Annotated in this window: 47 protein-coding genes (2 of these 47 running past the window's edge); 24 read left to right on the top strand and 23 right to left on the bottom strand. The window is 65.0% G+C overall.

The genetic code is table 11. The features are described 5' to 3' along the window. The 16 genes from MJO58_RS15485 to MJO58_RS15560 form a co-directional block, all read left to right on the top strand. Positions 1-201 carry the 3' portion of an MCE family protein gene (locus MJO58_RS15485; protein ID WP_239719955.1) on the top strand. 1134 nt of this gene lie to the left of the window's left edge, so only the last 201 of its 1335 coding nucleotides appear in the window; its start codon lies off the left edge, out of view; the stop codon is at positions 199-201. Next, a complete protein-coding gene (locus MJO58_RS15490; RefSeq protein WP_239719956.1) occupies positions 198-1238 on the top strand; it encodes a virulence factor Mce family protein in 1041 nt (346 codons plus the stop codon). Before MJO58_RS15485 ends, MJO58_RS15490 begins: the two co-directional genes overlap by 4 nt. Continuing rightward, the gene (locus tag MJO58_RS15495) at positions 1235-2779 is read left to right on the top strand and encodes a virulence factor Mce family protein (RefSeq protein WP_090609105.1); all 1545 of its coding nucleotides are present in this window, start codon (positions 1235-1237) and stop codon (positions 2777-2779) included. The genes MJO58_RS15490 and MJO58_RS15495 overlap by 4 nt, the downstream gene beginning before the upstream one ends. Next, entirely contained in the window at positions 2776-4356 is a 1581-nt protein-coding gene (locus MJO58_RS15500) for a virulence factor Mce family protein (protein ID WP_239719957.1), read from the top strand. Before MJO58_RS15495 ends, MJO58_RS15500 begins: the two co-directional genes overlap by 4 nt. Next, complete coding sequence (locus MJO58_RS15505; RefSeq protein ID WP_239719958.1) at positions 4353-5537, top strand: virulence factor Mce family protein; 1185 nt, start codon at positions 4353-4355, stop codon at positions 5535-5537. The genes MJO58_RS15500 and MJO58_RS15505 overlap by 4 nt, the downstream gene beginning before the upstream one ends. Further along, positions 5531-7081, top strand: coding sequence for an MCE family protein (locus MJO58_RS15510; protein ID WP_239719959.1), 1551 nt, complete (start codon positions 5531-5533; stop codon positions 7079-7081). The genes MJO58_RS15505 and MJO58_RS15510 overlap by 7 nt, the downstream gene beginning before the upstream one ends. Positions 7082-8007: 926 nt before the next feature. After that, complete coding sequence (locus MJO58_RS15515) at positions 8008-9009, top strand: 1-phosphofructokinase family hexose kinase (protein ID WP_090609110.1); 1002 nt, start codon at positions 8008-8010, stop codon at positions 9007-9009. Next, a complete protein-coding gene (gene otsB / locus MJO58_RS15520; RefSeq protein WP_239719961.1) occupies positions 9006-12659 on the top strand; it encodes a trehalose-phosphatase in 3654 nt (1217 codons plus the stop codon). The genes MJO58_RS15515 and otsB overlap by 4 nt, the downstream gene beginning before the upstream one ends. 419 nt (positions 12660-13078) lie before the next feature. Beyond that, the gene (gene ppsA, locus MJO58_RS15525; RefSeq protein WP_239719963.1) at positions 13079-15475 is read left to right on the top strand and encodes a phosphoenolpyruvate synthase; all 2397 of its coding nucleotides are present in this window, start codon (positions 13079-13081) and stop codon (positions 15473-15475) included. Next, the gene (locus tag MJO58_RS15530) at positions 15472-15702 is read left to right on the top strand and encodes a hypothetical protein (protein ID WP_239719965.1); all 231 of its coding nucleotides are present in this window, start codon (positions 15472-15474) and stop codon (positions 15700-15702) included. The genes ppsA and MJO58_RS15530 overlap by 4 nt, the downstream gene beginning before the upstream one ends. 22 nt (positions 15703-15724) lie before the next feature. Then, positions 15725-17509: an NAD(P)H-dependent oxidoreductase subunit E gene (locus MJO58_RS15535; protein WP_239719967.1), complete on the top strand. Its 1785-nt coding sequence runs from the start codon at positions 15725-15727 to the stop codon at positions 17507-17509. Continuing rightward, positions 17506-18219 (top strand): 2Fe-2S iron-sulfur cluster-binding protein, encoded by a 714-nt coding sequence (locus MJO58_RS15540; RefSeq protein ID WP_090603016.1) that lies wholly within the window; start codon positions 17506-17508, stop codon positions 18217-18219. Before MJO58_RS15535 ends, MJO58_RS15540 begins: the two co-directional genes overlap by 4 nt. Then, positions 18216-18845 (top strand): NADH-quinone oxidoreductase subunit B family protein, encoded by a 630-nt coding sequence (locus MJO58_RS15545; RefSeq protein ID WP_239719968.1) that lies wholly within the window; start codon positions 18216-18218, stop codon positions 18843-18845. Before MJO58_RS15540 ends, MJO58_RS15545 begins: the two co-directional genes overlap by 4 nt. Positions 18846-18861: 16 nt before the next feature. Continuing rightward, complete coding sequence (locus MJO58_RS15550) at positions 18862-20322, top strand: Ni/Fe hydrogenase subunit alpha (RefSeq protein ID WP_090603020.1); 1461 nt, start codon at positions 18862-18864, stop codon at positions 20320-20322. Then, a complete protein-coding gene (locus tag MJO58_RS15555; RefSeq protein ID WP_090603022.1) occupies positions 20306-20788 on the top strand; it encodes a hydrogenase maturation protease in 483 nt (160 codons plus the stop codon). Before MJO58_RS15550 ends, MJO58_RS15555 begins: the two co-directional genes overlap by 17 nt. 367 nt (positions 20789-21155) lie before the next feature. Next, positions 21156-22481 (top strand): acyltransferase family protein, encoded by a 1326-nt coding sequence (locus tag MJO58_RS15560; RefSeq protein WP_239719970.1) that lies wholly within the window; start codon positions 21156-21158, stop codon positions 22479-22481. 419 nt (positions 22482-22900) lie between these two features. Here MJO58_RS15560 and MJO58_RS15565 read toward each other — a convergent pair whose 3' ends face one another. Then, entirely contained in the window at positions 22901-23542 is a 642-nt protein-coding gene (locus tag MJO58_RS15565) for a TetR/AcrR family transcriptional regulator (protein WP_090609113.1), read from the bottom strand. A gap of 90 nt (positions 23543-23632) precedes the next feature. On the opposite strand from MJO58_RS15565, the gene MJO58_RS15570 reads away from it, so the two are divergent. From MJO58_RS15570 to mhpA, 3 genes are read left to right on the top strand one after another with little or no spacing between them, the layout of a single operon-like run. Then, the gene (locus MJO58_RS15570; RefSeq protein WP_090603030.1) at positions 23633-24766 is read left to right on the top strand and encodes a VOC family protein; all 1134 of its coding nucleotides are present in this window, start codon (positions 23633-23635) and stop codon (positions 24764-24766) included. Then, positions 24763-25698, top strand: coding sequence for a fumarylacetoacetate hydrolase family protein (locus MJO58_RS15575; RefSeq protein ID WP_239719972.1), 936 nt, complete (start codon positions 24763-24765; stop codon positions 25696-25698). The genes MJO58_RS15570 and MJO58_RS15575 overlap by 4 nt, the downstream gene beginning before the upstream one ends. Further along, positions 25695-27254 carry a bifunctional 3-(3-hydroxy-phenyl)propionate/3-hydroxycinnamic acid hydroxylase MhpA gene (gene mhpA / locus MJO58_RS15580; RefSeq protein ID WP_239719973.1) on the top strand — a complete coding sequence of 520 codons (1560 nt, stop codon included), beginning with the start codon at positions 25695-25697 and terminating at the stop codon, positions 27252-27254. Before MJO58_RS15575 ends, mhpA begins: the two co-directional genes overlap by 4 nt. Here the strand turns inward: mhpA and MJO58_RS15585 are convergent. The 5 genes from MJO58_RS15585 to MJO58_RS15605 all read right to left on the bottom strand — a co-directional run bounded on the left by MJO58_RS15585 (position 27232) and on the right by MJO58_RS15605 (position 33522). Then, entirely contained in the window at positions 27232-28119 is an 888-nt protein-coding gene (locus tag MJO58_RS15585) for a universal stress protein (protein WP_090603038.1), read from the bottom strand. The genes mhpA and MJO58_RS15585 overlap by 23 nt on opposite strands. Positions 28120-28453: 334 nt before the next feature. Beyond that, entirely contained in the window at positions 28454-29755 is a 1302-nt protein-coding gene (gene efeB, locus MJO58_RS15590; RefSeq protein ID WP_239719974.1) for an iron uptake transporter deferrochelatase/peroxidase subunit, read from the bottom strand. 2 nt (positions 29756-29757) lie between these two features. Then, complete coding sequence (gene efeO / locus MJO58_RS15595) at positions 29758-30957, bottom strand: iron uptake system protein EfeO (protein WP_434086374.1); 1200 nt, start codon at positions 30955-30957, stop codon at positions 29758-29760. A gap of 22 nt (positions 30958-30979) precedes the next feature. Then, complete coding sequence (gene efeU, locus MJO58_RS15600; RefSeq protein ID WP_350355920.1) at positions 30980-32590, bottom strand: iron uptake transporter permease EfeU; 1611 nt, start codon at positions 32588-32590, stop codon at positions 30980-30982. Positions 32591-32688: 98 nt separating this feature from the next. Then, complete coding sequence (locus MJO58_RS15605; protein ID WP_239719976.1) at positions 32689-33522, bottom strand: DUF3097 domain-containing protein; 834 nt, start codon at positions 33520-33522, stop codon at positions 32689-32691. 193 nt (positions 33523-33715) lie between these two features. Here MJO58_RS15605 and MJO58_RS15610 point away from each other — a divergent pair, with 193 nt between their 5' ends. Next, positions 33716-34003, top strand: coding sequence for a DUF3349 domain-containing protein (locus MJO58_RS15610; protein WP_090603047.1), 288 nt, complete (start codon positions 33716-33718; stop codon positions 34001-34003). Here MJO58_RS15610 and MJO58_RS15615 read toward each other — a convergent pair. The 6 genes from MJO58_RS15615 to MJO58_RS15640 form a co-directional block, all read right to left on the bottom strand. Then, a complete protein-coding gene (locus MJO58_RS15615; RefSeq protein WP_239719977.1) occupies positions 34000-34956 on the bottom strand; it encodes a patatin-like phospholipase family protein in 957 nt (318 codons plus the stop codon). The two genes, MJO58_RS15610 and MJO58_RS15615, sit on opposite strands and share 4 nt — an antisense overlap. Further along, entirely contained in the window at positions 34953-36023 is a 1071-nt protein-coding gene (locus tag MJO58_RS15620) for an ABC transporter ATP-binding protein (RefSeq protein WP_090603052.1), read from the bottom strand. The genes MJO58_RS15615 and MJO58_RS15620 overlap by 4 nt, the downstream gene beginning before the upstream one ends. A gap of 3 nt (positions 36024-36026) precedes the next feature. Next, a complete protein-coding gene (locus MJO58_RS15625; RefSeq protein WP_090603055.1) occupies positions 36027-36869 on the bottom strand; it encodes a carbohydrate ABC transporter permease in 843 nt (280 codons plus the stop codon). Continuing rightward, positions 36856-37719, bottom strand: a complete 864-nt coding sequence (locus MJO58_RS15630) for a carbohydrate ABC transporter permease (RefSeq protein ID WP_239723301.1) — start codon at positions 37717-37719, stop codon at positions 36856-36858. Before MJO58_RS15630 ends, MJO58_RS15625 begins: the two co-directional genes overlap by 14 nt. 95 nt (positions 37720-37814) lie before the next feature. Further along, positions 37815-39140 (bottom strand): ABC transporter substrate-binding protein, encoded by a 1326-nt coding sequence (locus MJO58_RS15635; protein WP_239719978.1) that lies wholly within the window; start codon positions 39138-39140, stop codon positions 37815-37817. After that, on the bottom strand, positions 39130-40137 hold the full coding sequence (locus tag MJO58_RS15640; protein WP_239719979.1) for a sigma-70 family RNA polymerase sigma factor: 1008 nt from the start codon (positions 40135-40137) through the stop codon (positions 39130-39132). The genes MJO58_RS15635 and MJO58_RS15640 overlap by 11 nt, the downstream gene beginning before the upstream one ends. A gap of 184 nt (positions 40138-40321) precedes the next feature. Here MJO58_RS15640 and MJO58_RS15645 point away from each other — a divergent pair, with 184 nt between their 5' ends. Then, complete coding sequence (locus MJO58_RS15645) at positions 40322-40678, top strand: DoxX family protein (protein ID WP_239723302.1); 357 nt, start codon at positions 40322-40324, stop codon at positions 40676-40678. Here the strand turns inward: MJO58_RS15645 and MJO58_RS15650 are convergent. From MJO58_RS15650 to pncA, 3 genes are all read right to left on the bottom strand, one after another. Further along, positions 40675-41307, bottom strand: a complete 633-nt coding sequence (locus tag MJO58_RS15650) for a hypothetical protein (RefSeq protein ID WP_139043280.1) — start codon at positions 41305-41307, stop codon at positions 40675-40677. The genes MJO58_RS15645 and MJO58_RS15650 overlap by 4 nt on opposite strands. 95 nt (positions 41308-41402) lie before the next feature. Continuing rightward, positions 41403-42203, bottom strand: a complete 801-nt coding sequence (locus MJO58_RS15655) for a ketosteroid isomerase family protein (RefSeq protein ID WP_239719980.1) — start codon at positions 42201-42203, stop codon at positions 41403-41405. After that, entirely contained in the window at positions 42203-42763 is a 561-nt protein-coding gene (pncA, locus tag MJO58_RS15660) for a pyrazinamidase PncA (protein WP_175364443.1), read from the bottom strand. The genes MJO58_RS15655 and pncA overlap by 1 nt, the downstream gene beginning before the upstream one ends. 77 nt (positions 42764-42840) lie before the next feature. On the opposite strand from pncA, the gene MJO58_RS15665 reads away from it, so the two are divergent. After that, positions 42841-43869 (top strand): DoxX family protein, encoded by a 1029-nt coding sequence (locus MJO58_RS15665; protein ID WP_090603075.1) that lies wholly within the window; start codon positions 42841-42843, stop codon positions 43867-43869. 3 nt (positions 43870-43872) lie between these two features. On the opposite strand, the gene MJO58_RS15670 is transcribed toward MJO58_RS15665, so the two are convergent. From MJO58_RS15670 to MJO58_RS15680, 3 genes are read right to left on the bottom strand one after another with little or no spacing between them, the layout of a single operon-like run. Next, the gene (locus MJO58_RS15670) at positions 43873-44334 is read right to left on the bottom strand and encodes a gluconokinase (protein WP_239723303.1); all 462 of its coding nucleotides are present in this window, start codon (positions 44332-44334) and stop codon (positions 43873-43875) included. A 38-nt stretch (positions 44335-44372) separates the two neighbouring features. Next, entirely contained in the window at positions 44373-46361 is a 1989-nt protein-coding gene (locus tag MJO58_RS15675; protein ID WP_239719981.1) for a DUF7064 domain-containing protein, read from the bottom strand. Positions 46362-46419: 58 nt separating this feature from the next. Continuing rightward, on the bottom strand, positions 46420-47925 hold the full coding sequence (locus tag MJO58_RS15680) for a carboxylesterase/lipase family protein (protein ID WP_090603084.1): 1506 nt from the start codon (positions 47923-47925) through the stop codon (positions 46420-46422). Between the two features lie 78 nt (positions 47926-48003). Here MJO58_RS15680 and MJO58_RS15685 point away from each other — a divergent pair, with 78 nt between their 5' ends. Further along, complete coding sequence (locus MJO58_RS15685) at positions 48004-48708, top strand: hypothetical protein (RefSeq protein ID WP_090603086.1); 705 nt, start codon at positions 48004-48006, stop codon at positions 48706-48708. Between the two features lie 22 nt (positions 48709-48730). Here the strand turns inward: MJO58_RS15685 and MJO58_RS15690 are convergent, their stop codons facing one another. Both MJO58_RS15690 and MJO58_RS15695 read right to left on the bottom strand, forming a co-directional pair. Further along, complete coding sequence (locus MJO58_RS15690; RefSeq protein ID WP_239719983.1) at positions 48731-49690, bottom strand: SDR family NAD(P)-dependent oxidoreductase; 960 nt, start codon at positions 49688-49690, stop codon at positions 48731-48733. Beyond that, positions 49687-50898 (bottom strand): cytochrome P450, encoded by a 1212-nt coding sequence (locus tag MJO58_RS15695; protein WP_090603092.1) that lies wholly within the window; start codon positions 50896-50898, stop codon positions 49687-49689. The genes MJO58_RS15690 and MJO58_RS15695 overlap by 4 nt, the downstream gene beginning before the upstream one ends. 93 nt (positions 50899-50991) lie before the next feature. On the opposite strand from MJO58_RS15695, the gene MJO58_RS15700 reads away from it, so the two are divergent. Further along, positions 50992-51618 carry a TetR/AcrR family transcriptional regulator gene (locus tag MJO58_RS15700; protein ID WP_090603095.1) on the top strand — a complete coding sequence of 209 codons (627 nt, stop codon included), beginning with the start codon at positions 50992-50994 and terminating at the stop codon, positions 51616-51618. Positions 51619-51621: 3 nt separating this feature from the next. Here the strand turns inward: MJO58_RS15700 and MJO58_RS15705 are convergent, their stop codons facing one another. From MJO58_RS15705 to MJO58_RS15715, 3 genes are all read right to left on the bottom strand, one after another. Further along, a complete protein-coding gene (locus MJO58_RS15705; protein ID WP_239719984.1) occupies positions 51622-52704 on the bottom strand; it encodes an NAD(P)H-dependent amine dehydrogenase family protein in 1083 nt (360 codons plus the stop codon). Between the two features lie 150 nt (positions 52705-52854). After that, entirely contained in the window at positions 52855-55449 is a 2595-nt protein-coding gene (locus MJO58_RS15710) for a sugar epimerase family protein (RefSeq protein ID WP_239719986.1), read from the bottom strand. A 16-nt stretch (positions 55450-55465) separates the two neighbouring features. Continuing rightward, positions 55466-57671, bottom strand: the final stretch of a protein-coding gene (locus MJO58_RS15715) for a type I polyketide synthase (RefSeq protein ID WP_239719987.1). Its footprint extends 10319 nt past the window's final position; 2206 of the gene's 12525 nt are visible here — the last part of the coding sequence; its start codon lies beyond the right edge, outside the window; it ends in the stop codon at positions 55466-55468.

Below are 57671 nucleotides of genomic sequence, written 5' to 3' on the forward strand. Positions count from 1 at the left end.
CCGCGGGTAAACGCGAGAGGCGGCCCCGGGGGCGCGCCGGGTTGCTGGCAGGCCATCACCCATGACCTGTGGCCGGCACCGTCCTTGGTGGTGGACACCGGCGCCAGTCTCGCGCCATATAACCATCTAGAAACCGGCTCCCCGTACGCAATCGAGTACGTGTGGGGCCGCCAGGTCGGGGACAACACGATCAACCCATGAAAATCACCGGACCCGCCATCAAGCTCGGCACCGTCTCGTTGGTGCTGCTGCTGATCACCATGTCGATCGTTGTGGTGTTCGGTCAGATGCGCTTCAACAGCACCAACAGCTATTCCGCGGAATTCAGCAACGCCACCGGGCTGAAGGAAGGCCAATTCGTCCGCGCAGCGGGAGTCGAAATCGGCAAGGTCAAAAAGGTGCAGCTGGTGCAAGGCGGCACGCGGGTGCGAGTGGACTTCGCCGTCGATCGCTCGATACCGCTCTATCAGTCCACGACCGCGCAGATCCGCTACCTCAATCTGTTCGCCGACCGCTATCTGGAGCTCAAACGCGGCGAAGGTGAGGCCGCCGACCGGGTCCTGCCGCCGGGTGGGTCCATCCCGCTGTCTCGAACGTCACCGGCGCTGGATCTCGATGCCCTGATCGGTGGTTTCAAACCGCTGTTCCGGGCGCTCGATCCGGAAAAGGTCAACACGATCGCGTCGGCCATCATCACTGTGTTTCAGGGTCAGGGCGGCACGATCAACGACATCCTCGACCAGACCGCACGGCTGACCGCACACCTGGCCGAACGCGACCAGGCAATCGGCGAGGTGGTCAAGAACCTGAACATCGTGCTGGACACCACGGTTCGGCATCGCAAGGAATTCGACCAAACCGTCGACAATTTCGAGAAATTGATCTCGGGGCTGGCCAATCACGCCGATCCGCTGGCGGCGGGCACCGCGAACATCAGCAACGCCGCCGGTACGGTGGCCGACCTGTTGGCCGAGGACCGCGCTCTGCTGCACAAGGAGATCAACTACCTGCAGGCTCTGCAGCAGCCGCTCATCGACCGAAGCGATCAGCTCGACGATCTGATCCGCAAGACTCCGACAGCCCTCAACCTGATCGGACGCAGCATCGGCCTCTACGGAGACTGGGTGAATTTCTACCTCTGCGACCTCACGATCAAGTGGAACGGACTGCAGCCCGGCGGCCCGGTTCGCACGGTCAGGCTGTGGCAGCAGCCCACGGGTAGGTGCACACCGCAATGAGAACGCTGACCGATTTCAACCGCGGCCGCGTCGGGCTGACGGGCATCACCGTGCTCGCTCTCGTCGTCGCCGTCGGCCAAAGCTTCACCAGTGTCCCGATGCTGTTCGCAAGTCCCAGCTACTACGGGCAGTTCACCGATACCGGTCAACTGAACAAGAACGACAAGGTGCGCATCAGCGGTGTGAACGTCGGCACGGTGCAGGGGCTCGACATCGACGGCGACCACGTCGTGATCAAGTTCTCCATCGGCGCCAACACCATCGGCACCGAAAGCCGGCTCGCGATCAAGACCGACACCATCCTGGGTAAGAAGGTGCTCGAGATCGAGCCGCGCGGAACCCAGACGTTGCGGCCCGGAGGTGTGTTGCCGCTGGGCCAAAGCACCACCCCCTACCAGCTCTACGACGCGGTCTTCGATGTCAACAAGGCCGCCGCGGGCTGGGACATCGACAGGGTCAAGCAATCGCTGAACGTGTTGTCCCAGACCATCGATCAGACGTACCCGCACCTGAGCCCCGCCCTCGACGGATTAGCCAAATTCTCCGACACCATCGGCAAGCGCGACGAAGCGATCAAGCATCTGCTCGCTCAGGCCAACCAGGTTGCCAGCGTGCTCGGTGACCGCAGCGAACAGATCAACCGGCTGCTCGTCAACGCCAAGACGCTGCTGGCCGCGTTCAACGAACGCGGCCGGGCCATCGACGCACTGCTGCAGAATATTTCGGCTTTCTCGACGCAGGTGCAGGGATTCATCGACGACAACCCGAACCTGAATCGCGTGCTCGAGCAGTTGCGTGCTCTCAGCGATGTGCTGGTGGCGCGCAAGGATGATTTGGCTCAAACTCTCACGTACGTAAGCCAATTCGCCGCATCACTGGGCGAATCCGTCGCATCCGGACCGTTCTTCAAGATCGTCCTGTCCAATCTGCTGCCGTACTGGGTCTTGCAACCGTCTGTCGACGCCGCGTTCAAGAAGCGCGGGATCGACCCGGAGGACTTCTGGCGCAGCGCCGGCCTGCCCGCATTCCGCTGGCCCGACCCCAACGGCACCCGGTTCCCCAACGGCGCGCCGCCGCCCGCACCCCCGGTGTCCGAAGGCACCCCGGATCATCCGGGGCCGGCCGTCCCACCGGGAACGGCGTGTTCATACGTTCCGGCGCCCGGGGTGCCGCCGCGGCCGTGGAACCCGCTGCCCTGCATGGGAATAGACACCGGGCCGTTCGGCGGTAGTTTCCCGGCGCCGATCGACGTGCAGACCTCACCACCGAACCCGAACGGACTGCCACCGACACCAGGGATCCCGATCGCCGGGCGCCCGGGTGAGCCGCCGCCGGACGTCCCGGGCACTGCGGTGCCGCTGCCACTCAATGCGCCGCCGGGGGCACGCACGGAGAACCTGCAGCCGGCACCGTCGACGTTCGCGCCCGGGCCGCCCCAGGGGGCACCCGCGCCGCCGGGACCCGGGCAGCAGCTACCGGTCCCGTTCATCAACACCGGCGGCACGGGTGGCAGCGGGATCACGGGAGGCAGCCAGAATTGAGTAACATCTTCGCTTTCCGCCGCTTGCGGCTCCGCAACGTGATCGGAGCGCTGGTACTGGTGCTGGCCCTCGCCGCTGGGCTCGCCGGGTGGCGGCTCTACCAGAAGTTGACCACAAACACCGTGGTCGCTTATCTCCCGACCGCGAATGCGCTCTATTCCGGGGACAAAGTCCAGATCATGGGCGTTCGGGTGGGTTCAGTCGACAAGATCGAGCCGGCCGGCGGCAAGATGAAGGTGACGTTTCACTACGACAACAAATACAAGGTGCCCGCCAACGCGTCCGCCGTGGTCGTGAACCCAACACTGGTGGCATCGAGGAGCATTCAATTAGAGCCACCGTATAAGGGTGGCCCGGTGATGACCGATAACGCGGTCATCCCGATCGAGCGGACTCAGGTGCCGACGGAGTTCGACCAACTGCGCGAGAGCGTCGCCAACACCATCAACAAACTCGGCCCGACCCCCGAGCAGCCCAAGGGTCCCTTCGGTGACCTCATCGAGGCTTATGCCGACGGACTGGCCGGCAAGGGCAAGCAGATCAATGCCACGCTGAACAGCCTGTCCCAAGCGCTCACCGCGCTGAATCAGGGCCGTGGCGACTTCTTCGCGGTGGTGCACAGCCTGGCACTGTTCGTCAACGCCCTGCACAAAGACGACCAACAATTCGTCGCGTTGAACCGCAACCTGGCTCAATTCACCGACAAGTTGACCGGGTCGGACACCGAACTCGCCACGGCGATACAGCAATTCGATGGCCTGCTCTCGACGCTGCGCCCGTTCCTGGCCAAGAACCGTGGGGTGTTCGCGCATGACATCACTAACCTCGCCAACCTGACCACGACGCTGGTACAACCGGAGCCGCTGAATGGTTTGGAGACCGCGCTGCATGTACTGCCGACGCTGGAGACCAATCTCAGCCAGATTTACCACCCAACGCACGGAGCTGTCATGTCGATTCCGGCAATCCCGAACTTCGCGAATCCAATGCAGTTCATGTGCAGCATGATTCAGGCCGGCAGCAGGCTGGGTTATCAAGATTCCGCCGAACTGTGTGCGCAGTACCTGGCGCCGATTCTCGATGCGATCAAGTTCAACTACTTGCCGTTCGGGCTGAACCTGTTCAGCACGGCCGAGACGCTGCCCAAGGAAGTCGCCTACTCCGAGCCCCGGTTGCAACCGCCGAACGGGTACAAGGACACCACCGTTCCTGGGGTCTGGGTGCCCGATACGCCTTTGTCGCACCGCAACACCCAGCCCGGATGGGTTGTCGCGCCCGGAATGCAGGGCGTCCAGGTGGGCCCGATCACGGGGGGCCTGTTGACCCCAGAATCGCTGGCCGAACTGATGGGCGGCCCTGACATCGCGCCCCCGGCGTCTGGGCTGCAGACACCGCCCGGACCGCCGAATGCCTACGACGAGAACCCAATAGCGCCTGTCATCGGGCAGAATCCACCGCAGGTGCCGATTCCGCCACCGCCACCGGCGCCGGGTGTGATCCCGGGACCGGTCGCACCGACGCCACCTGGACCACCACCGCCCGCGCAGGCGGCCGCGTCGACAGGACCTGGCTCGTGAGAGGCTCAACCACGTTGCGCGCGTGGAGTTCTCGCGGCCGCCACCGCGCGTGGCAGGGGCTGGCCCTGCTCGCGACCGCAGTGACGCTGACGTCGTGCTCGAAGTGGCACGGAATCGCGAACATCCCAATGCCCGGGGGCCCGGGGAGCGGGCCCGGCTCCTACACCATCTACGTCCAGATGCCCGACACGCTGGCGCTGAACGACAACAGCCGGGTCCGGGTGGCCGACGTCTTTGTCGGCACGGTGCGCGCGATCGAGCTGAAAAACTGGGTCGCCACGCTCACGCTGCGGCTGGACAAGAACGTCAAGTTGCCCAAGAACGCCACCGCCAAGATCGGGCAGACAAGCCTCCTGGGCTCCCAACATATTGAGCTGACCTCCCCGCCCAACCCGTCCGCAGAGCCGCTTAGGGACGGCGACACCATCCCGCTGATGAATTCGTTCGCCTACCCCACGACCGAGCAGACACTGGCCAGTCTGGCGTTGATCTTGCGCGGCGGGGGTATCCCGAACCTCGAAGTGCTGCAGAACGAGGTCTACAACATCCTCAACGGGCGGGCCGAGCAGATCCACTCCTTCCTGGGCAAGCTCGACACCTTCACTGCCCGACTCGACGAGCAACGCGAGGACATCACTCGAGCGATCGATTCCACCGATAGGTTGTTGGCGTACGTGAGCTCGCGCTCGGATGTCTTGGATCGGGTTCTCACCGAGTTCCCGCCGCTGCTAAAGCATTTCGCCGACAAGCAGAAGCTTTTGGTCGACGCGGTCGATGCGACAGGACGGCTCAGCGCAGTCGCCGACCAATATCTTTCCGGCTCGCGAAGCGACCTGCATTCCGACCTGCTGTCCCTGCAATGCCCGTTGCGTGAACTCGGCCGAGCCTCGCCGTATCTGATCCGCGCCCTCAAGCTGATCCTCGTCCGGCCGTTCGACGTCGACGCCGTGCCGAAGTCGTTCCGCGGCGACTACTTCAACCTTTCGCTGACGCTCGACCTGACCCTCAGCTCTGTCGACAACGCAATCCTCACCGGGACCGGTTTCTCCGGAGGGCTGCGCGCGCTCGAGCAGTCGTGGGGCCGTGACCCCGAAACGATGATCCCCGACGTCCGATACACGCCGAACCCCAACGATGCCCCGGGCGGTCCGCTCGTCGAAAGGGCGGATAGGCAATGTTGACGCGCTTCATCTGGCGCCAGCTGATCATCTTCACCATCCTCAGCGTGATCACGGCGATTGCCTTGGGGTGGTACTACTTGCAAATTCCCACCGCAGCCGGGATTGGTCGGTACACGCTGAAGGCGGACCTGCCCGCATCGGGCGGTCTGTACAAAACCGCCAACGTGACTTATCGCGGTGAAACGATCGGCACGGTGACCGCGGTCGAACCGACCGAGACGGGCGCGCGAGTGACCATGAGTATCGCCGACAGCTACAAGATCCCGACCGACGCGTCGGCCAACGTGCATTCGGTGTCCGCGGTCGGTGAGCAGTATCTGGATCTGGTGTCAGCAGGCAACCCGGGCACGTACTTCGCGCCGGGACAGACCGTTACCAAGGGCAGCGTGCCCACGGAGATCGGGCCGGCACTGGACGCGGCCAACCGCGGGCTCGCCGCCCTGCCCAAGGAGAAGATCGCCTCCCTGCTTGACGAAACAGCGCAAGCCGTAGGAGGTTTGGGCCCCGCGCTGCAACGCCTGGTCGATGCGACGCAGGCAATCGCCGGCGACTTCAAGACCAACATCGGCGACGTCGACGACGTGATCCGAAACTCCGGGCCGATCATCGACAGCCAGGTCGATTCCGGTGATTCAATCCAACGCTGGTCGCACAATTTGGACCTCCTGGCCGGCCAGAGCGCGGAAAACGACCAGCAGGTGCAAAGCATTTTGACCCACGCCGCGCCGACCGCCGATCAGATCGATGCGGTGTTCAACGACGTCCGGGAGTCGCTGCCGCAGACACTGGCGAATCTCGAGATCGTGTTGGACATGCTCAAGCGCTACCACAAAGGCGTCGAGCAACTGCTGGTGGCATATCCGCAGGGCGCAGCGGAAGGCCAGACGGTGACGACGCCTTTCCCGGGCTACGCTGCGCTGGGCACCTCGCTGACGATCAACCAACCCCCGCCGTGCCTGACCGGCTTCTTGCCGGCATCGCAGTGGCGGTCTCCGGCGGATACCAGCCTGGCGCCGATGCCGTCCGGGACGTATTGCAAGATCCCGCAGGACGCTGCGGCCAACGCCGTGCGCGGTGCGCGCAACCTCCCGTGTGTCGACGTCCCCGGCAAGCGCGCCGCCACCCCGCGGGAGTGCCGCGACCCCAAGCCCTACGTTCCGTCGGGCACCAACCCCTGGTACGGCGACCCGAACCAAATCCTGACCTGCCCGGCGCCCGCGGCGCGCTGCGACCAGCCGGTGAAACCCGGCCAGGTAATGCCCGCACCGTCGATCGACAACGGCCTCAACCCGGCGCCTTCCGACCGGGTAGCGGGAACACCGCCGCCGATCAGCGATGTCCTGCAGCGGCCGGGGTCGGGGACGGTGCAATGCAATGGGCAACAGCCGAATCCCTGCGTCTACGCTCCCAGCGCCCCTCCCCCGGCCGTCTACAGTCCACAAAGCGGTGAACTGGTGGGGCCCGACGGTGTCAAGTACTCCGTCCAAAATTCGACCAAAACGGGCGACGACGGGTGGAAGGACATGCTGGCACCACCCGGCTGAATCCAGGTCGTCACCTTGTTACATGCATTCAATCATCCTCACTGGCAACGCTTTTCGCCCAAATCCCGCACCCCGTTCGGCGGCGCGCCACTGGTCAGCACGCGAAGCGCGTCGTACGAATTCTTCACTAACCTCGGAACGTTGACACTGACCGCACGTACAGTCATATACTTGATACGACCGCGCGAAACGGCCGGAAACGCTCCGAGTGCGCGGTGCAACCGCGGCCGCTGACTTGCAGAGATCGGAGCGCAATGCCGGAAGTGATTGGCCTGGGCCAACTCCGGAGTAACACGTGTGGGTATCTCGAGCGGGTTACCGCCGGGGAGACGATCGATGTCGTCCGGCGCGGCAAGTTGGTGGCACGGATCGTGTCGGTCGGCGACTGGAGAGTGGCTCCGATTCCAGCGGGATCTGTCAAACCCGTTGCACCGGACACCGGTGGATGGGTCGGGCTTGACGAACTGCGAACGCGGGCCGGGCGGTGCTTCGATCGGGTTGCGGCTGGGGAGACGATTTATGTTGTCCGTGGCGGCCGGTTGCTGGCGCGGATCGTGTCGGCCGATGACTCGGGGATAACGGCGATCCCGGCGGACGGTGGTCGGCAAATCGAGCTTGACGAATTGCGAAAGCGCGCGGGGCGTTACTTCGACAGGGTTGCGGCAGGGCAGACGATTGAGGTCATCCGTGGCGGCGAGCTGGTTGCTCGCATTGTGTCAGCCCAGGAACGACGGCCCTTATCAGTGTCTTCAGCGTGACGGCCGATGGCCCGACACCAGGAGACCCGGCATCCGGACCGTCGCTGAATTCAGCGCCGACGAACGGCCCCCGGACGCGGGACTTCCGTCCCTATTGCCGGCGTCGGTGAACTGGTCGGATTCGGGGTGCAGCTCGACTACTCCTCCGACAAGGCAGAACTCATGGCAATGAAGGCACCGGCGAAGTCGGGAACCAGAATTGTTACCCTGACCATGAATCCGGCACTCGACATCACCACGGACACCGATCGGGTCATCCCCACCGACAAAATGCGCTGCGGGCTGCCCCGCTACGATCCTGGCGGCGGCGGAATCAACGTCGCGAGAATCGCCCACGTGCTCGGCGAGTCGGTATTGGCCGTCTTTCCAGCGGGCGGCCATGCCGGCGACAAGGTGACTGATCTTGTCGCTGCCTCCGGGGTTCCGGTACGGCGGATCAACGTGGCTAATTCCACCAGGGAAAGCTTCACCGTGGACGAGCGCACCACCGGAAAGCAGTACCGATTCGTGCTCCCAGGCCCGCGGCTCACCGATGTCGAGTTGACCGAGTGCCTCGACACGCTTAGCGCCGCAGCAGGATCCGCGGACTTCGTAGTGGCGAGCGGCAGCCTGCCGCCCGGAGCGCCTGCCGACTTCTATCAGCGGGTCGCCGACATCTGTCGCGAGCGCGATGCACCGCTGATTCTCGACACGTCAGGGGCCGGACTGCGACATGTCTCTTCCGGCGTCTATCTGCTCAAGCCGAGCGTGCGAGAACTACGCGAATGTGTCGGACGAGAACTCATCAGCGAGTCAGAGCAGCTGGCCGCGGCACACGAACTCATCGACCGCGGCTGCGCCCAATTCGTCGTCGTGTCACTCGGGTCCGAGGGCGCTCTGCTCGCCACACCGCTTGGAAGCCAACGTTATTCAGCTGTAGAGGTGCCTTCCGGCAGCGGTGTGGGCGCCGGAGACGCCATGACCGCCGGGATCACCGTCGGCCTTAAGCGCGGCTGGCAACTCGACAAGGCGGTGCGACTGGGCATCGCTGCCGGCGGTGCCATGCTGCTGACGCCTGGCACCGCGCAGTGCCTCCGCGAAGATGTCGAGCGGCTCTTCGAGATGGTCGCCGACCCCATAGATATCGACCGTGCCCGATGGTTGTCCGCTCGAGTAAAGACATCGCGATGACGGCGTTGGTCACCGTGGACCCGCGCTACCACGACGCCGTGATTTTCAACCTCGACGCTTTGTTGACCGACGTTGACGGTGTTCGGCTGTTCGAGTCGACGATCAATCTGGTCCAAAGACTGCTCGAGGTCGGGATCGCCACCGCTGTCTATTCGTTGCGCACAGACGCTCAACAGCTCCTAAAGTGCGCCGGAATTGATGGCCTTTTCGGTGTCAGTGTCGATGGCATCCCTACCGCATTCCTTGCGGAAGCCGTTGGCCGACTCGGCGTGCGCCCGCAACGGTCTGTCGTCGTTGACGACGCCGGTTCCGGGATATCGGCGGCTCAGGACGGCGGTTTTGCGCTTACCATCGGTGTCGACCGCTCCGGGGATCCCGACCGACTATTGGGGCGCGGGGCCGACGTCGTGGTCGCGGATCTGAAGGACGTCGCTGTCCGCGCAGGCGACAAGCGGATCTCGAAGCTCCCCAGTGCGGTGGAGTCATACGGTCAGATCATCGGCGTTCTCGGCGCGCGAGAACCGGTGTTGTTTGCCGACTACGACGGAACCTTGTCCCCCATCGTTGCAGACCCCGATTCCGCCACCCTCGTCGAAGGAGCGGCGAAGGCGCTGGAAAGCTTGGCGTCGCAATGCCCCGTCGCCATCCTGAGCGGCCGCGACCTCGCCGATATCCGCGCTCGGATACCCATACCTGGTATCTGGTATGCCGGCAGCCACGGCTTTGAGCTGACCGGGCCGGACGGCACATACCACTGCAACGAAGCGGCCGCAGCCGCCGTCGATGTCTTGGAGCGTGCGGCCGCCGAGTTAGGCAAGAGCCTGGCTGAAATTCCCGGAGTACGCGTGGAACACAAGCGCTTCGCCGTCGCGGTTCACTACCGCGAGGTCGCAGCGGAGCACATCGGCAGGATCGTCTCTGCCACACACAAGCTCGGACAGCGAGATGGCTTACGCGTGACCAACGGACGGATGCTGGTCGAGCTGCGGCCGGACATCGCCTGGAACAAAGGGACCACGCTGGCCTGGATTCGCGATCGCATCGACGCGACCGGGTCCCTGCTGCCGATCTACATCGGCGACGACCTCACCGACGAAGACGCTTTCGACGCAATCCAATTCGACGGCATCGGCATCGTGGTGCGGCACGACGAGGATGGCGATCGAAAGACGGCGGCCCGATTCGCTCTGCGGAGTCCCGATGAGGTGCGGGAGTTCATTCAGCGCGGGTCGAATTGGCTGGCGATCAAACATCAGAAGTCTTCCAAAGCATGGGATTTCACCTATGACGGCTACGACCCGCAGAGCGAGAAGCTTCGTGAGTCGCTATGCACGGTGGGAAATGGCTACTTCGCCACCCGCGGCGCAGCGCCCGAATCGAAGGCCGACCAGGTGCACTATCCGGGGACGTATGCCGCCGGTGTCTACAACCGTCTCGTCGACGATGTTTCGGGCGCTGAAATTGACAACGAGAGTCTGGTCAACCTGCCCAACTGGCATGCACTGACGTTCCGCGTAGACGGCGGCAGCTGGTTCGACATCGACAGGGTCAAGGTGCTGTCCTACCGGCAGACGCTCGACCTTCGCGGCGCGATACTGACCAGGGAGGTGCGCTTCTGTGACGACGCGGGACGCACCAGTTCGCTGACCCAGCAACGATTCGCGGCGATGCACATGCCCCACGTCGGCGCTCTGCAGACGACGATCGTCGCCGAGGATTGGTCAGGGACCATCGAGATTCGCTCGACGCTGGACGGCGATGTCACAAACTCGCTGGTGGAGCGGTATCGCGATTTGGCCAACCGTCATCTTGGGTTGGTGGAAAAACGAGAGATCTCCGGCAATTCCGTACTGTTGTCAGTTCAGACGACCCAATCACGCATCCCCATTGCCATGGCGGCGCGCAGCGTGGTGTGGCGCGACGGGACTCCCGTCCCGGCCACCTATCGCCTGGTCGACCAGGGAGCAGAAATCGGCCACGATATTGCCGTCGAACTGTCACTCGGTGAGACGGTGATGGTGGAGAAGACCGTAACCCTTTTCACCGGGCGAGACGCCGCGACGTCCGAACCTGCTGTCGATGCCGAGCGCTGGCTGAGCCGACTCGGCAGATTTGCCGAATTGCGCGACGGGCATCTGAACGCCTGGATACATCTGTGGGAGCGCCTGTCAATCGAGTTTGAAGACTTCACCGACGAATCGCGCATCCTGCGGCTGCATCTCCTGCATCTGCTGCAGACGGTCTCCCCCAACAGTTGCGACCTCGATGTCGGGATACCGGCCCGCGGACTGCACGGCGAGGCATATCGCGGGCACATCTTCTGGGACGAGCTATTCATCTTTCCGGTACTCAACTTGCGGCTGCCGTTGATCACCCGGTCGCTGCTGGGATACCGCTACCGGCGCCTGCCGGAGGCGCGTCAGGCCGCCCGGGCGGCAGGCTACTCCGGTGCGATGTTCCCATGGCAATCCGGCAGCGACGGGCGCGAGGAAAGCCAACGCCTGCACCTCAATCCGCGCAGCGGCCGGTGGAACCCCGACGGGAGCGCTCGTGCGCACCACATCGGCATCGCCGTCGCCTACAGCGCGTGGAAGTTTTATCAGGTCACCGCAGACCTCGCCTACCTGATCGACTACGGCGCGGAGCTGCTGGCGGAGATCGCACGCTTCTGGGTGAGTAGGGCCGACTACGACGAGGAACGCGATCGCTACAGCATCCGAGGGGTCATCGGGCCCGATGAATTCCACTCGGGCTACCCCGATGCGCCTTACGACGGGATTGACAACAACGCGTACACCAACGTGATGGCGGTCTGGGTGATCATGCGCGCCCTCGACGCACTGAAACTGCTACCGCTGCCGAACCGACTCGATCTGCTCGAGACAATCGGACTGAAGAATGCGGAACTGGCGCGTTGGGACGAGGTCAGCCGAAAGATGTTCGTCCCGTTCCACGATGGCATCATCAGCCAGTTCGAGGGATACGGCGAGTTGGAGGAACTGGACTGGGACGGGTACCGGCAGCGGTATGGCAATATCCAACGCCTCGACCGCATCCTCGAGGCGGAAAACGACGACGTGAACCGGTACAAGGCGTCCAAGCAAGCCGATGTCCTCATGCTGCTTTACCTGATGTCCGCGACAGAGTTGTGTGAGCTCCTCGACCGGCTCGGCTATCACTTCATCCCCGACAAGGTCCCGGAAATGGTTGACTACTACCTGGCCCGCACGTCGCACGGATCGACGCTTAGCGGTGTCGTGCATACCTGGGTGCTCGCCCGGGCCAACCGCAGTCACGCCATGGAGTTTTTCCGACAGGCACTGAAGTCCGACGTCTCAGATATCCAGGGCGGCACCACGTCTGAAGGCATCCATCTGGCGGCCATGGCCGGCAGCGTCGACCTCTTGCAGCGATGCTTCACTGGGATGGAAACCCGGTCCGATCGCATCATCCTCTCGCCGTATTGGCCCGAAGAACTTGGCGTGCTGGCATTCCCGATCCGCTACCGCGGTCTGCACCTGCACCTGCGAGTCAGTGGAAAGGGCGTGATCATCAGTGTGGATCCACGCGACGCCGCCGGAGTCGAAGTGGAGTGCCGCGGTCGAGTAGTTCAACTGATGCCCGGGACCACCGTCCGATTTCCCGGTTGATCTTTGCCGCCGAGTGTTGCTTCTGGTCGATCGAGTTGGCAAGGGCATCCGAGGCCTCGCCGCGTAACGCATTGCTCGTACACGGAATCGACGAAGCCAGCCGCGATCCCGGCATGCCGTCTCAGGCGCCGAGTCATCGGCAGCGAGCGCTGGCCATGGCGGGTCGTCTCCACCAACGCCGTCAAGCCCTGGGTATCGCATCGGAGATCACCGTCCGACGGCCCAAGTTCGGTCCCGGGCCGGGTCGTTGATCCACCCGTTCGGGTGACCTTCGGCCCTGGCACCGCGCATGCGGCTGTGCGAGGTTGGCATTTGTGCCACTATCGCGTTCCTGCTCGGCCGAGCGATGCCGGACGAGTTCGACGCCGCGTGACGTGCGCGTCGCGCCAACTACTTGACGCGCTACGAGAGGACAGGTCATGAGCACGTCCGGATACGTCCGATTTTTTGAGGACTTCGGCATCGACGATGTGCCACTCGTCGGCGGAAAGAACGCGTCGCTGGGCGAGATGTTCCAGAAGCTGTCCGGACAGGGCGTCCGTGTCCCACACGGATTCGCCATCACCGCCCAGGCCTATCGCCACATGTTGGACAGGGCCGGCGCCTGGGACCGTCTGCATGCCGAACTCGACGAGCTCGACCCCGACGACGTCGCCGCGCTAGCACGTAAAGGCAAGCGCGCGCGTGAGATCGTCTACGGCGCCGGGCTTCCCGACGATCTGGCCGCTGAGATTCTGGATGGCTACCGCAAGCTTCAGCAGGAGTACGGCGAGGAGGTAAGTCTCGCTGTGCGGAGCTCCGCGACCGCCGAGGACCTGCCGACCGCGAGCTTTGCCGGCCAACAGGATTCGTATCTCAATATCAAAGGCGAAGAGAGTCTGCTGGACACATGCCGCCGGTGTTTCGCCAGTCTGTTCACTGACCGCGCGATTCATTACCGAATCGATCAGGGCTTCGACCATTTCAAGGTCTCTCTGTCAATCGGCGTGATGAAGATGGTGCGCTCCGACATCTCTTCGTCGGGTGTGATGTTCTCCATCGACACCGAGTCGGGCTTTCGCGATGCCGTCTTCGTGACGGGCGCCTACGGCCTTGGCGAAAATGTGGTTCAGGGTGCTGTTGACCCGGACGAGTTCTACGTCCACAAGCCGACCTATCTCTCCGGGCATCGCGCTGTGTTGCGCCGCCTCATCGGCGACAAGGCAGTGAAGATGATCCTCGTCGAAGGCGAGACGAAGAACACGACGCGAAACGTCCCCACACCAAAGTCCGACCGCGCTAGGTTCTGCCTCACGGATTCCGACGTCTTGGAGCTGGCCGGCTACGCGTGCACCATCGAGGCGCACTACGGGCGGCCGATGGACATGGAATGGGCGAAGGACGGTCTGGACGGAAAGCTCTACATCGTGCAGGCTCGCCCCGAAACGGTGGCCTCCCAGCACAGCGCGACGGCGCTGGAGTCCTATGTGCTCGAAGGCCGCGGCGACGTACTCACCGAGGGGCGCTCGGTCGGCGAGAAGATCGCCTCGGGTGCGGCCAAACGGATCGAAAAACTCACGCAGCTGGACGAATTCAAGCCCGGTCAGGTACTCGTCGCCGACACCACCACACCCGACTGGGAGCCGGTCATGAAGACCGCCGCAGCGATCGTCACCAATCGCGGCGGCCGCACCTGCCACGCGTCGATCATCGCCCGCGAACTCGGCATACCCGCCGTGGTCGGCGCCGGAGACGCGACCACGTGCGTGCCCGATGGCGCCGTCGTGACGGTGTCGTGCGCCGAGGGCGACACCGGCCGCGTGTACCGGGGTGAGCTGGGCTTCCATGTCGACCGAACCGAGGTGGCCGACCTGGCGCGGCCGCGAACCCAGATCATGATCAATCTCGGGAACCCCGACCTCGCCTTCAAGACGTCGTTCCTGCCGAACGACGGCGTGGGACTCGCCCGGATGGAGTTCATCATCGGCGAGTACATCCGGGTTCACCCGCTAGCACTGCTGCACCCCGACAAGGTCGACGACGCCGAGGCACGTCGGACGATCGATCGGCTCACGCAGGGTTATCCCGACGGCCGCGCGTTCTTCGTGGAACGCCTTTCCGAAGGGATCGGCACCATTGCCGCCGCCTTCTGGCCGAAGCCGGTTGTGGTGCGGATGTCGGACTTCAAGACCAACGAGTACGCGAGCCTGATCGGCGGAGCAGCCTTCGAACCATCGGAGAGCAACCCGATGATCGGTTTCCGCGGCGCCTCGCGCTACGCGCATCCCGCCTACGCTGAGGGTTTCGCGCTCGAGTGCCGCGCAATGCAACGTGTGCGCGACGAGATGGGTCTGACGAACGTGATTCTGATGCTCCCGTTCGTGCGGCGAATTGCCGAGGCGGACCTCGTGCTGCAAACGATGGCCGACCTCGGTCTGCGCCGGGGCGAGAACGGGCTCAAGGTGTACGCGATGTGCGAGATCCCGAACAACGTGATCCTGATCGATGAATTCGCCAAGCGTTTCGACGGTTTCTCCATCGGCTCCAACGACCTGACTCAGCTGACGCTCGGCGTCGATCGTGACAGCGAGATCGTGGCCTTCGACTACGACGAACGCGACGAGGGTGTCAAGGAGATGATTCGCCTGGCCGTTGAGGGCTGTCGCCGCAACGGAATTCACTCGGGGCTGTGTGGGCAAGCGCCGTCGGATTACCCAGACATGGCCGAGTTCTTGGTCCGGATCGGCATCGAGTCGATGAGTCTGAACCCCGACACGGTAATCAAGACCACACGTCAGATCCTGCAAGTGGAAAAGCAACTCGTTCCGGCTCGATGAGTAGCGATCTCACGCCGCTTCCGGACCTGTTGCATGGTCAGGCCCGGGCCGGTTCGCGAGCACCGGCCCGTGTACACGGACAATCCGTTCGCGGCGATCCACGGCCGGGTGTGCTATTGCGTGGGCTGCTCGCGGTACCCGTCGGCGCCGACGGGACCACCCGCGAACGCTGGGACTATGTCAGCGCGCTACAACAAGCCGACAGCACCGACTACCCGATACCCTGAGTGACAGGGTGGTGCAGCAACGATGACTTCGGGTATCGCGTCGATTCTCCGTGGGTACGAGCCAGACCGCACTCGGCTCATCGACATTTTGTGGGATGTACAACGCGAATTCGGCTACATCTCCACCGAATCCGCCGCCGGGATAGCCGATTGGCTCGGGCTGTCCGTCGAAGATGTTCTGGAGACCGCGACGTTCTACCATTTCTTCCACACCACGCCGTCAGGCCGTCACCGAATTTATCTGAGCAACAACGTCATCGCGAAGATGCACGGCTACCGTCAGGTGTATGAAGCCCTCGAACTCAACACCGGGACACGATTCGGCGGCCCCGGCTCGGCCGATTTCGGACTGTTTGAAACCGCCTGCATCGGGTTGAGCGATCACGAACCGGCGATGCTCATCGACGATGTCGTGTTCACAGACCTGACACCGGCTTTGGTCGGCGACATCATCGAGGCATTGAAAACCGGTGATTCTCCGGCCCAGATCGCCAATCCAGCTGGCCTGCCTCGCGACGAAGTGGCATACGTCGATGCGCTGACACGCACGACCGTCCATACGGCGGGGCCGGTGTTCTTCTGCGGTGACACCGACTACACCGCGTTGTTGCACCGCTGCCGGGCGACGGCCCCCGAGGACGTGGTCGCCACCATCTCCGAGTCTGGCCTGCGGGGGCTAGGCGGCGCGGGTTTCCGCACCGGCAACAAGTGGAAGCTCTGCCACGCGGCCGCGGGCGACGAGAAGTACATCATCTGCAACGCCGATGAGGGCGAGCCCGGGACCTTCAAGGACCGGGCGTTGCTGACCTATTCCCCCAAGCAGGTATTCGCGGGCATGGCGATCGCGGCATACGCCGTCGGCGCCCGACGTGGCATCCTCTACCTTCGCGCAGAGTACGCGTATCTGCGCGACTACCTGGCACAGCAACTGGTGGAGCTACGCGAGGACGGGGTACTCGGCGAGACTTTCGACATCCGCATCCAGTTGGGCGCCGGGGCCTACATCTGCGGCGACGAGTCCGCGCTACTCGAGTCCTGTGAGGGCAAGCGGGGAACGCCCCGACTCAAGCCGCCGTTCCCGGTCGAGCACGGTTTCCTGGGCAAGCCGACGGTCGTCAACAACGTCGAGACATTCGCCGCGGCGAGCCGGATCATGCAGGAGGGTGCCGCGTGGTTCGCTGCAATGGGGGTGCCTGGGTCAACCGGCACCCGGCTAATCAGCGTTGCCGGCGACTGCGCGGCACCCGGGATCTATGAGGTGGAGTGGGGCATCACGCTGCGTGAAGTGCTCGACTTGGTCGGAGCCGACAACCCCCGGGCCGTACAGATCAGCGGTCCCTCCGGGGAGATGCTCTCGGTGGCCGGCGATGCCGACCGCAGATTCGCCTACGACGACGTGTCCTGCAACGGCTCCTTCATGGTGTTCAACCACGAACGCGACCTGCTCGAAATCGTCGGGGACTTCCTGCAGTTCTTTGTCGCCGAGTCCTGCGGCATCTGTGTGCCCTGTCGCGCAGGCAATGTGATGCTGCGGCAGAAGGTCGGCCTGGTAGCCGCGGGTCGGGCGGTCCGATCCGATCTCGACGACATGGTTGCCTGGGGTGGGATCGTCGCTAAAACCAGCCGGTGCGGGCTTGGTGCCACCTCGCCCAATCCGATCCTGACCACGTTGAAAAAGTTCCCGGAAATCTATTCGGCCCGACTTTGTGAGCGAAATGGCGACCTGCTGCCGTCCTTCCACCCAGCGGCTGAGCTGACCGATTATGCCGAAGCCGTTGCCGCACTGGCACCACAGGAGTCGCTGTGAGCATCCGGATCGAGATCGACGGCGAAGCCGTCACCTGCGAGGAGGGCAGGACGCTCGTCGATGTCGCCGCCGAGGCGGGCGTCTACATCCCGACCTTGTGCTATCTGCCCGAACATCCCGTCCTGGGTACCTGCCGAGTGTGTTCGGTCAAGGTCAACGGCGTGGTCGGCGCCGCCTGTGCGGTCGAGGTCAGCGATGGGATGCGAGTGGAGGTCAACGACCCGGAGACCACCGACGCGCGTAAGGCGCTGGTGGAGTTGCTGTTCGCCGAGGGCAACCACAACTGCCCCAGCTGTGAAAAGTCCGGGCGGTGCACGCTGCAGGCGGTCGGCTACGAGGTGGACATGATGGTGTCCCGTTTCCCCTACCAGTTCCCCGAGCGCGTTGCCGAGCATGCGGCGGACACGATTTGGCTGGAGCGCGACCGCTGCATCTTCTGCCAGCGTTGCGTGGAGTTCGTCCGGGATCGCGAGACCGGCAAAAAGATCTTCAGCATCAGCGGCCGCGGCGCGGATGCCCGCATCGAGATCGATATCGAACTGGCCAACAGGATGCCCGTCGAACAGGTCCGCGAGGCCGTCGACATCTGTCCCGTCGGAACGATACTCGAGAAAGGGGTTGGGTATGACGAGCCTATCGGCGAGCGGCGCTACGAAGTCGAATCGGTGAAGGACCGGGCGCTAGAAGCACCACGGAGGCAGGGCAAGTGACGACGTCGAACATCAATGAGCTTGCATCGCACCAACTTCCGGCCACCCCGCTCGACCCGGAACTGGCCGCCAAACGCGCCGGCAAGATCAAGGTCTCGATGATCAGCCTCTGTGGCTGTTGGGGATGTAGCTTGTCGTTGCTCGACATCGACGAGCGGATGATCGACCTGCTGGACAAAATCACAATAATGCGATCGTCTTTCACCGACATCAAGCGCATTCCGGAGCGGTGCGCGATTGGATTCATCGAGGGCGGCGTCGCCAACAAGGACAATATCGAGACACTGCGGCACTTCAGGGACAACTGCGACGTGCTGATCTCGGTCGGCGCTTGCGCGATCTGGGGTGGTGTCCCGGCACTGCGTAACCTGGTGGGCCTCAAGGATTGTCTGGCGGAGGCCTACACGAACTCCCCGACGGCGCCGCCCGCCTCCAGTCCGGTGGTGCCCTACCACCATCGGATCCCTATCCTCACCAACGACGTCTATCCGTGCCACGAAGTCGTGCAGATGGACTACTTCATCCCGGGCTGCCCGCCGGAGGCGGACGCAATCCTTGACGTCCTGGAGGATCTGGTCAACGGACGTCCGGTGAATCTGCCCAAGTCTCTCAACCGTTTCGACTGATCGGGGAAATGCCGGTATGGCGAAGACGCTCGTAATCGATCCGGTCACCCGAATCGAAGGACACGGAAAGGTGGTCATCGAACTCGATGACGAGCGCAACGTCATCGATGCCAAGCTGCACGTGGTGGAGTTCCGCGGCTACGAGAAGTTCATTCAGGGCCACCCGTACTGGGAAGCACCCGTTCTCATGCAGCGGATCTGTGGGATCTGTTTCGTCAGCCACCACCTTGGCGGCGCCAAGGCCCTCGACGACATGATCGGCGTCGGGCCGGCGTCGGGCACGAATCTCACCCCGACAGCAATCAAGATGCGCCGGCTGGGTCACTACGCACAGATGCTGCAATCACACGTCACCGCCTACTTCTACCTGGTGGTACCGGAGATGTTGTTCGGGATCGACGCCGCGCCCGAGCAGCGCAACCTAATCGGACTGATCGAGGCCAACCCCGATCTCATCAAACGTGTTGTCCGGCTGCGTAAGTGGGGTCAGGAGGTCATCGCCGCCGTCTTCGGAAAGCGCATGCACGGCCTTTCCGCGGTGCCCGGTGGCGTGAACAAAAACCTGACAGCCGCCGACGTGAACCGCTTGCTGCGCGGCGAGGACGGATTGTCCTCCATCGACGAGGTCATCGACGACGCTCAGCTGGGTCTGCAGATGTTCTACGACTTCCATGACGAGCACCGCGCCCAAGTCGACGGCTTCGCCAATGTGGCGGCGCTGAACATGTGTCTGGTGGACGATGACGGCAACGTCGACTACTACGACGGGCGGCTCAGGGTCGTCGACGAGCACAAGCAGCTCATCCGCGAGTTCGATTACCGCGACTATCTCGACCACTTCTCCGAGGGTGTCGAGAAGTGGACCTACATGAAGTTCCCGTACCTCACCGACCTCGGCCGCGACGCCGGGTCGGTGCGGGTAGGCCCGCTGGCCCGGCTCAACGTCACCCAGGCCCTGTCGACACCAATCGCCGCCGAAGCGCTGGAGAGGTTTCACGCGTACACCGGCGGACGCGCCAACAATATGACGCTGCATACCAATTGGGCGCGCACCATCGAAATCATCCACGCCGCCGAGGTGATCAGGGGCTTGCTCAACGATCCCGACCTGCAAAAGGATGACCTCGTGGTGTCACCGGGCGCCTGGACCGGAGAGGGGGTCGGGGTGGTGGAAGCCCCCCGGGGGAGCCTGTTGCACCACTACCGCGCCGATCGCGAAGGCAATATCACCTTCGCTAACTTGATCGTGGCCACCACCCAAAACAACCAGGTGCTCAACCGGACGGTACGCAGCGTCGCCGAGGATTATCTCGGCGGCCAGGCTGAGATCACCGAGGGCATGATGAATGCCATCGAGGTCGGGATCCGCGCCTACGATCCCTGCCTGAGCTGCGCCACCCACGCCCTGGGGCAGATGCCTTTGGTCGTCACCGTTGTCGACTCGCGTGGACGGGTGCTCGATGAACACGTGCGCTGAACCAGACTTTGTCAGTCTCGCGCTGCTCGACAATCCCACGTCGCTGATCTACGGCATCGGTAACGCCGGACGTCAGGACGACGGGTTGGGCTGGGCCTTCATCGACCGGCTCGAGCAAATCCGGCCTCAGCCTCGAGCACACCTGCGCCGTACCTATCAGCTGAGCCTCGAAGACGCCGATCTAATCAGCCGATTTACGCGAGTGCTGTTCGTGGACGCCACCAAAGACCCTGCGGTCAAATCGTTCACCGTCAGCCGTCCGGAGCCGAAGCTGGACTTCAGCTTCACCTCGCACGCAATCTCGGTGCCGGCAATCCTGGCCACCACCCAGCAGTGCTTCGAAACCGTTCCTCACGCCTGTTTGCTGGCGATCCGCGGCTACGAATGGGAACTTCAACACGGACTGACCAACGCCGCCGAACACAACCTGAACCACTCATTGGGGTTCTTGTCCAGACCGCAGTAGCGCCGGCCGCACCAGTGGACGCTGCTTTGGACTGCTGGCTCGCAGTGGCCGTTCGGTGTCGTGAGTTTGCTAACCGGGTGCGGGACCACCAGGAGCGGCGAAGCCGCCAGCACAACCCGGCAGGCCATAGCGGGCCAGATCTGCGGCCGGCAGGCCACCGCCAAGCCCCGCTACCCGAGGACGATTCCAAAGGTTGACGGCGGTGCGAACAGTTGTCGGGTGCCGGATCGACATTCGTCGCTCCCGTCATGCCGGTGCGCACCAAAGCGTTTCCGGTCGGTTCGGCTGACCCACCTGACCTTCGATGTGGCTTGACCGCGAACGGGTACCGTGGCGCTGTGTATCCGCTCGATCTTGCCGCGCACTGATGGACCAGGCAGACACCGCGCGTCCGGACCGCAATTTAGCGGTGGATTACTACCGCGTCTCGGGCGTGATTCTGATCGTGCTGGGGCACTGGCTGGCCGGATCCGTGACCTACCACGACGGGCATTTCGGACGGCAGAATCCGCTCGTCGATATGCCCTGGACGCAGTGGCTGACCTGGCCGTTTCAGGCGGTGCCGGTGTTCTTCCTGGTGGCCGGTTATGCGGGTGCGGTGTCCTGGACGCATCACCGCGAGAGCGGCGGGGTATCGCGCCAGGCCTGGCTTCGGCGTCGGCTCGCGCGCGTTCTGGGTCCGACAGTGGTGTACGTCGCGCTGGTGTCGGCGATCGTGGTGGCCGCGGCGGGCTACGGAGTCGGCGGTTCGCTACTGGAATATGCGGGCTGGGCGGTCGCGATGCACCTATGGTTCCTCGCCGTATACGTGTTGGTGGTTTCGCTGACGCCGGTTGCGATTGCCGCACAACGCCGTTGGGGGCTCTGGGTGCCGGTAGTGATCGCAGTGGCAGTCACGGTGGTCGACACCATGTTGAAGCGGGGCCCGCTGCATGATCTCGGTTGGCTGAACTACCTGTTGTGCTGGGGAACGCTGTACCAGCTCGGCATCGCTTGGCATGGTGGGCTATTGGCCGGCCGTAGGCCCCTGCTGCTCGCCAGCGGATCCGGGGTAGCACTGGCGCTGCTGATCTGGCTGGCGGGTTATCCGGTGAGCATGATCGGCATCCCCGGCCAAGCCGTGCAGAACACCTCACCTCCGACGGTGGCCATGCTCGCATTCGGCTGCGCGCAGGCCGGAATCGCGATGGCGGCCGCACCGGCGCTCAATCGCATCCTGCGCGCGGGCGCGATCCAACGGGTGCTCGCCGTCGGCAACAACAATGTGATGGCCCTCTACCTGTGGCACATGATTCCCGTCGTGATCGTGGCGCTGGTCGGTTACCCGGCCGGCGTGTTGATGCAACCATCGGAGGGCACGGCCGCGTGGTGGCTGGGCCGGCTGCAATGGGTTGCCATCCTGGGACTCGTGACGGCGGTCGAGATGGTGTTGTTGTGGTGGGGACGGCGGCTGTTCGCCGCGCCACTCCCCCTGCTCGGCATCCCGCTGCCGCTGGGCTGGGCCGAACCGGTCATGTTGCTGGGTGCCGTGCTGGCGGCATACGGCCTTGAGTTCGTCGCCGCCGACGGGTTCGCCCCGGATGGGCACTTTGCCCGGGTCACGGTCGCGGTCTTCGCGGTCGGTGCGCTACTGGTGGCGTTTCATCCCAACCAGGTCAGCTCGCGACCCGCCACGCCCGCACCCACGCCCTAGCTCATTGTGCTGTTAGTTTGGGTAGGCTAACCTCTGCATGACAGGAGGCTTGGCCGTGACACTTGCATTGCCGATCGATCCGCACGCCGACGCTTCTCGACGTGCGTGGCTGCCCTGCCCCAATTGCGAATGGGGCCGCGACAAGTGCGTGCAGTGCCGCGGCAGCGGCAACTGCACTTTCCATTGGCAGTACCTGTTGAGCAATCACGCAATGCGCCTGCACCTGCAATGCCCGGGCTGTGCGACCTTGTGGTCGATCGACACTCGTCATCACTGACGCCTGGCTTCACATCGCCCGTTGTCAGCGGGTTCGATCGAGCCCGCGCTCGGGCGAATGCGACTAGCGTCCGTTTCGGAACTGGCAGATCGGCGACGACACGATCGCGTATTCGTCGACGTGATACCGAATTACGCGTGCGCTAACCCTCGCTGAACGCGTCGGGCAGCGGCCGCCGACAGACTTCGCGGGCCTCGTCGGCACCCAGCCCAAACAGGCGCAACACGTTTTCGGTGACGGTGTCGGCGGCACCTGCGTCGTCACGGTCCGGATCGTCGCGCAGTAGCTTTCCGAGGCCGAGCAGCGCACCACCGGCCATGGCGAGGGCGAGCTCCGGGTCGTCGACGTCGAACCTGCCCGCATCGACGCCGGCTTTGATATCGCGCAGCGCCCGGGGAGCCAGGCCCCGGTCGGACGACAGCAAGGCCGGTCCATGCGCCAGCAGTATCTCGCTCTCCTGGGGCCGCTGACGAAACAGCCGACCGGTCAGCCGGAAACTGGCGGCGAAGGTTTCGGCCGGATCCTCGATCGATTCGGTGAGCCGGTCCAGCATTGCCCCGTGGGCATCGAGCACGTCGGCGACCGCGGCCTCGAACAACTGCTCCTTGGTGTCGAAGTGGTTGTAGAAAGAACCCATTCCGACGTCGGCGGCCTGGGTGATCTCTAGCACCGGCACGTTGAGTTTGCCTTCGGCGATCATCCGCTGCGCGGCCTTGATCAGCGCCGCCCTGGTGCGCTGCTTGCGCCGCTGAAGACGATTGGGCTGGTCGACTTCCTCGGGCATGACGCTCACCCACAGAGTATGCATCACTTTTGAGGATTTCGTCAGAACCCTTGACCGAGCGTTGTCTCGTATGTGACGATTTCGTCAGTTATGTTTTCTCAAGCCAGCGACACGCACCGAGATCTGCACAGCGAGCAGGGTGCACTCCCGGGCGAACCCAGCGGCCGGTCGCGGAACCCGGCGATCAAGGTTGTCGACATCGCGTGGCTCGAATTCGAGAAGCCGGACCTGGCCCGCTCCGAGGCATTCGCGCGGGCGTTCGGCTTTCAGTCGGCACAGGGCAGCCCGGAGGAAATTCAACTGCGTGGTACCCAGGCGGGTGCACCGTGCGTGATCCTGCGGCGCGGACCGCGAACGCGGTACACCGGCGCGGCCTTTCGGGCCGGCGATGAGGCCGACGTGCGGCGGCTGGCCGACCGGTGCGGCACCCGCGCGCGGCCGCTGCCGGATTCTCTCGGCGGTGTGAAGGTCGACCTGATCGACCCCAGCGGCATGCCGGTCCGCGTGGTCGCCGGCATGCACGAGCTGCCGGAAGTGGCGAGCCAACAGTCCCACACATTCAACTTCGGAGACCACCCGCGGCGCATCAATGCCTGCCAGCGTCCGCCACGGGTGCCGGCACGAGTGCAGCGCCTGGGGCACCTGGTGGTGCAGACCACGAAATACCTCGAAACCCTGAACTGGTATCTGGACAATCTGGGGATGGTCGTCAGCGACTTCCTGTTCTTTCCGGGGCAGCGCGAACGCGGACCGACCATGAGCTTCATCCGTTGCGATCGAGGATCCACTCCCGCCGATCACCACACACTGGCGGTTGCTCTGGGGCCGGCGAACCGCTACGTCCATTCCGCTTATCAGGTCAGCGATCTCGATGCCCTGGCCGCGGGCGGGGAATACCTGCGCGAGTGTGGCTACGTTCGGTCGTGGGGAATCGGCAGGCACATCCAGGGCAGCCAGATCTTCGACTATTGGCGCGATCCCGACGGTTTTCTGGTCGAGCATTTCGCCGACGGAGACCTGTTCGACAACACCGTCGAACCCGGCTGGGCACCGCTGCGCGCGTCCGGCTTGGCCCAGTGGGGACCGGCGGCGACCAGAGACTTTCTGGGAACTGATCTGAAATCAGCTCGCCACGAACTGGTTTCGATGATCACCGCGCTGCGCGCCCGCAACGAATTCGATATCAACCGCCTCATCGGTCTACTGAAGGTGCCCACATCATGACCGTTTCCGTCCTGCGCACTGCCGACGCCTGGTGGCTCAAAACCGGGCCTAGCGCGGCGAAGATCGACACCGCGGCAACGACGACCGGCGCACTGCTGGCGGATCGAGCGGCAATCGACGCCGCCGCGAATGCCGACACCGTCGGAGTAGGCGACCTCCCGCTGCTTTCGCCGGTGACCCGGCCGTGCCGAGTGGTGGCTCAAATGACCAACTTTGAGTCGCACGTCAGGGACGCGGGCATGGACCCGGCCTCGGTTCCGCTGACGTTCTTTCGCAAGGCCTCTGCATCGATCACCGGTCCGTACGACGAGATCGTCAAACCGCCACACGTTCAGCTGCTCGACTACGAGGTGGAAATCGGGCTGGTGATCGGGCGCGCAATCCCGGTCGGCACCACCATTTCCGAGGCGAACCTGGCCGAGTTCATCGCCGGATTGGTGGTCACCAATGACGTTTCGGCCCGCGACGTCCAGCTTCCGCAAACCCAGTTCTACGAGGCCAAGTCGTACCCGACGTTCACCCCGGTGGGACCGGAGCTGGTGTTGCTGACGCCCGACGAGCTCGACCGCTTCGGCGATCTGCGGCTGCGTCTGAGTGTCAATGGCGTCGAACGGCAGAACGCTCTGGTCGACGGGGACATGTTGTATCGGCCGCTGCAAGCTCTGCAGTCACTCACCCAGTTCCAGGAACTCGCCCCGGGCGACTTGGTGCTCACCGGCACCCCGGCCGGCACCGCGCTCAGCGCTCCACCCAAGCCGCTGGCGATGATCGGGAACCTGCTACCGACCTCGCTGAAGTGGAGGGTGTTCTTCAGCCGTCAGGCCGGCAACCCGAAATATCTGCGACACGGTGACATCGTCGAGGCGTCGGTCGCCACCGACGACGGAGCCGTCGACCTCGGATCACAGCGCAACGCAGTCCGATTCGCTTGAGCGCTAAGGCTATTCGGCGCGTTCCCGTTGTGATCGTCGGCGCCGGACCCACCGGCATCACCGCCGCTACCCTGTTGGCTCAGTACGGCGTGGACAGCCTGGTCCTCGATCGCTGGCGCGGCGTCTATCCACAACCGCGCGCCGTCCACCTGGACGACGAGGTTTACCGCGTTATCGCCCGGCTTGGCATCGCCGACGAGTTCGCCGCTATTTCGCGGCCGGCGCTGGGCTTGCGATTGCTCGACGGATGCCTGCGCGTCCTCGCCGAATTCACTCGCGATACGGCCCGCAGCCGCAACGGATTTCCGCAGGCCAACATGTTCGACCAACCGGAGTTGGAGGCACTGCTGCGGTCAAACCTCGAGCGGCACCCACCGGCTGAGCTGCGCGGCGACGTCGAGGTTACCGACGTGACCGACACCGGACAATGCGTGCGCGTCACCTTCACCGACCATACCGACGGCACCGTGCACCAGGTCGATACCGACTATCTGCTGGGTTGCGACGGAGCCAACAGCCTGGTGCGCGCCCAAATAGGGTCAGCCATGCGGGATTTGAACTTCGAACAGCGCTGGCTGGTCATCGACGTCGCCACCGACGCCGACCTGCGCCAGTGGGAAGGCGTGCACCAAGTGTGCGATCCGACTCGCGCGGGTACCTACATGCGCATCGGAGCGTCACGCTACCGCTGGGAGTTTCAGTTGCTCGACGGCGAATGTGCCGATGAATTCGGCACTCTGACTGCCCTGCGGCCGCTGATCGCACCTTGGACTGCCGGTGTCGAGGACCATGAACTGGTGCTGCTACGCGTCACGGAGTACACGTTTCGCGCTCAGATCGCCGAGCGCTGGCGCCGGGCCAACATCTTCATCCTCGGTGACGCGGCGCACCTGACTCCCCCGTTTATCGGCCAAGGCATGGGAGCCGGGATGCGCGACGCGATGAATCTCGCCTGGAAGATCGCCGGAGTTCACCATGGCAACCTCGCTCCGGCCGTTCTGGATACCTATGAGCAGGAACGTAAACCGCACGCCCGAAGCCTGATTCGGTTGGCACTCAACGTCGGTCGCGCGATGACCGGGGGCGCCCGAGTGGGCAACGTGCTGCGCCGCGTGGTCCTGCCCCGACTGCGGCTGCTCCCTGGATTGCGCGACAAAGTGGTCGACTCCACCACACCGGCACTGCGATCTTCTGCGTTGGTGTGCAGATCACGCCGACCCGGCCAGCTGGCCGGCACGCTATGCCCAAACCCACGGCTGGCCGATGATCAGCGGCTCGACGAGGTGTTGGGCAGCGGCTTCGGCCTGATCACCACCCGCAGCCCAAACGCCGCCGATGAAGCCGCGCTTGCGCAGCGCGGCTTCATCGTGCTGGTTACCCAGCCAGGCGACGAACTCGCGCACTGGCTGCGCGACGGCCACGCCGCGGCCGCGCTGGTCCGCCCGGATCGGGCGGTCATGCGCGCTGGGCGCGACGTCGGCGCGCTGTGCGCATGGGCATGCGGCATCGTGGATGGCCGGTTCAGTCCGACGCTTAAGTCGGGCGCGCGACGATGACCGGTACCAACACCGAATGCAGGACGGTATTGCTGACCGACCCCAGGATCAGACCGGTGAGACCACCGCGGCCGTGACTGCCCACCACCACCAGCTGCGCCTCTAAGGACTTCGTCTGTTGAATGATCTGTTGGGCGGGCAGATCCCGAACCAGGAGCCGACGCACTGTGACATCGGGATATTGTTCGTGCCAACCGGCCAGCCTTTCGGTGAGACTGCGCTCGGCCTCGGCCTCGACCGACTCCCAGTCGAATGCTGGAAGTTCGAGAATTGCGACGTCACTCCATGCGTGCAGAGCGACCAGATCGACTCCCCGGCGAGACGCTTGATCGAACGCGATCGCCGTCGCGAGTTCCGACGCCGGTGAACCGTCGATTCCCACCAGAACGGGGCCGTGCTGCGGGTCCGGCACGTCTTCGTCGCGGATGACCGCGACCGGGCACTTAGCGTGGCGCACCACAGTTGAACTAACCGAACCGAGCACCCCGCGCGCCAGCAGCCCGCGACCCGAGCTGCCCACGACGATCATCTCGGCGTCGTCGGACATCTTGATCAGGGCCAGCGCGGGAGTCGAATAGACGAACTCCTTGGTGATGGTGACCTGATGGCCCGCCGGCATCGCCTCCTCGGCCAATTTGAAGGCGTGAGCGAGTTGCTGGCGGCAATCGTCTTCCAGCTTTACCAACACGGAGTCGGGATAGGGAACCGGCGGCCAAGTAGTGGTGGGAGTCACCACCGCGTGGAAAAGGGTCAGCGGAATGTGGTGCATCGCCGCGTCCCGGGCCGCCCAGACAACGGCGGTGTCCGATGCGGCTGAGCCATCGACCGCGACAACGATACCGAGTGGTTTGACAGGTGCCGACATTTCGTACTCCTTTCGTCAGGAGTAACGCTATTGACCGGCAGGGTGTCGGTCGTGAGGCTTTGGTCCCCAACCACCGGGACTTCAGGACCTTCGCGAGGTGGTCACGGGTCGACCGGTGTTCCCGTTGCGGCGCCCGGCGTCGAGCTATCGGTGTTGGCGGTCCTTGAACTCGTTGCAAGCCCTTCCGCGTCGATGACGAGCGCGTCGCTCATGGAGTGCTCCGGTTCTCGCCCGTCCGTGACGGCGGGTCAGTTTGATGTACGGGATCCACACGCGACATCACACGCCCGAACTGCCGTCGCCGCAGTGACCGCCGAGCGCGAGCGAAATTTGCTCAGCCGAACAGACTTTGCGCGATGTAGTGGCCCTCTGCCGGCGCGGGCGGAACTGCGAAGATAGCTGATCCGATGTGACGGATGTACTCATTGAGGAGGTCGTTGGCGCCCAGCCGGTTCTGCAAACGAATAAAATTTTGCGGATCATTTTGATACGAGACGAACAGCAGTCCAGCGTTCAGTTGGCCATTGGGGTCCAGGCCGTCGGTGTAATTGTAGGAGCGGCGGCGAATCATGATGCCGTCATTGTTTTCCCGGGCCGCCAAGCCGACGTGTGAGCGCGGATCGATCAGCGGTTCGCCGTCGGCGCCGTTGGCGGCGAAGTTCGGCGTGTCGAATTCGGCCTTGCCGCCAAGCGGCGCCCCTTCCTGCTTGGTCCGGCCGAAGATCTTCTGCTGGTTGCCGATCCGGTCGACGTCCCACGTCTCCAGCAGCATCCGGATCTTGCGAACGACCTGATACGTGCCGCCGTTCATCCACGACTGGTCGCTGTTGTCGACCCAGACGAAACGTTCATACTCGGTCTCGGTGGCGACGTTGCGGGTACCGTCCTTGAATCCCAACAGGTTTCGCGGGGTCTGCTGACCGGAGCCGGCCGATGCTCGGCCGAAGCCCAGCACCGCCCAGAACGGGGACACGATATTGCGGCCGAGACGGGCCAGATTACGCACCGCGTGGTAGCAGACCTGCGGGTCGTCGGCGCAGGCTTGCACCGACAGATCGCCGCCGTGCAGCCTCGGATCGAGGTTGTCCCCGTTGAGCGGCGGCAGATCGGTAAATACCGCCGGACGCCGTGCGGCAAGACCGAACCGATCACCGAACAGCGACGGCCCCAATCCGATCGTGACGGTGAGACTGGCAGGGCTCAGCCCGTAGGCCTCCCCGGTATCGGTGGGAGGCTGCACCTCGACCTGCGGCTGGACCGTTCCGACGGGCTTACCCTGCTGCAGCACCGCCACCGCGGCCGACCAGCGCGCCAGCAGCGCCTGGACATCGGCACGAGCGGCGGCCGAAGCCAACGAAAACGACATAAAGACGGCGTAACGCTGTGGGAGCGTGGCGATTCCGCCCTGGTGCAGCTGGCCGTAGAAGGGATAGCTGCGGCGCATGTCCACGATGTCGTCATCGTCGCCGTGGTGCGCGGTCGCAGACGCGTAGCCGGCGAACCCGCCACCGACGGCACCGACCGCGGCCCCGGTGAGACCGGCCAGCATCGCGCCGCCGAGCATTCGCCGCCGCGATACCGACGCGTCATCGGCCGGCGTCTCGACGCCGTCGACAGCCACCTCGTCGTCAGCCATGATCAGTTGGCGGAGACCACTTTTTGAGCGACCATCGACAGGCTCTGATGCAGCGGCTGAATCACCGCGGTCAGTTTCGGCGCATCGCTGCCCTGCAGTACCGGAGTGTACGTCCGGTAACCGCCCAGCGCGGCCGGGTCGCGGTAGCCGTCCAGCACACTGAGCACCGCACGGAACTGCTGATCGATCTGACTGACCAAGTTGGCGTCGATCTTCTCCAGGCCCGGCCGAAGCGACGCATAAGCCTGTTGGGCGCCTTCGACGTTTCCCGAAAAATCAACCAGATCAATGTGGCTGAATGCCTCTTCCTCGCCGGTGATCTTGGTGTTCTGCACCTCTTCGATCAAATCGCTTGCGCCGTTAGCCAAGTCTTCCGGCTTGTATTGCAGGCCGGCGACCACATCTTTCAATTTGCCTACGTTACCGACCAATTCGGTGCTCAAGGCCTTGGTACCGGGGGTGATCGCGTTACCCTGCCAGAGGTCGCGCTCGATGGCGTGGAAGCCCTTCCAACCGACCTTGGCGTCGACGGGAGTCGAAGCGCGCATATCGATCAGATAGTCCAGGCTGCCCGCGTTGTCGCCGACCGCGAAGCCCGGCAGGACGAAGCCCTCGACGCTGGATTCCGCGCGCTCATAGAACAGTCGGGCTTTGGCGTAGGCCGCCTTGGCGGCGTCGAGGTTGCCGGACTGGATCGCCGCATCGAGTGCTTTCACTCCGTCACTGAGCTGGCCGATCTGAGTCACGATGTAGGTCGCGTAGTCCTTGGTGCCCTGACCGAGGATGCTCGCCACCGTACCCGCCGGCCCTGCCGGCGCCTGACCCGTCACCGTCAGGGTTTGGTATTCCGCACTCGCTCCGGGGCAATACAGCTGATACGAGCCGCCGTCCAGAGTGACCGTGAACGACACCGGGTTCAACCCGGGTGCGAGGTTCTCCTTCTCGCCAACGATGCGCTGATCTCGGAGCAACTCCATCTCGGTGATGCCCGGCGCGCTGGTGTTGACGACGGTGAAGGTCACCGGCCCGGCCGGCACGCTGGTGGTGTCCAGCGCGCAACCGTCTTTGCCGCCGCTGTTGGCCATCGTTACTTTGACAGCGTTCGTCCCGCCGGGTGCACTGGCTTGCCGAGATGTCGGGGGGCTCGAGGCTGGATTCGAGTGGTTGCAGCCGGTCGCGGCCAATACCGTGATGGCTACCAAAGCCGGTGCGACCAGCCAGAATTCACGAGACCGCGACCTTGCCCGGGCGGTGCGATTCGCTATCACTCGTTTTCCTCTCCTGTTCGGCTCGCGCGTCACTGCGCATCGAGATTATGGCGCCAAGGGCACAAGCCAGCGCAAAGCAGGCTAGTACCAACGGAAGCCAGACCAGCCATAGCTGTCGCTCGGCGTGTTTCTGGGTGCCGGCGGCGATCTGCCCGGCGGTCGACTGGTCTTCGGCGGCGGTGGTCGACCAGTCCGTCGGTAGCCCACCAAGGCTGACGGTCTTAGCCCCGGTCAGCCCACCGCCGGTCAAGATCGCCGTGCGGTTGCTCGTCGCTTGCGCACTGATGACGGAATCACCTTGCGCGAGAACGGTATACACCGTAGTCGTTGCCCACTGCCCCACAAACGGCCCCGGGGTGCGGCCGGCCGCCAGACCGACCGGCAGCCGGCCCCCCGCCATGTTTCGCAATTGATCCAGCGTGACCGCCGGCGCACCATCGGCGCCGGCGGGTTCTGAAGCCTGCCATGCCTGGACCGGCAAACCGTCCACGGTTTGGTCGTCCGCCGGGATCAGCGGGATGCGGCGGACGGTCGAGGTGTCGTCGGCGGCGACGGTCAGCTCACGTCCGTGCGGGCCGGTCGTGATCGACACCCGGGCGGTGCGGCCGGAGTGGTCAGTGACGGTGCGCGGCAGCGCGCTCGGCGACGAGCTATCGGCGGGCGTCATGGTCGCCAGCATCGCCGCGACGATGACCAGCACCGCCGCGGCTGCCAGCTGCAGCCGGCAGCGGGCTCGCGGCGTCGCCGCCAGGCGCGCAGGCCAAAGGAAGGCGACGAGCACGGGCACCGCGTATAGCAGCCAGCCCAGCACCTCGATGAGGCGAGGGTCGGTGGGGATGCCGAACACGCCGGCGAGCAACGCGCCCAGCACGGACTGGCTCGGTATCCAGGCCGAGAAATCGAGCACCTGCTGCTGGCCGATGGTCACCCAGCCCGCCTCGTGTGCGGTACGCAGCGCGCCCAGCACCAGCCCGGCGGCGATCAGCACCAGGAACACCCCGGTGATTCGGAAGAAGCGGCCGAGATTGAGCTTCAGACCGCCGAAGTACAGACCGACACCCAGCAGTATCGACACCCCGAGCCCGACCGCGCCGCCCAGCACGGCGAACCACCGGTTGCCGTGCGACGTCTGTGCGGCCGCCAGCAGGAACACCGACGTCTCGAAGCCTTCCTTGAGGACGGCCAGGAACGCCATGGCGACGAGCGCAAGTGACCCACCACGGTTGAGCGCCTGTTGAGCTTCGCGCTCGAGTTCGCCCTTGAGCCGCATGGAATTGCGGTTCATCCAGATGATCATCGAGGTCACAAACACCACGGCAATGGCGTTGATGACCGTCTCCATCATCTCCTGCTGGGCCTGTGGAAGTGTCGCCGAGAACAGATCCAGACCGACGCCGACCGCAACGCTGATCAGCACCGCCAAGGCCACGCCGCCAAACATCGGACGGGTCGCCTGCCCATTTCGCTTGAGGAAGGCCGCGACGATGCTCACGATGAGCGTCGCCTCCAGGCCTTCGCGCAGGCCAATGAGGAATGTGCCGAGGAAAACGCCGAATACGCCTTGCATACGTCCGATTCCCATCCCGTGGATCGGGACCTTCGACTTAGCCTAGCCTAAGTTTGCGTCGCGTTTTAGAGCGGTGGCTGGCATTGGACGGACCCGTGTCAGCGACCAGGCTCGGTCACGAAGTCGATGAGTTCTTCGACTCTACTGATCAGCGCGGGTTCCAGGTCGTTCCAGTCGCGCACACGCGACCGGATGCGCTGCCACGCCCGGGCGATGTCGGCCTGGCTAGCGTGCGGCAATCGAAGCGCCTGGCACGCGCCGTGCTTCCAGTCGATGTGCCGGGGCACCTCGGGCCAGGCCGTCAGGCCGAGCCGCTGCGGCTTCACCGCCTGCCAGATGTCGACGTAAGGGTGGCCGACGACCAGCGTGTCGGGCCCGCCGGGACTCCGGCGCACCGCCTCGGCAATCCGTGCCTCTTTCGAACCCGTGACGAGGTGATCGACGAGAACACCGAGCCGTCGCCCCGGACCGGGAGCGAACTCTGCCACGATGTCCACCAAATCGTCGACGCCACCGAGTTGCTCGACGACGACACCTTCGATACGCAGGTCCTCGCCCCAGACCTGGGCAATGAGTTCGGCATCGTGACGGCCTTCGACGTAGATCCGGCTGGCGCGCGCGACTCGAGCGCGCGCGCCCGATACCGCGACGGAGCCCGAGGCGGTACGGCTCGCGGCGGCCGGTACGGCGCGGCGCGGCTCGGTGAGGATCACCGGACGCCCCTCCAGCAGGTATCCGGGCCCCAGCGGAAAGCCACGGACGTGGCCATGCCGATCTTCCAGGTCGATGCGCCCGTACTCGACCCGCACCACCGCACCGACGTAACCGGTCTCGACATCCTCGACAACAAGTCCCAGGTCAGCGGGGTGTTCGGTCGAGCGCGGCTTGCGCCGACCGGCGGCCAGCACGTCCGTTCCGTAGCGATCCATCACGCGGGCAATACTAAGAACACTCGCGGCCGAAATCGGTGATCGGCGCGCCATGAACGCGTGCCGGCGGGCGCAAATAAAGCGGAAAGATCGAGGCCGTGAGCGTAAGGATCGCGTTGCCCGCCCGCGAATGAGAAGCTTACTGCTACGTTAATTAGGTGCGCGTAGCGCGCAAGCAGTTGACGAGGTGGAAGCAATGGGGATTGCCGGCCTGGTATCGAAGGCTGTCGCGTTTCTGCGCGCCGGCTACCCGACCGGGGCGCCGGACCGCGGCTACGTGCCGCTGCTGGCCCTGCTGCGCCGTCGCGTCACCGATGACGAAATCACGACCATCACAAGTGAATTCATGGCACGCAAAGCGGGGCCGGTCCGCACCGTCGATGTCGGAGTCGCTATCTTTCGGATCACGAATGAGATGCCCTCGCTGGACGACATCGCGCGCGTCGAGCAAAGACTCGATGCGATCGGGTGCGCACGGCGTTAATCCTGTGCGACCGGCCCGCCGCAGGCCGCCAAATAGTCGGCATAGTTCCACGTCTTCAAGAACTCCTGGCCCGCGACCAATCCGCGCTGGTAGAGAGCGTCGCGCTGCGCGGCGGTGATGTCGAAGTCGATTGGGCTCACCTCGTCGGCGGGCACGAAGATGGTGCGTCGCACCGTGCACGGATCGTCGATGTAGGCGTTGTCCTGATTGCTCACCAGGGTCTCTATCGCGGCGATACCCAACGACACCGGCCCGTGCACCGGATGGGTGGGCGCAATGCCCGGGCGCGCTGATAGCCGGATCCCGAACGTCGGCCACCGCGGCTGAGCCCGGTCGAACAGCTCCACCGGAAAGCTCGACAACAACCCGCCATCCACCCAGGTTGCGCCGGCCACTCGAACCGGTTCGAACACGTAGGGAATCGCCGCCGAGGCGTGCACGGCGCGTGCCACGGAGAAGTCGTTCGGGTCGATTCCATACAAGTCCAGGTCCCATGGGATGCGCACCAGCCGGCGCCGGGACAGATCGCTGGCGGTGACGACCAGCGACCACGCAAATTGTTCAGGTTCTTCACCGGTGCGCAGGTCGCCGAAGGTCCGCACACCCAGATCGGCCAGCAAGCCGGCCAGCAGGTGTTCGAGATAGGCGCCGCGGTAGACCCCATCCGAGACCAGCAGTGACAGCCCCCCACCGATCAGCGGCACATGCCCGATCAGGTTGCGGTCCAGAAACTTTCGGTAGTCGAGCGAACGCATGATCTCGGCGAGCCTGGCGAGTGGTTCGCCCGCCGCCTGCAGGGCGGCCACCAGCGACGCGACGATCGCGCCCGCGCTCGCCCCGGCGACGCGAGGGAATCGGTAGCCGGCCGCGGCCAGCGCGTCCACCGCCCCGACCAGGCCGATACCCCGGACGCCGCCGCCCTGACAAACCAGATCAACGGGCGCCCTGCTCATGAGATCCGGCGCCCGTCGGTCGCGAAGAAGTGCACATGTCCGGGTTCCGGATGCAACCGCACCCGGCTGCCCTTTTGGGGCGGATTGCGCCCATCGGCGCGAGCGACGACGTCTTGGTCGATTGCCTTCGCGGAGTAGGTGATTCGGCCATACAGGTAGGCGTCGGCACCGAGCTCCTCGACGACGTCGACCTCCATCTCGACACCGAGGCCGCCCAGCTCGAAGTGCTCGGGCCGGACGCCGACCACGATCTCACTCGCACTGTTGGCGATCTCACGCGGCAATGGGATCGGCCAATCCCCCAGCGACACAGCGGAATCGACGATGGGCAGAGTAAACAGGTTCATTGCCGGCGACCCGATGAATCCGGCCACGAACACGTTGGCGGGGTTGCGGTAGAGCTCGCGTGGCGCCGCGAATTGCTGCAGCACACCGTCGCGCAGCACCGCCACGCGGTCCCCCATCGTCATGGCCTCGACCTGGTCGTGGGTGACGTAAACGGTCGTGGTCTGAAGCCGCCGCTGCAGCGCGGCGATCTGATTGCGGGTTTGCACCCGGAGTTTGGCGTCGAGATTAGACAGCGGCTCGTCCATCAGGAAGACGTGCGGGCGCCGCACGATCGCGCGTCCCATCGCCACGCGCTGGCGTTGCCCGCCGGAGAGGTCCTTGGGTTTGCGATCCAGATATGGTTCCAGATCAAGCAGTTTCGCCGCGGCGAGCACCCGGTCGGTGATCTCTGCCTTGTTCGTTTTCGCGACCTTCAACGCGAAACCCATGTTCTGCGCGACCGTCATATGCGGGTACAGCGCGTAGTTCTGGAACACCATCGCCACGTCGCGATCCTTGGGATCGACATGGGTCACGTCGCGCTCACCGATGCGGACGCATCCGGCGTCCAGCGTTTCCAGTCCAGCGACCATCCGCAACGAGGTCGTCTTGCCGCATCCCGACGGCCCGACCAGGACGACGAACTCGCCGTCGCCGACCGACAGGTCGAGGCCGTCCAGGGCCGGGCGTTCCGCGCCCGGGAAGTGCCGCGTCGCCTGCTCCCAACTCACTGACGCCACGATTCACCCACCAAGTCCGGTCACCGCGATGCCGCGCACGAAGGAACGCTGTGCGACCGCATAGATGATCACCAGCGGCACCATGATGATGACCGAGGCCGCCATGATGATCGGCCAGCGGGCAACGTACTCTCCGCGCAGCCGCACCAGGCCGAGCGTCAGCGTGGCCAGGCTGTCGCGCTGAATCATCAACAGTGGCCACAAAAAGTCGTTCCAGACGTTGACCCAGGTGAGCACGGCAAGCACCATCACGGCGGGCCTGGCATGGGGCAACAGAATCCTCCAGTAGATCTGCCACGGCGTACAACCGTCGAGTATCGCGGCTTCCTCGAGATCGGCGGGCAGCGTTTGGAAGAACTGCCGCATCAGGTAGGTGCCGAACGCGCTGCCGAACAGGCCAGGCACGATCATCGCCCAGGGCGTGTCGACCCATCCCGCGGTCCGCATCAGGATGAACTGCGGAATCACCGTCACGGTCAGCGGTACCATCAGCGTCCCCAGGTACAACACGAACAACGTGTCACGGCCCCGGAATTGCAGTCGCGCGAAGGCATATCCGGCCAGCGAGCAGAAGAAAACCTGCCCCGCGGTCACGCATCCGGCGTACAACACGGTATTGAAAAACATTCGCCAGAAAGGCATCACATTGAACACCTCGGCGTAGTTCGACCACCGCGGATGGGACGGCAGCAGCTTCGGCTCGCTGATCTCACCCTCCCGCTTCAGCGAACCCGACACCGCCCAGGCGACCGGGAAAAGCCAGCACCAGGCGATGGTGATCAGCAGTGTGTAGACCACCACGGCGCGTAAAGCGCTGCGCTTGAACACCCCCTCAGCTAAGGCCACGCGAAGCCTCCCACGATCGCCGATGCGTCAGCCGCAACTGTACGAAGGTCAATACGAGCAAAATCGCGAACATCACCCAGGCCAGCGCTGACGCGTACCCGAATTCCAGGAAGGAGAAGGCATGCTGGAACAGCATGATGCCCAGCACGTAGGTCGATGTCTCCGGGCCGCCATTCGAACCATTGAGAACGTAGATCATGTCAAACGCCTGGAACGCGTGGATGATTGAAATGACGACGACGAAGGACACCGAGCCCCGGATCAGCGGGACCGTGATCGACCAGAACTGCCGTATCTCGCCCGCCCCGTCGATTTTGGCTGCCTCGTAGACGGTTTGCGGCACTCCTTGCATTGCCGCGAGCAGGATGATGGTCGCGAACGGCACACTGCGCCACACGGCGACCACGCAGAGCGAGGCCATCGCCCAATTGGGGTCGACAAGCCACGGAACCGGACCGAGTCCCACCCAGCCAAGCATGATGTTGAGCAGACCGTTGTCGGTGTTGAAGACGAACTGCCAGACGACCGCCAGCACCACCGACGAGATCGCCAGGGGCATGAAGACGATTGTCCGAACGATGGCGATGCCCTTGGCTTTCCGGTTCAGCACGGCCGCCACGATGAGACTGATGACGACGGTGGGTATGACCGTTCCTAGGGTGAAGACGATGGTGTTGCGGATCGCGATGAGGAACAGCGGGTCTGACGTGAAAAGGTCTTCGAAGTTCTTGAGGCCCACGAACTTTGGCGGCCTGAACACGTCCCATCGCTGGAAACTCATGTAAAGCGAGAACCCGAGCGGAAAGAGCATGAACACCGCGACCGCGGCCAGGTTCGGTGCCACGAACATGCGTCCCGCCCAGGCTCGCCGCCGGGACGGATACGGCCCCTGGGGACGGCGTTTCGCGGTGGCCGGGGTGAGCACGGCTGATCTGTTGACCGCTGTCATGGGTTGCGCAGCACCTCGTCAACTGCGACCGACAACCCGCTCAGCGATGTCGCGGGGCGCGAGCCACGCAAGACGGGCCCCATGTTGCGATCCATCAGCGCAACGACCTTTTCCCAAACCGGGGTGACAGGCAGGCCTTTGGAATAAGAGGGTCCTTCGGTGAGCACCGCGAGGTTGCGAATCCTCTGGTGGGCCTGGGCGAAGCCGTCCGAGCCGAGCACGGATCGCAACACCGGCACGAAGAGGCAGGATTGCGCGATGATCGCTTGACCCACGGGACCGCAGGCGAATTGGACGAATTGCCATGCCTGGTCCTGATGTCGGCTACTCGCCGAGATAGACAGCCCGGTGGTGCCGATGTTGGAGCAGGCGCTCTGTCCGCTGGGCAACGATGGGCCCACCGGCAGGGGCGCGACGTCGAAATCCAATCCCTCGGCGCGAATAAAGGTCTGGTACCGCCAGTGGCCGCCCAGCGCCATGGCCGCCTTGCCCGCGGCGAACAGATCTGAAGTCGACATCGATTGCACCTCGGAGGCATTGGGTGCCACCTTGTGTTTGTTGGCGAGGTCGGCGTAGAACTGCACGGCCTCCATGAACGCCGGGTTGTCGAAATTGAAATGGGTCGGATTGCGAATCGGCGTCGACCACGGTACGCCATTGTTCATCGCGAACAGTCCAGCCGAGTAATACGAGACGAAGGTGTTGACGAAGCCCCACTGCGTGACTCGTCCCGATCCATCACACTTGGTCAACGCCTGGGCCGTGTCGAGGAATTCGGCGAACGTCCACGTCTTGCCCCACGACGTCGGCGGGGCCGCCACGCCGGCGTCGGCGAACAGCCGCCTGTTGTAAAACAAGAAGTTTCCCGACCACTGCTCCGGAAAAGCCGATTGCTGATCATTGAACGTGAAGGTGTCATACAGCGGCCCAACGCTGTCCGCCTTGAACTGGGCGGCGAAGGCTTGATCGCGCCCCAACCGGTCGTTCAAGTCCAGCAACACCCCCCGGGCGGCCAGTTCGGCATAGCTCAACTCCCACGTCTGCAGCACGTCCGGGCATTTGCCTCCGGCGCAGAACGTGGACAACTGCTGCATCACTCCGGGCCCGGACCGCACGGCCCGAACCTTGATGTCGGGGTGGCGGCGCTCGAACTCAGCGACGACACGCAGGCGGGCGGCGGCCTCGTCCGGGTTGGCGGCGAAGAAGAACGTCAACGCGTCGTCGTCGGAAGCACATCCGCTGGCCCACGGCGCCACGGCCGCGGCCGTAAGCGCGCCAGCGCCCCGCACCAAGCTGCGCCGTCCGAACGGCTTATCGAGCATCGTGCTTCCGTTCTCGCCCCGTCGCCGACGCCCCCGCCGGCCGTGTCCCATGTCCTTGGTACCGGATGGGGCTGGGATATGTCTGAGACGGCCACTGCGGGAGCGCGAACACGGCCGGGCGCGGACTGCCGCCGTCGGCGGTGATGTCGATGGTGTGAATGCGATTGTCGGCGCCGATGCCGAGCCGCAACAGGATCTGCGCTCGCCCGCGCGACGCGATCACGATGCCCGGAGCCCCGTCGATCAGCATCACCACGCCGGCTCGCGCACGCTGCGCGAATCGACGCGTCTCCTCGGCGACCTGGCGGGCCCCGCGCAGCTCGACGGCGACGTCATCGGGAACCAACACGCGATCGACCCTGCGCACCACATCGGGCGCCAGCAACTCGAGCAAAGTGGCGATATCACCGCCGCGAGATGCGGTCAGAAACGCTTCGACGATCTCGAGGTGCCCGGCCAGGTGGCGCGGTTGGGCGGGCGAGCCACCGTGCAGTCGCGAGCGGGCCCGACTCGCCAGCTTCTTCGCGGCAGTCGGTGACCGGTCCAGCACGTCACCGATCGTCTCGAACGGCACCGCGAACAGGTCGTGCAGGACGAACGCGACGCGCTGCGCGGGCGAGAGGCGATCCAGCACCACCAGCATCGCGGTGCCGACCGAGTCGGCCAGCAGCGCGTCCTCGTCCGCCGACGCCGACGTGGTAGCTGCCAGCCGGTCGAATTCATGCGCGTCGGCCACCGGCTGCTCGGCGCGGCGCTTTCGCGCGCGCAGCTGGTCGAATGCCTCGTGCGCGGTAATCGTGGTGAACCACCCGGTCAGGTTGCCGACGTCGCCGATGCCGTCAGCCCGGCTGGCCTTCAGCCACGCGGACTGTACCGCGTCGTCGGCATCCGCGGTCGAGCCGAGCAGCCGGAACGCCACCGCCCGCAAGTGCTGACGATCGGCGTCGAACCGCTGCGCCAGATCGGCGAGGTTCACCAGATTTTCGGTTGCGTTCATGGGTCACCTTTTCCGCACGGGAGTCGTCAAGAAGATGACCGCATCGATCGAACTCTCTGCACCAAAGAGACCAGCACCATGACCCTACCGATTCTGCGGCGCGGCGCGCACCGCAGCCAGGTGGCTCGCTGCGCGGAAACAGCTGTACCACAACGGTTTGAACGAAGGAAAGGACCTGATTGGCATGCACCTCGCATACCTGGTGATCACCCTGATCACCGTGATCGCCACCGGCGCGATCGCCGTCGCCGACCTCATCCCCGCGAAATTCGTGTTGGCAAACTCGGCCGAGGTCGGCGTGCCCCGTTCGTGGATACCGGCGTTGGCGTTGACGAAGCTGGCCGGGGCCGTGGGACTGGTCGCCGGGCTAGTGGGTCTGCCGGCGTTGGGCATCGCGGCCGCGGCCGGCCTGGTCCTGTTCTTTGTCGGGGCGGTGCTGACTCACATCAGGGCACACGTCTGGTACAACATCGCCTTTCCGGGCGCGTTCCTGTGCCTGTCCGCAGCGTCGCTGGCGCTGCTGGTGAGTGAGCGCTACTAGCTGGTCATGCGGGTCTTGACCGCGTCGTCCTGCTTTTTTGCCACGTCCAGCACGAAGTCCTGCGGAGCGGCGTCGTTGGGTCCGCTGTCGAACTCCAGGTCGACGATGACCTTGCCCTCGGAGAACACCACGTAGGTCACCGATTTGGTGTTATCAGGCGACGGGCCGACGACGATGACCCCGTTAGTCCCCACCGCGAACGGCTGCGGGGCACCGGTGACGTATTTGCCCAGCGAGGCCGGGCGGTCTTTGGCCCCTTGGGCGGCCGATGCCGCGTCGGTAAAGACCACGAGGAGGTCGGTGATGGTGTGGGTCTTGGAGGTGTTGCTGAAGGTCACCGCCACCCCGGCCACGCCGCCGGGGTTCTGCTCGGGCGGACCCAGTGTGGTGTCGGCGCCGATGTCGGCGGCCGTGACCAGCAAGTTGGAGTAGTCGGCCAGTGGCGCGGTTCCCGAAGGCGCCGCGCTCGACGCGGATGAGGACGTTGCCGAACTCGACGACGCCGCCGAGGTCGACGAGGACGTCGACGACGATGACGGGGAAGATGACTTTTCGTCTTTGCCACAGGCTGTGACGGTCAGCAAGGCGCTGATCGCCACCCCAACGCCGACGGTTTTTACCACACTCATCGCTTGCCTACGTTTCATGACAGCTATTTCTACGGCACCTATCAGGTTCTCGGCAATACATGCAACGCTGGTAGCGCGCCGATCGGGGCACCCGCTCAGGCCGGAAAATAGCGGATGTGATCGATCGCCTTGCCCCGTCGGCCCAGGTCGGCGAAGATGATGCCGCGCCCGTGAGCCGAATTGACCGAGACGGTGATCGTGGACCCCGCACCGATCATCTTGCTCCAGTTCGCCTGCGAGAGTTCCGCTGCGAATTCGGCGATGTCGAGCGGGTCATTCTCACCTAAAGTGATTGCGGCAGCAGGCGATAGCGCGTGAGCTGCAGCTAACGTATCGCCGCGCGAAACAGCGCCGAGGAATGTCTGCACCAGCCTCTTGTGCCGGGCACCCGGCCGGCGAAAGCCGGTCATGAAGCCCGCAGTTCCAGGCAGCCCTTGGTTGTTCAGTAGATCTCGCGACAGTGCCATTGCGGGCGAGACCGCTTGCGATCCGGTCCGCAGGAACTGCAGCATCATCGCCGGTAGCTCCCAGTACGCCCGCAGATGAGCAATCTGCCACTGGCCGTTCGCTTCTCGCAGGTCGTAACGCAGGAACGCGGGTATGTACATCGTGACGGCCGTACCCATCGACACCTCGAGCTCGAGGTCGCGCAGCACGACCGTGCCGAAGACGATGTCGAGATCGCGATGGAACTTGATCGCACGCGGGCCGATGAAGGTGTCGTAGAAGTTCCCGATCTGGACCCGGCCCCGGTGCGGTCGCGAGCCGACCGGGTCTTCGATGCGGCCGTCCTCGGTGAACAACCCCACCCAACCGGCGCGGTCGTGCGCGGCGGCCGCCCGAGGCGAGCGCTCCACCGCAGCCAACAGGGACTCTCGATCCAGTGGCACCACCATCAGACGCCCTCGATCAATTCGATTCCGGCACTTCGCATCTCGACCAGAGCTTGTGAGGCCGAACTCGGCGACACCGCCGCGGTCAGGTCGAGCAGCACCCGGGTGCGCAAACCGTTGCGCGCCGCGTCCTCGGCGGTTCGCCGGACGCAGTGATCGGTGGCAATGCCGACGATGTCGACCTCGTCGACGCCGCGCTGCCGCAACCAATCGAGTAGCGACGTCCCGTTCTCCTCGGCACCGTCGAAGCCGCTGTAGGCCGCCGCGCGGGCGCCCTTGCGAAATACCGCCTCGATCGACCGGGTGTCGAGGTCGGGAGGAAATTCCACTCCCGGACTTCCGGCAACGCAGTGCGGCGGCCAGGACGACGAATAGTCGGGGTGGTCGGAGAAGTGGGCGCCCGGGTCGATATGGAAATCCTGGGTGGCCACAACGTGTTGGTAGCCGGGCGCGCGGGCCAGATAGTCGTTGATGGCGCCGGCCAGTTCGGCGCCGCCGCTAACGGGCAGCGAGCCTCCTGCGCAAAAGTCGTTTTGCACGTCGACGATGATCAACGCTCGCACGCGCTCCACCATATCGCCGTCAACTGCGGCGATGGGCGGCCCGGTTTGTTTGCCGATTCGCCGGGTAACCCCCTGCCATGGTGATCCGCAGAATCGCACGCCCGCTGTTGTCGGTTGCCTTTATCGGGCAAGGAATTGAATCCCTGCTTAATCCCAAGGCCGCGGCGGAGGCCGCGGCGCCCGCGGTCGATGGCCTGCAGGCGTTGCCGGACCAGGTGGCCCGCAGCATGCCCAACGACCCCCAGACGTTCGCCCAGATAACCGCCGGTGTTCAGATCGGCGGCGGGCTGCTGCTCGCGACCGGCAAGATGCCGCGCGTCGCGTCGGCCGTGCTTGCACTAACGGTGCTGCCGGCCAACTTGGGCTCCTACTCGTTCTGGAACGAGAGCGACCCGGTGCGCAAAGCCGAGCGACGCCGCGAGTTCCTGAAAGACCTGAGCCTGCTGGGGGGACTGATGATCGCGTCCGCCGACACCGCCGGCAAGCCGTCGTTGGGATGGCGCGGCCGCAAGGCAGCCGAGCGTCTGTCCGACCGGGTGTCCTCGGCGCTGCCCGGCTCCGACGACACGTTGTTCGACACCGACTTCGGTGAGCTCGGCGAAAAGATCGCGCACGGGTTGCACGTTGGCGCCGAACGCGGTCGCGAACTGGCCAGCACGGCAGCCGAACGAAGCGCCCCGTATGCCGAGGCCGCCCTCGACCGTGGTCGCGAACTGGCCAACACCGCTGCCGAGCGCGGCGCGCCGTACGCCGAGCTCGCCCTGGACCGCGGTCGCGAACTGGCCAGTGCCGCCGCCGAACGCGCCGAGCCGCTGGCCAAGAAGGCACGCAAGCGCGGTGAACAGCTGGCCGACCAGCTGGCCGACGAGGTGGCCGAGCGAGCCGAAAAGGCCCGCAAGCGCAGCGAAAAGCTGGCGGAAGAGGCCGCCCAGAAGGCCGGACCGCTGGCGAAGAAGGCGCGCAAGCGTAGCGAGAAACTGGCCAAGAAGGCTCGGGTGCGTAGCGAAGAAATCGCCGAATCCGCACGCACGCACGGCAGCCAGTTCGCCGACGCGGCGCGCGACCGGGTCGGCGGCCAGGTCAAACCCCGTCGTCGTCCCTGGTAGCGGCTAACCCGCCAGGAAGGTGTCGACGATAGCGTCGACACCTTGATCAATGTCGATGGTGCGCCCGGGCTCGTCGGCCCCCAGTGGTTCCAATGCGTCGAATTGCGACCGCAGCAATGCGGCCGGCATGAAATGGTCTGACCTGGCCGCCAGCCGCGCCCCGATCAGTTCCGGTGAGCCGCTCAGATACAGGAACTCGACGCCCGGACAATGTGCGCGCAACCGGTCGCGGTAGCTGCGCTTGAGCGCCGAGCAACTCACCACCCCACCGTCACGGTGATCGGCCAGCCAGTCCCCGATGCATTCCAGCCACGGACGGCGATCCTCGTCGGTAAGCGGTCGCCCGGCGGCCATCTTGGCCACGTTGGCCGGCGGATGCAGACCGTCGGCGTCGACAAAGGCCACCCGCAGCCGCTGCGCGAGCGCGGAGCCCACCGTCGACTTGCCCGATCCCGAGACACCCATTACCACGACGGGTGGCACCGCAGCCGTCGGCACCGCGCCTAAGTCTGTCGCTCGAGGTTGCGGTTCCATTCCATCCAGCCGACGCCGGTGCGCCCGTCCGTGGTGTCGATGCTGACCCAGGCGCGCGCGAACTCGCTGACCTGTCCGTCCGGACTGGTCAGCAGCACCGGTGCGTGGCCACGGATGTCGACGTCGCCGCTGAGCCCGCCGGGCTCGAGGCTCAAAGTCATGTTGAGCGGTAAACCGTTGGCGCCGAAGGCTCGCGGGTTGGTCACGGTGTGCAGTTCGGTGACGTTGCGCTCGGCGTCCTGGATGTAGCCGATACCCACCGGGGGAACGTTCGGGATGTCGATGTCCAACCCGTGCAGGTGCGTGCCATCGCCCAGGTGCAGCGCGCTCCACATCCAGTCCATGCTCCACCAGTCGCGGACACCCCACGAGTGATCACGCTGTCCCGCAACCGAATTCATCTGATAGGTGGTGCCGTTGACGGTGACGGTTCCGGTTACGGTGCATGGGATTTCGTAGCGCGTCGTCACCCGGTATTTATATGGGGCACCGTCGGTGGTCCACACCAGATTCATTGTTAGGTCGACGGGTGTTCCCGGTTCGCCGCGCAATATTGCCGACGGGTCCGCGTAGGACTGCCCGTTGGCCCGCACGTCGACCCGGTAGGTCTGCAGTGGTGCGCTGGCGGCGTGGCTGATTTCGAAGGCGTCGGTGCGCAGCACCCACGGGTCTTCGGGCAGCGGAACTTCGTAATCGAGCACCGCCACGGTGGGCAGGTCCGGCCCGCACAGCAGCACCTGAACCCAGGCGGCTTGCTGGTTGGCGACCAAACCGATGCGGAACCAGCCGCCGAATCCCTGTGCCGCATCGACGAAGTCGGCATACCAGCTCTCGCTCCATAGGGGTTCGTCGGTCGGCACGTGCGCGAGTTCATCGTCGTCGGTCGGCCGCAGCGGTTCGGGCGCGACCGCATTGGGCAGCGTCGCCAGCGCGTCGGTATCGAGCACATGATCGCAGTGCCGCGCCAGCATCGTCATGAACATCTGGTCGCCGCGCTCGGTGCGTTCCACCAGCATCGACGACACGATGGCCATCATCACGCCGAAAAAGCTTTGCCGCCGAACACCTTCGGTGACGTCGGCGAGCGTGATCGGCGGTTGGGGACCGAGCGCCTCGTGGTAAGCCCGCAGCAACGCGTCGTAGTGCGCGCGACGATCCTGCGTCGGCAGCGCGCAGCCGAGGAAGTAGGACAGGTCGGTGAACGGCGCACCCCAGGAGACGGTCTGCCAGTCGACGACGGTCAGCGCGCGATCGGCCCCGCCGAACAACAGATTGTCCAGCCGATAGTCGCCGTGCACCAGGCCCAGGATCTGATTTCGTTCCGTCTCGGCGGCCAGATAGGCGTCGAACGCTCCGACCAGGCGTTCGCACACCATGCGGTGCGCCGGCGCGATCTGGTCGCCGTAGCGCTCGAGAAAGCCGGCGTACAGCGGTGCGACCAGGGCCTGGTTGAGCGGAGCGCCCCGGTTGAGCCAGGGCGCTTCGGCCAGCGTCGTGTCGCCGAGCAGCGGGCCGTGCAGCCGACCCAACTCGACTACCGCGACGGTGGCCTGTTCGATTGTGGCACCTGCGATTTCGTTACCGACAATTGCCGGAACCGCGTCGCCGAGCAGCAGATCGAAGACACCGGCCGCGGTGTCGATCGCGGCGTGATAGCACGGTGCGATCGGCCCGCCCAGGCGTGGCGCGATATCGCCGTAGAAGCGGACTTCACGCTCGTAGAGGCCCAGCGCCAACCCGGTTTGCCGACTGATCGGATCGCTGGCCGCGACCTTCAACACCACCGACTCCGGTCCCACGGCCCCATCGGCGTAGTGCAGCCGCACCCGGTAGCACTCGCTCATCTGGCCGGTGCCGATGCGTTCGGTTTCAAAGTCGGCGACCTCGCCGGCGCCGATCGTGGCGGTCAACCACGAAGCGGTGAGATCACTGGGTCGTTCGACTGGCTGGGTCTGCATTGACGTCCTCTGCCGAATTCTCGCTGACGGGTTCAGCGTGCCACGTCAGCGTGCCAGGTCACTGCGCCAATGAGAAGCCCGCCCAGGCCATCCGGCGATGCGGGTGCGGATCGAATTCGATACGGCTCTTCCGGTCGAAGACCATTACCGCGCGGTCGTCGACGGTGTAGGCGGGCCAGTCCTCCCCCGGGACCCCGCCGCGACTGAACGCTCGCCAACGGCGCTGCACATGGTCGCTCACCCGAAGTGCGGCGCGCTGATCGGCCGCCGCGGTCAACAACGCGCCGAGCCGGGTTCGATAGAAGTCGAAAACGGCCAACAACTCGGTGGCGTGGGTCGCGCCTAACCCCGACCAGCGCAGCATCCGCGGTGCGTAGTCGTAGCGATACAGATATGTCGGTGCGTGATCGCTGTGCGCCTCGGCGAGCTGCCAGGCCGCCGAGCTGAAGGCGAAGTCCCCGCCCAGCTGGATGCACGCCGAGGATGACGGGTAACCCGGGTAAGCGGCCGTAATACGTTCGCGGGCAACCGGTTCCGCGTCGGCCAGCAACTCCTCGATCATTGACTTATTGGTGGGCAGCATCTTGAGGAACCTGGTGAACAACCGGCCTTCTTCGGCGTTGGTGCCTACGATCAGCGGGACGCGATGCGCCCGACCGTTCTGCATCGCCACCACGGGGTCTTCGGGCAGGCAGTCGTCGCCGGTCACCGGGCCGATCGGGAAGGCGCCCAGCCTGTTCTGCATGCCCTGGTCGATCAGCCGGTGTTGGGTCTCGACGAGTTGTGCCGGGGATGCCTGCATGAGCGCGTTCGCGGCGTCCTCGGGGCGCGCGCCCAGCAAGTCGGCGAATCTCGTCGCGAACTGGGCCGAAATCTCCTTCGATCGAACCAGGCCCGACGCCGGGCTTTCGGCGATCGCCCGCGCGAACAGGCCTTCGGCCGCCGGCACCGCCAACAACGTGGCGGTGATACACGCGCCGGCGCTTTCGCCGAAGATGGTGACGTTGCCGGGATCGCCGCCGAATCCCGCGATGTTCTCCCGAATCCACTGCAGCGCCATCACCAGGTCGCGCAGGTACAGATTGCTGTCGATGGTGGTGTCCGCGGTCGACAACGACGACAGGTCAAGACATCCCAGGGCACCCAGCCGGTAGTTGACCGACACGTACACGCAGCCGCGACGGGCCAGCGCCGCGCCGTCGTACAGCGGGACCGCGGAGCTGCCCAGGATGTATCCGCCGCCGTGAATGAACACCATGACCGGCAGCGGTTCGTCATGCCCGGACTCCGGCGCAACGACGTTGAGGGTGAGGCAATCCTCGCTCATCGGCTGATATCTGCCGACACCCAGCATCGTGTAGCGGCGCTGCTGGGGCGCGCAGTTGGTGAAACCGTGGCAATGCCGCACCCCCGACCAGGCCTGCGCCGGCTGCGGCGCCCGCAACCGCAGTCGGCCAACCGGCGGCCGGGCGTAGGGAATGGATCGCCAGCGGTTGACGCCGTCGCGGGTGAAGCCTTCGACGATGCCGCTTGCGGTGCGTGCGCGGATAGTGCGCTCGTGCATACGCCGACGGTAGCCGACACTACGTATGCAGGGCGCGCGTAGCGGCGAAATCCACGGTGTGACGGATAGCCTGTCGGCATGCGAACGGCCGTCTTGGTCACACTCTCGGTATTGCTTGCCGGATGCTCGCACAGCGGCGGGGGTCAATCGGCGAGCAGCCAGACGCCGAACACGACGGCGGTGTCGGGTTTCTCGCCGACCAGCCCGGCCGCACCGGGAAGCAAACCGCCCGGGCCATCGGCCCCACCGGCGGCCGGCGCGCCGATCTCGGACGTCATCGCATGGATCGAGGCGGGTCATGCCGCCGATCCGGCCCACTATCACGCCGTCACCCGCGACGGCGTCACCACCCAACTCGGAAACGACGTCGCCTTCACCGTGGCGGCCAGCCCTCCAGGCCGCCCCGTCGCGTGCACGACGGATTCCGCGCACACCGGCGGCGCGTTGACCTGTCTGGTCGATCTGTCCAGTCCCCCGCCCCGGCCGGACACGGCCTACGGCGAATGGAAAGGCGGTTGGGTCACCTTCGACGGGACGAACCTGCAGGTCGGGGCGGCCCGTGCCGACCCGGGCCCGTTCGTCAACGGCAATGGGGCCGAATTGGCGGCCGGGGACACGTTGTCCTATGACGACTACCGCTGCCGCGCCGACCAAGCCGGCCTGTTCTGCGTCAATTACGCCCGCCAGTCGGCCGTCCGGTTCAGCGGTGCCGGCATCCAGCAGTTCGGCTGTCTGCGGTCGGTCCCGCCGCCCGACGGCATCGGCATTGCATTCGGCTGCTGATCACGGCCGGTCGGGCGCGCCGTTAGTGCTCGGCCATGATCATGGCGAAGAGCTCGGCCATCTCGTCGGCGGGTCCGCCGGGCACCGTGTAGCCGGCTTCGTCGCGGATCTGCCCCAGGTGGTCCCGCACCTCTTCGATTGACAATTCGGGGCTGTAGAAGCCCTTGGTCCGTCCGATGAAGAATCGCGAAACATGGCCTGCACCAACGGTATAGACCTCACCGGACACCGGGCAATCGCGATGGGTCAAGAAGGCCGCCACCGGAGCGACCAATGCCGGATCCAGCTTCTTGAGGTATTGGTTCGTCAGGTCGTTCAGCACGGCTTGGGCCGCCGCATCGGCCGGGGGTGCGGCACTGTCGATCGAGTGCGTCAACATCCGCGTGTAGGCGATCGGGGCGACGGCGTTGACCTTGATGTTGCGGTCGGAACCTTCGGCGGCCAGGACGCGGGTCAGGCCGAGCAGCCCGGTCTTGGCCGAGCCGTAGTTACTCATTCCGACGTTGCCCAGGATGCCGGCGGCCGAAGTGGTATTGAGGATGCGGCCATACCCCTGCTCGCACATCGCCTTCCAGGCCGGTCTCGTCACGTGGAACGCGCCCCGCAAATGCACATCCAGCAGCGGCTCGAACCGCTCGGCAGTCATCTCCTCGAACGGCGCATCCCGCACGATTCCGGCATTGTTGATCAGGATGTCGACGCGGCCCCATGTGCTCAGGGCAGTGTCGATAATCGCTTGTCCCCCTTCGACACTGGTCACGCTGTGGCTGTCCGCGACGGCCTGGCCGCCCAGCTCGCGAATCTCCTGTGCAGCAGCGTCGGCCGCTTCGTTGCTCGAGCCATCTCCTGTCACCGAGCCACCGATGTCGTTGACGACGACCCGCGCACCCCGAGACGCCAGCAGCAGCGCGTATTGCTTGCCCAGGCCGCCACCGGCGCCGGTGACGACGGCAACCTGATCGTCGAACCTCAGCTCATTCACCAACTGACCGGCAGTTCCTTCATGCCGTAGATGTCCGCTTCTTTGAACTTCAGCTTGTCTGGGGGGACTGCCAATGTGAGTCCGGGCAGTCGTCGTGCCAACGTCGCGAACGCGACCTGCATCTCGACACGGGCCAGATTCTGTCCGATACACTGATGCGCGCCGTAGCCAAACCCCAAGTGCCCATGCGTATTCCGTTCAGGGTCGAACCGTTCAGGGTTATCGACGAACCCGGCGTCCCAGTTTCCGGCGGGTATGTTCATCAAGACCATGTCACCGGCCCGGATCATCTGACCGCCGAGAACGAAGTCTTCGGTCGCCACCCGGTCCACCTGGCTGTGCACGATGCTGAGATACCGCATCAACTCTTCGACGATGTTGGCGATGACCGAATTGTCGTCGGTACGGCCCAGACGTTCGTAGACCTCCGGATGCTCCAGCAGCGCAACAGTTCCCAGCGAGATCATATTCGCGCTGGTTTCGTGACCGGCAAGCATCATCACCACGCCGTTCATCGCCGCGGTCTCGCGGGTGAGCTGGCCCGTCGCGACGTAGTCGGTGACAAGGCGGCTGATCATGTCGTCGCCCGGGTCGTGCGTCCGGCGTTCCACCAAGTCCTCTATGTAGGCGTACATCTCGGCGAAGGCCTGTGCCCTGACCTCGTCGGGTGTGGCGACCTCAAGCCCCAGCGTCGAATTGCGCTGGAACAGTTCCAGGTCTTCGGGCGGCACACCCAGCAACAGCGCTATAACCAGTGACGGGATGGGCAGCGCGAAGTCGCTGACCAGGTCGGCGGGCGGCCCATTGCCGATCATCTGTTCGATGAATTCGTCGACCATTTCCTGGATCTGCGGCCGCAGCGACTCGCAACGCCGGAAGGTGAAGTCGCGCACCAACATCCGGCGCAACCGATTGTGTTCGGGATCGTCGATGCGCGCGAACATCACCGGCACGGTACTGTCCGGGCTCTCGGGCTTCAGCGAGGCGGGGATGGTGTCGGCGGACAGGCGCGGGTCGAGCAGCGCCGCCCTGATGTCCTGATAGCGGCTCACCACCCAGGCCGGGTGGCCGTGATACATCGCCTTGCGCAGTCCGGGCTCGTCGCGCCAGCTGACGAACTCGGCCGGCGGGTGGAGCGGGCACTGCGTCGCACGTTGAACGGGTATGACGGGAAGGCTGGGTTCGGAGGTTTCGAAAGCGATTGACATTAGCCGCGTTTCCCCATAAGTGTCAGTTGGCTGCCATTTGCATTAGCGTAGGACCTAACGGACTGGCAGTCAACGAGAAGTTAAGCTGTGGGGATGACGGCGGTTGCCGACCGAGCCTTGCGCGCGGACGCGGCTCGCAACGTTGAGCGGATCCTGCGAGCCGCTCGGGACGTTTACAGCGAGCTGGGACCCGACGCGCCGGTGGAGGCGGTCGCACGCCGGGCCGGAGTCGGCGAGCGAACGCTCTATCGCCGGTTTCCCGCAAAGGCCGACCTGGTGCGGGCGGCATTGGATCATGGCATAGCCGAAGACCTGATGCCCGTCATTGCCGACGCCCGCAAGTGTGAGGACGCGCTGCGCGGCCTCACCCAGCTGTTCGAAGCGACGATTGCGTTGGGCTCGCGCGAGCAGAACCTGTTGATCGCCGCGCAACGAGCGGGGTCGCTGAGTGCCGACATGTCCGACTCACTGAACGAAGCGCTCAACGAGCTTGTACGGCGCGGTCAGCAGGACGGCGTCATCCGCGCCGAGTTGGTAGCGGCGGACCTGTTGCGCCTGATCGGAATGCTGTACAGCGTGCTGTCGACGATGGAGCCGTTTAGCGATGGTTGGCGGCGCTACGTGGCGCTGATGCTCGACGCGATATCGACCGGTGAACGACGGCCGCTTCCGCCGGCGGCCACTTTCCGCGCAATCGACCCGGACGACTGGCCGCTGTAGCGGTTAACCCTCGGCCCACATCGTGCCGCGCATCGTCGCGGACAGCGAAATGTCCTCCACCGCAACGAGTCCCTGCGGTGCGCGACACACCCACTCGATCGCGTTGACCACGCGACCCGCCGTCGAAATGCAGCCTGCGTCAGTGGAATCCAGCACCGGGTGCGAAAGGTGGGTGTTGATCTCGACGCGCGGCTCGCCCTCCACGACGACACGGTGCACCCCGGTGTGACCCCCGGGCGGGAATTCCCAGTCCGGTGCCGCCGCGTTGGTGAGCCTGGTGACATGCTCGAGCGTGATCACCGGCTTGCCGTCGCGCACGCCTTCGGTCGCAAAACGCACCGCAGCCATCTGTCCCGGCTCGACCGTCATCATCGTGCAGTCGATTCGTTGTGGCGTGTACCAGGGCTCGACGCGCTGGCGCACCTCGTCGACCTTGATGTCCAGATTGTCCGCCAGACCCCGGGCCTGACCACCCCACATCGACACAATCACCCCGGGCAGAAACATCATCGGCGAATCGTCATCTTCCGTCGATCCGAACCCCATTGCAGCGCCGGTAAACTCGGCATCGTCGTAGTTCCCGTAATCGAAGATCTCCTGCACGGTGATCGAATCGACACGAGTCGTCAGGCTGACCGCCGCATGAACGAGCGTATCGCCGGAGAAGCCGGGGTCGACGCCGTTGACGTAAAGCGAGGTGTTGCCCTCCGCGCAGGCGCGCTCCAGGGGCTCGCGCAACCAGTCTTCAGCGTGTCGTGGTGTAACCAACCAGACCATCGAGGTACCGACGACATTGGTGCCCGCGGCGAGGAACTTGGAGATCTGCTCGATCGCTTCCATCGGCCGGGTCTCGCCCTGCGACGTGTACACCACACAATCGGCACCGAGGTTCACCAGGGCATCGATGTCGTCGGTGGCGACGATGCCGGTCGGTGCCTCGAGTCCGCACAGCTGGGCCGCGTCCATGCCGATCTTGTCTGCGCTTGCGGCGTGCACGCCGACAAGTTCGAGGTCCGGCCGGCCGATAATCGCCCGCAGCGAATGCCGGCCCACATTCCCAGTGGAAAATTGGATCACTCTGCGCATCGTTAAGTCGTCCTTCCCGTGGTGGTTACTGTATCGCCCTCTGGAAACCGGCGTAAGGGGCGCCGGAGGCAGAGCCACCGTTGGGGACGCGTTGGGAATGCGAGCTCGTCAGCATTCACGACGACCGGCTCGCTCGTCTGCAACGGCCGACTAGAGCACCTGAATTTCGCCCGTCGTTCCGTCGACCTCGATCAGCGCGCCCGGCGGCAATGAGGTGGTTGCCCCGTGAACATCGACCACACAGGGGAACCCGAACTCGCGGGCCACTACGGCGGCGTGTGACATCGGGCCGCCGAGTTCTGTCACGACCGCCGCGGCGTAGCAGAAAGCGGCGGTGTACCCGACGTCGGTAACCTCCGCGACCAGAATCTCACCCGGTCGCAGATCGTCGATCGTTTCGGGCCGCACGATCCGCACCCGGCCCCGCACCCGTCCCCCGCACACACCGACGCCGCGCAGGGTGTCTCCGCTGGAAAGAGCCGGCGCCGACGTGGTGGACGGCTCCCAGCTCCCGCTGAATACCGTTGGCGGAGCGACGGTGACCAGGCGGCGCTGTTCGGCCCGGCGGCGCGCCACCAGCTTTTTGACGTCGGGCGGCAGGGCGTCGAGTTCGTCGACCAGCAGGTAGAACACGTCGTCGGCGGCGTCGAAGACCCCGGCGTCGACCATCCTGCGCCCGTACTCGCGCAGCAGCGAACGCAGCACCCAGTTGGCGCGCACCACTTTGTCGCGACGGGCCTCGCGGTCGCGGAGCTGGCGTGCGGCCAGGCGCGCGACCGGCTTGGCGCGCAGCGGAATTCGCGGGTGTTGCGGCTGAGGCGCCGTGGGAGCGCTCATTGCCCTGGCGACCATTCGAATCAGCAACTCGGGGTCATCGGCATAGCTTGTTGAGAGCATCTCGAGCTCTGCGGGGCCGCGGTGACCGATCAACGCGAGCTCGGCCAGCACCGCGGCGTGGAATTGCGGCGCGTCGACGGCCAGCTTGTCGAGCCGCTCCCCCGGTTCGGCCAACAGCCGAACCACATTCGGATCACGTTGTGCCGCAAGGACCAACCGTTGCATGGCTTCGACCGATCGCGCACTGACCAGTTCCGGCCCCGCGGCTGCAGAGGTGTCGCGCCCACACAAGCCGCGCAGCAACACATTGAACGCGGCGCACAGCATGAACGACGCCGAGGCCAGCACCCAACCGTGCACAACCTCGTCGCGGGCCAACACGATCAGGCTGAGCAGTCGGCGTTCGTCGAGCTGGGTCACATCTTCGGCCAGCCGTTCCAGGCGGTCGACGTCGGCGATGAAGTCGTCGGTATCGCGGGATGCCCCGGAGCTCAGGCCGACGAGATTGACACCGAACACTCCGATATTGCGAGCATTACGCAGTAGCCTTCGGGCCCGGCCGATTTCGGCAGGGCGCTGCTCGCCGAACACAGGCAGCGAGGCCATGCTGGGGCCGAAGAACCCGCTGTTGCTCACGATCATCGACGGCTTGGCGAACGGCACGGTTTCGGCCATGAAGTGTGCCGACGTAATCGCCCCGTACAACCGATGGGCGAACACCGCGACGGTGCGCATTGCGATTTCGCGCTGGACCATCCCGCCCGGACGCAGCCGCTCGGCAATGATGGCACCGCCGGCGCGCAACCCGCGGACGGTCGCCGACGCCGAAGCGGGCGAAAACGGGCCCGGCAGCGCCTCGGACAAATTAGTGGCCAGGAAGGTAGGAAAGCGCGGATCGATCGGGGTGTCGAACTCCCCGTTATCCCCCGGTGGGCCAGCCAATCTGGGGATCTCCCCATCCTCGGCTGGCGCATCGACGGCCGGCAGGTCCGCGACGTTGGCCAGCCGCCACGGCAGCGATACGACCCGGTTACCCAGCGCGATGCGGCCGCGCACCGCCACCGCGAAGTCCTCGATACATTCGTCGCAGTTCCACGCCGGCTCGAATCCCCACTGCTCACGCAACCGCGCGGTATCCATCAGCGGGGCGCCGCGCACCAGCTCCAGCTCGCCGCGTCGTCCCCAAGGCAGCAACGGCCCGCGCAGCCGTACGATCGGGCGACCCAGCGCGGCGGCGATCTGACGGAACGTCTGCTCACCCGCGGCGGCGAGATTGACTGGGCCGCTGGCGATGCCGGCGTCCACCACGGCGCGGGTGAACAGGCGCAGTGCGTCGTCGAGGTGGACGACCTGTATGGGGCGATCGTCAGATCCGTCGGGAAACACCGGCGACGCCAGCAGCCCGCGCACCCAATTGTCGACGCTGCGCCCGACGATCAGCGCCGAGCGGATCGCGACCCACTCGGCGTCCGACGCGCCCAGCAGATCCTCGACTCGGGCCTGATGCACGCCGTCGGCCAGCACCGGAACGATCGGCTGCTGCTCGCGATTCGGCCCGCCGGCTCTGCCGTAGACATGCGCGGACGAGGCGAAAACAATGCGCCTGGAACCGGTCTCGGCCATCGCTTCCAGGACGTTGGCCGTGCCACCGACGTTGACCTCATGGCCGATACGTCCGTCAGGTCCGGGGCAGCGTGCCCAGGCGAGATGCGCGACGACGTCCGCGCCCCCGATGCCACGTTTCACAGCGCTCGCGTCCCGGATGTCTGCCTCGATGAAATCAGCCGCACTCGACCAGCTTTGGGGTCGGCGCCGCGCGATCCCTACGACCTCGTGACCCTGGCTGAGTAGCCGGGCGGACAGACCGCGGCCGAGCACACCGCTGGCACCGGTGACCGCAATTCTCACTGACTTCCGACTTTCGCTATTCGTCGTCGTCGCTCAACGCGGCATTGAGCAGGTCCTCGAGGTCCATGTCCGCGATGTCCTTTTCGGCGCTCAGCCCTGCGGCCGGCACCGGCGCGCTTGTGTCTTCGGTTGCCAACGCGAGCAACAACTCCAGCACGCCCGCCTGCCGGAGTCGCTTCACCGGAATCGAGCCCACCACACGCTGGATGTCGGCTTCCCCGGGCGCGGCGGCCGGAGTACTTTGCGGATCGGTTCCGATGAGCTCGGAGTGCATGTAGCCGGCCAGCGCGGCGCAGTTCGGGTAGTCGAAGATCAGTGTGGGCGAAAGTGCCAGGCCGGTCGCGGACTTCAACCGGTTACGCATCTCGACCGCGGTCAGCGAGTCAAAGCCGAGCTCCTGGAACGCCCGGTCCGGATCGATGGACTCCGGGCTTGAGCTCCCCAGCACCGTGGCGATATTGGAACGCACCAGATCCAGCAGCACGGCGTATTGCTCATCTTCGGGCAGGCCTTCGAGGCGTTGCAGCAGAGCTGATTTCGACTTTGCCGCGGCCAGCGAATCGTCGACCTGGCGCCGGGTGGGCGCGTTGATCAGATCGATGAACATCGGCGGCAGCGTTCCCCCGTCGAACTTCACCCGCAGCGCCGCGAGGTCGATGTGGGCCGGCAGCAGGAACGGCTCGTCGACGATCAGCGCGGTGTCCATCAAGTCCAGTGCCTGGTCGGAGGACATCGCGACGATGCCGTCCCGGCCGAACCGGGCACGATCCGCGGCACCCAGCGCACCGGTCATGGCGCTGGTCTGGTCCCACAGACCCCAGCCCAACGACATCGCCGGCAATCCGCACCTGCGCCGGTGCAGCGCCAACCCGTCCAGGAACGAGTTAGCGGCCGCGTAGTTGGCCTGGCCGGACGCTCCGGCCAACCCGGCCATTGATGAAAACAGCACAAAGGCAGACACATCCAAGTCGCGGGTCAACTCGTGCAGGTTCCACGCGCCATCGACCTTGGCCCGCAACACCGCATCCACCCGTTCCGGGGTCAACGAGGAGATGACGGCGTCGTCGAGCATCCCGGCCGCGTGAATCACGCCGGACAGCGGTCGCGTCACCGGGATATCGGCGATCACCTTGGCCAGCGCCTCGCGATCGGCCACGTCACATGCCACCACCTGCACCTGGGCCCCGGTCGCGCTGAGCTCGGCCATTAGCTCCGCGGCTCCGGGCGCATCCAGACCACGCCGGCTCACCAACACCACATTGCGGGCACCATGCCGCGACACCACATGACGGGCCAATGCCGAGCCCGCCATCCCGGTCCCTCCGGTGATCAGCACGGTGCCGGATGCGAGCCCACTACCGGGCCCGAAAGGCAGCGTCATCACGACCTTGCCGATATGGCGCGCCTGGCTCAGGTACCGCAACGCCGCCGGAGCGCGTCGCACGTCAAACCTGGTGGCCGGCAACGGCCGTAGCACGTCGTCGCCGAACAGAGCGGTCAGCTCGTCCAGCATCTGTTGGATGCGCTCGGGTCCCGCCTCGAAGAGATCGAACGCACGGTAGCGCACACCCGGATGCTCACGGGCGACCGCACCGGGCTCACGGATGTCGGTCTTACCCATCTCCAGGAAGATTCCGCCGGGGGCCACCAGCCGCAGTGAAGCGTCGACAAAATCGCCTGCCAGCGAATCCAGTACCACATCCATGCCGCGCCCCGCGGTGACCGCGCGGAATTTGTCCTCGAAGTCCAGGCTGCGCGAGTCGCCGATGTGGTCGTCATCAAAGCCCATGGCCCGCAACGTGTCCCACTTACCGCGGCTGGCGGTCGCGAAGACCTCCAAACCCAGGTGGCGGGCCAGCTGCACGGCAGCCATCCCGACGCCGCCGGCGGCCGCGTGCACCAACACCCGCTGGCCGGGCTTGGCCGCGGCCAGATCGGTCAGGGCGTAGTAGGCGGTGGCGAAAACCACCGTGGTGGTTGCGGCGGCGGTGTGCGACCAGCCGGCCGGCACCTTGGCCAGCAGTCGCTGGTCGGTAGCGGCGATGGTTCCGGTGCCATCCGGGAACAGGCCCATGACGCGGTCGCCGACCGCGAAACGGCGGTCCGGCGAGGCGGTTTCGGGCCCCGTTTCTAAGACGACGCCGGATGCCTCGATACCCATGACCGCATCAGGGTCGGGGTAGAGACCGAGCGCGATCATCACGTCGCGGAAGTTGGCCGCG

The organism is Mycobacterium lentiflavum (assembly GCF_022374895.2).
GTDB classification, from domain to species: domain Bacteria; phylum Actinomycetota; class Actinomycetes; order Mycobacteriales; family Mycobacteriaceae; genus Mycobacterium; species Mycobacterium lentiflavum.

What these genes read in the sequence shown, in the direction of transcription:
- MJO58_RS15695 (WP_090603092.1), bottom strand. Translation starts at nt 50,898, where the DNA reads ATGTCAATCGCTTTCGAAACCTCCGAACCCAGCCTTCCCGTCATACCC.
- MJO58_RS15655 (WP_239719980.1), bottom strand. Translation starts at nt 42,203, where the DNA reads ATGGTGGTGCCACTGGATCGAGAGTCCCTGTTGGCTGCGGTGGAGCGC.
- MJO58_RS15530 (WP_239719965.1), top strand. Translation starts at nt 15,472, where the DNA reads ATGAGTAGCGATCTCACGCCGCTTCCGGACCTGTTGCATGGTCAGGCC.
- MJO58_RS15615 (WP_239719977.1), bottom strand. Translation starts at nt 34,956, where the DNA reads ATGAGCAGGGCGCCCGTTGATCTGGTTTGTCAGGGCGGCGGCGTCCGG.
- MJO58_RS15495 (WP_090609105.1), top strand. Translation starts at nt 1,235, where the DNA reads ATGAGAACGCTGACCGATTTCAACCGCGGCCGCGTCGGGCTGACGGGC.
- MJO58_RS15640 (WP_239719979.1), bottom strand. Translation starts at nt 40,137, where the DNA reads ATGAACGCAACCGAAAATCTGGTGAACCTCGCCGATCTGGCGCAGCGG.
- efeB (WP_239719974.1), bottom strand. Translation starts at nt 29,755, where the DNA reads ATGGCTGACGACGAGGTGGCTGTCGACGGCGTCGAGACGCCGGCCGAT.
- otsB (WP_239719961.1), top strand. Translation starts at nt 9,006, where the DNA reads ATGACGGCGTTGGTCACCGTGGACCCGCGCTACCACGACGCCGTGATT.
- MJO58_RS15575 (WP_239719972.1), top strand. Translation starts at nt 24,763, where the DNA reads ATGACCGTTTCCGTCCTGCGCACTGCCGACGCCTGGTGGCTCAAAACC.
- MJO58_RS15645 (WP_239723302.1), top strand. Translation starts at nt 40,322, where the DNA reads ATGCACCTCGCATACCTGGTGATCACCCTGATCACCGTGATCGCCACC.
- MJO58_RS15550 (WP_090603020.1), top strand. Translation starts at nt 18,862, where the DNA reads ATGGCGAAGACGCTCGTAATCGATCCGGTCACCCGAATCGAAGGACAC.
- MJO58_RS15570 (WP_090603030.1), top strand. Translation starts at nt 23,633, where the DNA reads ATGTTTTCTCAAGCCAGCGACACGCACCGAGATCTGCACAGCGAGCAG.
- MJO58_RS15705 (WP_239719984.1), bottom strand. Translation starts at nt 52,704, where the DNA reads ATGCGCAGAGTGATCCAATTTTCCACTGGGAATGTGGGCCGGCATTCG.
- MJO58_RS15680 (WP_090603084.1), bottom strand. Translation starts at nt 47,925, where the DNA reads ATGCACGAGCGCACTATCCGCGCACGCACCGCAAGCGGCATCGTCGAA.
- MJO58_RS15635 (WP_239719978.1), bottom strand. Translation starts at nt 39,140, where the DNA reads ATGCTCGATAAGCCGTTCGGACGGCGCAGCTTGGTGCGGGGCGCTGGC.
- MJO58_RS15585 (WP_090603038.1), bottom strand. Translation starts at nt 28,119, where the DNA reads ATGTCGGCACCTGTCAAACCACTCGGTATCGTTGTCGCGGTCGATGGC.
- MJO58_RS15560 (WP_239719970.1), top strand. Translation starts at nt 21,156, where the DNA reads ATGGACCAGGCAGACACCGCGCGTCCGGACCGCAATTTAGCGGTGGAT.
- MJO58_RS15650 (WP_139043280.1), bottom strand. Translation starts at nt 41,307, where the DNA reads ATGAGTGTGGTAAAAACCGTCGGCGTTGGGGTGGCGATCAGCGCCTTG.
- efeU (WP_350355920.1), bottom strand. Translation starts at nt 32,590, where the DNA reads ATGCAAGGCGTATTCGGCGTTTTCCTCGGCACATTCCTCATTGGCCTG.
- ppsA (WP_239719963.1), top strand. Translation starts at nt 13,079, where the DNA reads ATGAGCACGTCCGGATACGTCCGATTTTTTGAGGACTTCGGCATCGAC.
- MJO58_RS15490 (WP_239719956.1), top strand. Translation starts at nt 198, where the DNA reads ATGAAAATCACCGGACCCGCCATCAAGCTCGGCACCGTCTCGTTGGTG.
- MJO58_RS15630 (WP_239723301.1), bottom strand. Translation starts at nt 37,719, where the DNA reads ATGTTCGTGGCACCGAACCTGGCCGCGGTCGCGGTGTTCATGCTCTTT.
- MJO58_RS15610 (WP_090603047.1), top strand. Translation starts at nt 33,716, where the DNA reads ATGGGGATTGCCGGCCTGGTATCGAAGGCTGTCGCGTTTCTGCGCGCC.
- MJO58_RS15675 (WP_239719981.1), bottom strand. Translation starts at nt 46,361, where the DNA reads ATGCAGACCCAGCCAGTCGAACGACCCAGTGATCTCACCGCTTCGTGG.
- MJO58_RS15670 (WP_239723303.1), bottom strand. Translation starts at nt 44,334, where the DNA reads ATGGGTGTCTCGGGATCGGGCAAGTCGACGGTGGGCTCCGCGCTCGCG.
- MJO58_RS15535 (WP_239719967.1), top strand. Translation starts at nt 15,725, where the DNA reads ATGACTTCGGGTATCGCGTCGATTCTCCGTGGGTACGAGCCAGACCGC.
- MJO58_RS15555 (WP_090603022.1), top strand. Translation starts at nt 20,306, where the DNA reads ATGAACACGTGCGCTGAACCAGACTTTGTCAGTCTCGCGCTGCTCGAC.
- MJO58_RS15685 (WP_090603086.1), top strand. Translation starts at nt 48,004, where the DNA reads ATGCGAACGGCCGTCTTGGTCACACTCTCGGTATTGCTTGCCGGATGC.
- MJO58_RS15510 (WP_239719959.1), top strand. Translation starts at nt 5,531, where the DNA reads ATGTTGACGCGCTTCATCTGGCGCCAGCTGATCATCTTCACCATCCTC.
- MJO58_RS15565 (WP_090609113.1), bottom strand. Translation starts at nt 23,542, where the DNA reads ATGCCCGAGGAAGTCGACCAGCCCAATCGTCTTCAGCGGCGCAAGCAG.
- MJO58_RS15700 (WP_090603095.1), top strand. Translation starts at nt 50,992, where the DNA reads ATGACGGCGGTTGCCGACCGAGCCTTGCGCGCGGACGCGGCTCGCAAC.
- MJO58_RS15665 (WP_090603075.1), top strand. Translation starts at nt 42,841, where the DNA reads ATGGTGATCCGCAGAATCGCACGCCCGCTGTTGTCGGTTGCCTTTATC.
- MJO58_RS15515 (WP_090609110.1), top strand. Translation starts at nt 8,008, where the DNA reads ATGAAGGCACCGGCGAAGTCGGGAACCAGAATTGTTACCCTGACCATG.